Raw genomic sequence first — 45,587 nt, 5'->3', positions numbered from 1 at the left:
GGAGCGGACAACGGGGCTCGAACCCGCGACCCCAACCTTGGCAAGGTTGTGCTCTACCAACTGAGCCATGTCCGCTTGCGGGTTATTAATTTACGCGAGTTGTCCAAAAGACGCAAGTACTTTTTTCAAAAAACTTGTCTGCCGCATGTTCTTAGTAGCTAAACGCGCTAAAGCGATTGGCTAGGCACACGATTCCAGCGCTCCGCTAAACAGCTTCACCATCTGTACGCGCGTGCCGGCGCCGTCCGTACGACGAGCAACCTCCACGTTATCGACGAGCATACGCATAAGCTTGATGCCACGGCCGCGCTCCTCGGATGCGACCGGCTCGCTCGTTTCATCGATAGAATAGCCGGCACCTCGATCAAGCACCTCAACCACAACGCGATCGCCATAGGCCTGAACCGTCAGGACGCACCCGATACCGCCCGCATGGTCATAGGCATTACCCAGCGCCTCCCCCGACGCCAATGCGACATCGTAGCGCTCGTCACGGCGCAACGGGAGCGATTCAAGGAGTTCGGCGATGCGATGTCGGTAGTATGGAAGATTCTCGATACCCTGACGGACCTCGACGCTCTTACTCCAGCGAGGCAGCTCCCCCACCGGAATGGCGGGAATAGACTCCCGTGCCGGCCCCGCGACATGAAGGATATCGACAAGACGAGCAATCTCCAAAAAGCGAACAACTTCACCTGATGCATTGACGAGCGAAAGCAGGCCTTCTCGCCTCATGAGCTCACGAGCGCGCGTAAGCAGGAATGCCAAGCCCGTCGAATCGATAAAGCTAACAGCCTGACAGTTGATGACGACACGACGCACGCCGCGGCCAATCAAAGCATCCAACCGCCGACGCAGCGCAGGCACCGTGGCGATGTCGATATCGCCTGGTGGCGTCAAAACCGCTATGTCATTCCACTCATTCATACGACCATGGTTCCCCAAAAGAGCTTGTTCGATGCATGCGTTTCCGCAACCGTGCGGATTCGACGCGCCCAGCGTCGCTGTTTAGGACCGGCCCCGCAAAAACTCAAGGGACACCAATGCAATGTCATCGTCCAGCGCCGATTCGGTAAATCGGTCGAGCTCGCCCAAGACCTTGCCGCAGATTCCCGATACGCCCTCACCCGAGACAGAGAGCAGAAGGTCACGAAGGCGCTGCTCGCCAAAGAACGCTCCGGTGCGGTCGCGAGCCTCAATCGTTCCATCCGTATACATGAAGAGCATGTCGCCAGGAGCGAACGTAAACACGCCCGTCTCGTAAACCATGCCTTCGAATGCGCCGATTACGCCCGATTGGCATCCAAGCAGTTCGACCTCTCCCCCACGGGCCACGCCGCCGCCCAGCGGCATCGACTCTGGCCTGATGACCATGGTCGGAGGATGGCCCGCCGAACAATACGTTGCGCGTCCGGCTTTAAGGTCAATCTTGGCGATAAAGGCCGTCACGAACGTCTCGACCCTCGAAAAGCCCATGAGCATGCTGTTAAGGGAGCGTGCCATGCGGGCCGGGCCAGCGCCCTCCCAGGCATATGCCGTCAGGGCCGTCTTGACGAGCGCGGACATCGATGCGGCCTCAATGCCTTTGCCAGACACATCACCCAGAATCATGACGGCGCAGTCGTCGGGAAGTCGGACGAGCGTATAGAAATCACCGCCGACCAACGCCGAGTTCGTGGCCGACAGGTACACCGAATCGGTTGCGATACCCGGAACATCCCCCAGGGAATTTCTCATGCCGATCTGGAGGGTCTGAGCGATATGGCGCTCCTCGCGCTTTTGAGATTCGCCTTCGTAGATCAGTTCAAAGTCATGCGCCAAGTGCACCAAGTAGTCATATTCAAGGTCATCAATCGGCTCTTGGCTACCATCACGAAGCAGCAGCGCGCGCGTCGTCGGGCTCTTCGCAACAGAAGCAGGAACAATCGCGTCGTTACTGTGCTTGCCATCACCCTCAGAGCGCGGGCGCCCCGCCTCGATGCCGGAGTCGACGTAGAGACCTTGACAAGGCAGACCATGCGCCCTAAGCCAGCCTCCCATAGGCATCGATTCGTCAACGCGAGTTATACGGACGTGTTTAAGGTCCTCGGAACTCGTGCCGCCCAAAACAGATGCCTCAAAGCCATCAGGGCCAGCCCCCAGACGTGCCGCTGGCGCCGTCGTGGAAAAGAAAAGCTTCTCGGGATCGTCCGGCAAAGCAACGCGACTGCCACCTTCAAAATCTATAACGTAGGAATCCAGACTGGCGTCATACTCAACAGGGCAAAAATGACAGTTAAGCATATTGCAGATCTCGGACGATACCGCCTGGGTAGCCGCGGCAGAATCGTCTAGAAAGGTAAACAACTCATCACGCAAGACATTGAGCGAGCGGCCAAGCTCGGCCGTGCGACGGGAGCGAAGGCTCGATGCCATGCCGACCAGCTGGATAGACAGGTAATCGCAAATGACCTCGAGCACATTAACGTCATAGGCGAGCGGTGCCTGAGGGCGTTTCCAACCAACTTCCAGCACGCCAAGGATCTGCGTACCGTAAAAAACGGGAAGACAGATCTCGCTGCGGTACGGAGGCATATCCTGCATACGCAACAGGTGCTTAGAACGATTGTCCAGGTCCATAAACATACCGGAGGCGGCCTTATCACCCTCAAGGTCCTGTTGAATCGACAAGCGACAGGCACGCGACTCACGAAGAACATACGTCGGAATGCCAGCGCCATACGGCAAAAACTCAGGCAGGTAGCTGTCGTACAGCTCCTTGGAAACACCGCGAAGTTTAAAACCGCCGCTCTCAGAAAAATAGATAGCAGCACCCGAAGCATCGAGCGTTCCTACAAGCTGGTTCAAAACGGTATCAAGTAGGCTGGGCAGCTCATCGGAGCCCACGGTACTCATAATGACCGAGAGCGTGCCAGAGAGGCGCTTGTTCGCCACTCTAAGCTCCGAAAGCGCACGCTTGAGCTGACGGTCGTGCGAATACTGTTCTTCGATGCTATGGAGCGCCACCAGGACACGTGGCGCGCGGCGCCCAAAGATGCGTGGAGGCGTTACGGAGCCCGCACGAACCAAGACGGGGATAAAGGAGCCGTCACTCAGCTTGAGCATCAGTTCGTTCTCGGAGCCATCAGTTTCAAATGGCAGACGATGTTCCGTCGCACGTTCAAAAGCGGACGAGTACAGGACATCTTTAACATCTCCACCGATGACGTCGGCGCGTTCCTCGCACATCAAACCAAGTAAGCGATTATTCACATGCAGAATGGTTCCGTCGAGCTCGCAGATGATGACAGCATCGCTCGTGATCTCGACTAGTTGGGCAACGTCTGCCCACTCGTTGCGTTCAAGCGTTTCCATCGTGGACCCCACCGTCTATCGGTAACAAAAAAGCCTCCGAAGAGGCTTCTCAAATGCGATGGTGTCGGAGGCGGGACTTGAACCCGCATGACCAAAAAGCGGTCACTAGCACCTCAAGCTAGCGCGTCTGCCAATTCCGCCACTCCGACATGCTATGTTGTTGATTCACGGTTCGTTTTGTTGGACCCGCGCGTTCAACGAGGAAAATAATAACCTATGATTCGAGAACTGTGCAAGCACTTTTTTCAAAAAAGTTTACGAATTTGTAAATGCGCAGGTAGACTGACCTGTTCGGGCCGGAATGAGGTTGCTTTCCAACGCGTCCTCGGGCATGCGGCATTATTTTGCTCAGCGCTTCGCGCTACAAAATAATGCCGCCCCCTGCGGAATGCGTTGGAAAGCAACCTCATTCCTGCCCTAGGAGTATGTACTCCGGACACAGTTCTCAAAAATGTTCTGGGGGCTGATGCAAATTTGGTGGCTCGGCAAAGCCGAGCCCATATATAAAGAGGCCGGAGCTAAAGCTCCGGCCTCACTAACTTTCCTATTAGATTAAGTGAGCGATCGAGGAATCGCACTCCCCCTGCCGAGTTACCGCAGGGCCCGCCCTGAAGTTACTTTTCAGAACACTCCGCAGGACGCAAGAAACCCCCGCCGCACGAAGTGCGCAGCGGGGGTTTCTTGCATGTCCGAGGACGTTCTGAAAAGTAACTTCAGGGCGGGCCCGGACGATAACAACCAGCTACAAGTCGATGTGCGATTCCTTGATCGGGAACGGCTCGGCGAAGTGGCACGCGCAGCAGTGACCAGGTGCAACTTCCTTAAACTCGGGAAGCTTCTCAGAGCAGATACCCTGAGCGATCGGGCAGCGAGTGTGGAAACGGCAACCGGTCGGCGGATCCAGCGGCGACGGCGGATCGCCAGCGAGGATGATGCGCTTGCGGGTCTTCTGGATATCAGGATCGGGAACCGGCACGGCAGACAGCAGCGACTGCGTGTACGGATGGTGAGGCTCACTATAGAGCGTCTTCCAGTCCGAAACCTCAACCATCTTACCCAGATACATAACGGCAACGCGATCGGAAATGTGCTGCACGACGGACAGGTCGTGAGCGATAAACAGATACGCGGTACCGAACTTGTCCTGGAGTTCCTTGAGCAGGTTCAGAACCTGGGCCTGAATGGACACATCCAAAGCGGAAACCGGCTCGTCGCAGATGATCAGCTTGGGCTTCAAAGCGAACGCGCGGGCGATGCCGACACGCTGACGCTGACCGCCGGAGAACTCATGGGGATAACGGTTGATGTGCTCGGGGTTCAGTCCGACAACGTCGAGAAGCTCGCGGACGCGCTCAATGCGTTCCTCCTTGGTGCCCACGCCGTGAATGGTCATGGGCTCGGAGACGATCTCACCGATGGTCATACGAGGGTTGAGCGAAGCATAAGGATCTTGGAAGATAAACTGCATCTCGCGACGCATGTCCTTGATCTCATGCTTGCTCATCTCGGCAACATCTTTACCCTGGAAGAACACCTTACCGGCGGTCGGCTTGGTCAGGCGCATGATAGTACGGCCCGTGGTGGACTTACCGCAACCAGACTCGCCAACCAGACCGAAGGTCTCGCCAGGATAAATCTCAAAAGAGATGTCATTTACAGCAGAGACGACACGCTTGGAGAAGCGCTTGGCGAACATGCCGGACTCAGCGGGGAACTCCTTAGAGAGGTGCTCGACCTTCAGCAGCGGAGTACGCTCGTTGGTATCTGCCATTACGCCTCGCCTCCCTTCTTGGAATCCTTGCGCGTACGGGACGTCACAGGAACGTTCTTGAGGAACTCGGGGTCGCCAGCGTAGTGGCACGCAGAATAGTGACCAGACTCGGTAACAAAACGCTCGGGGCGCTGCTTGCGGCACTTATCCGTCGCATAGGGGCAGCGAGGAGAGAACACGCAGCCCTCGGGCAGGTTCATGAGCGAAGGCGGGTTGCCATGAATCGGCGTAAGCGGCTTCTTCTCATCGATGGCCTGCTCCGGGATGGAGCGGATAAGGCCCCAGGTGTAGGGGTGGCGGCTCTCGTAGAAGATTTCCTCAGCAGTACCGAACTCGACGGGACGGCCGGCGTACATAACCATGATCTTGTCGGCCATATCAGCGACAACGCCCAGGTCATGGGTGATCATGATGATGGCGTTGCCGTTCTTCTCCTGCATTTCCTGCATAAGCTCAATAATCTGAGCCTGAATGGTAACGTCCAGGGCAGTCGTGGGCTCGTCAGCAATCAAAATATCGGGATCGCAGGCAAGAGCCATGGCAATCATGACGCGCTGACGCATACCGCCAGAGAACTGGTGCGGATACTCATTGACGCGCTTCTCGGGCTCGGGAATACCAACGAGGTCCAAAAGCTCGGTGGCACGCTTGAGCGCCTCCTGCTTGGAGTAGCCGCGGTGCAGACGAAGACCCTCGCCCACCTGCTTGCCGATCTTATAGACCGGGTTCAAGGAGGTCATAGGATCCTGGAAGATCATCGCGATGTCGTTACCGCGAATGTGCTGCATCTCTTCCTCGGTCATCTCGAGGATAGAACGACCGCGATAGCGAACGTCGCCGCCCTCGATCTTTCCCGGAGGCATCGAGATAAGACCCATGATGGTCATGGCGGTCACGGACTTACCGGAGCCGGACTCACCGACGACGCCCAGGGTCTCGCCGCGATCGAGCGTGTAGGAGACACCGTCGACAGCGCGAACAACGCCATCCTCGGTGTGGAAATACATCTTAAGGTCATCGACCTCGAGCAGATGCTGGCCCTCGGGAACCGGCTGGTCCTTCAGGTCCACATAGTTCTTGTTCTTCTTCATCCTTATGCGTCCTTCATCTTGACGTCGAGGGCGTCGCGCAGACCGTCACCCAGCAGGGTGAAGGCGAGCACCGTCGAGAGAATTGCCAGACCGGGCATGATCATCATCCAGGGAGCAGTCAGAAGATACTGCTGACCGTCCTGAATCATGGAGCCCCACGAAGGCGTAGGCGGAATAACGCCCATGCCGAGGAAGGACAGAGCGGACTCGGTCAGAATGGCGCCACCAATGTTCATGGTCGCGTAGACCACAATGGAGGCGACGGAGTTCGGGAAGATGTGACGCACGACGATACGAGCATCAGATGCACCCATCGCGCGCGCAGCGTCAACATAATCGTTTTCCTTGACCGTCAAGATTGCAGAGCGGAAGACGCGCGCAATCGAAGGCCAGCCAAGAATGCCGATGGCAAAAAAGACGTTCTGAAGACCACGGCCGATAACGGCGATCATGGCGACAACGAAAAGCACGTACGGGAATGCCAGGAAGATATCCGCGCAGCGCATGATGATCGTATCCCAGATGCCGCCGTAGAAACCGGCTAGGGCACCCATGACCAGACCAATCACCGTGGAGATCGCAGTGGCCATAATACCGACGGAAAGCGAAACACGTGCACCGTAGATAACGCGAACGAGAATGTCACGACCAAGGGCGTCGGTGCCAAACGGGTGCTCTGCACACGGAGCCATCAGCGACGTCTGGGCCATGGTGGTCGAGTCGGAAGCCGTCGGCGAACCGAGCCAGGGCTTAGCCCACAGATCTGCGGTCAGGGCAACCACAACGACGATGATGATCCAGCAGACACCGATAACGGCGAGCTTGTTCTTACGAAGACGCTTAAAAGCGTCGCCCCACAGCGTGCGGGACTTGGCGGGAGCAGATGCGGCCTTGGTGGCGGTAGCCTGCTCCTGAGACTGAGAATCAGTTTCCTGCATGAGACGTACCTCCCTTAGGCCTTATCCGACGGACCGCCAAGGCGGATGCGCGGGTCGAGGAATGCATAGCTAATGTCGACGAGCAGGTTGATCACCATGACGACGACGACGATGAGCGTAACGCCGCCCATAACGATGGGCCAGTCACGCATGCTAATGGCGCGATAGACCTCATAGCCGATACCGGGCCAGTTAAAGACCGTCTCGGTCAGGATGGCGCCCGAAAGCATGCCGCCAAAGTCGACACCAATATAGGTAACGACGGGGATAAGTGCATTCTTAAGCGCATGCTTGATGATGATCGCGCGATTGGAGAGACCCTTGGCTTTTGCCGTACGGATGTAATCCTGGTTCATGACGTCAAGCAGCTGCGAGCGCATAATGCGGGCAGCATAAGCGGTCGAAACCGAAGCCAGCGTAATGGTCGGAAGCACATAGTGCATCCAATCCTGATACTGAGAGCTGGCACCGCCGGCACCCGAGATCGGCATGGAGAATGCACCGCCCGTGGCGTCCTTGAGAATGACGCCAAAGAACAGTTGCAGCAACATACCGAGCCAGAAGGCCGGGACGGCAACGAGGATCGACGTGGTGAGCGTTACCAAAATATCCCAGAAGGAATAACGCTTTACCGCCGAAATGATACCCGCACCGATACCCATGATTGCCTCGAGCACGATGGCGCACGCGGCAAGTTTGACCGTATACGGATACTTCTGGGCAAAGATTTCCGTAACCGGCAGCTTGCGCTGATACGAATTGCCCAGATCGCCATGAAGCAGGCCGTTCATGTAATACAAGTAACGGTCCACGAGCGACGTTTGAACGGGGTCGCCGTTCTCGTCAAGGATCGCGTTGCCGTCCTCGTCCGACTGGACCAGGTGATAGCGGACGCGAAGCTGAAGCTCCACCTCGGGGGACAGAGCCTTGTCTCCACCGATCAGCTTGATCGGATCTCCCGGCACGATATTCTGGAGGGCGAACAAAATCAGCGTAACGCCCAAAAACACCGGGATGAACTGAAGCACACGTTTAACGATGTACTTACCCATACCACTCCCCTATCTAGGGATTAACCTAAATGGGATGCCGATCGCCAGACCGGCATCCCAAAATTACCATCAGCCAGTTTACCCCAGGTTAGGGAGAACTGTATGTTTCCCATGAGGTCTACGTAAATACTTGACCCTCACGGAAGCTGCAAACTCTTAGGCGAGCTCAGCGGTACCCAGATCGGCGTGCTTCTGCGGATCGACATAGAGGTGCTTGATGCGATCGGAGCCGGCGATGGTGTGCGTGTAGAACATCACCGGGATGACCGGGCAGTCGGCAGCGACCATTGCATCGGCCTCCTGCATCTTAGCGACGCGCTCTTCGTCGTCAACCGTGGTACGGGCCTCGTCGACCTTGGCGTCGAACTCGGGGTTGTTGTAACCAGAGCGGTTGTCGCCACCGAGGGAGTCGGAGTGGAACAGCGGATACAGGAAGTTGTCCATGATCGGGTAGTCAGCAATCCAACCCAGACGACCGAACTGATAGTTAAAGTTCTGATACTGCTCGAGCAGGGCAGACCACTCGGGGGTATCGGAGACAGCGGTAACGCCAACCTTGGCGAGGTCGCCGATGATGGACTCCATGATCTCCTTGTGGCCACCGTCCTGGTTGTAGGAAAGGGTCACGTTAATGCCACGATCGCCGTTAGCACCAGCGGGAGCAACCTTGTCGAGGTACTCGTTAGCCTTGTCGACGTCGTAGGCGCAGAACTCCCATGCGCCCTCCTTGTAGCCATCGATGCCCGGAGGAACAATGCCGTCGGCAGGGGTACGGGTACCCTTGAAGATGGTCTTGCAGATGGCCTCACGGTTGATGGCCAGGGAGATACCCCTGCGCAGGTCGGCGTTGTTGAACGGCTCGGCCGTGTTGTTGCAGGTCAGGTAGTAGGTGGAAGGCTCGGCGCCGAGCAGCATGCGCTCGCCGTCACCCATGGTGTAGCCGTCCTTGGACACGCCGCGATCCTTCTTGGCAGCGTCGATCTGAGCAACGGGAACGTCGCAGACATCGAGGTTACCGGCCTGGAACTCCTTGTAAGCGGTCTCCATGTCCTTGATGACCTGGAAGTGGATGCCATCGATCTTGGCCTTGTCGCCATAGTAATCGTCGAACTTCTTGAGGTTGATCTCCTGACCATCCTCCCACTTGCCGTCCATCATGAACGGGCCGTTACCGACCGGTGCAAGGTAGAAGCTCTTGACATCGGACTCGGCGCACTCGGGAACCGGGGCCAGAGCCGGGTGAGAGGCGACGAAGGGGAAGTCGGCGTAAGCGGAAGACAGCTTGACGACGAGGGTCTCATCGTCGGGGCAAGTAACACCGCTGAGCTCGGTAGCGTTACCGGCAAGCAGGTCGTCATAGCCCTCGACCATGGAAAGGTGATAGGAGACCTCGGAAGGGCCGTACTCGGTAGCGATGGCCGACTTGGTGTTGACCAGACGCTCCCAACCGAGCTTGAAGGACTTGGAGGTAACGTCGTCACCGTTGTGGAACTTGGCCTTCTTGATCTTGAAGGTAAACTCGGTGGCGTCGTCGTTGGCCTCAAAGGACTCGCAAGCCAGCGGAACGATCTCGCCCTTCTCGGCGTCATAAGAGGTCAGAGCGTCAAAGAGCTGGTACTCGACCTGAGTGCCCTGGTCCTCCTGGACATTGTAGGGGTCGATGCAGACCGGGTTGTTGATGTAGAAGTTCAGCGTCGAACCGGACTCAGAACCGGAAGCGTCGCCGCCCTTCTTGCCGCATGCGGCAAGAAAAGCCATGGAGCTCGCAGCGAGGGTGCCGCCAACAAAGGCGCGACGACCCATAACGGGCTGGTGGAACATAGAATCAGCCATGCCATCCTCCTTATGAGATAGGACAAAGAAATGTTCAGTCGGACATATGTCGAGACAATCCGATCCGAACCATCAAAACGCCGCCCGCTGCTATGGCTGGTTATGCACAACGGACCAACGTTTCGCAATACAGTAGCGCATTTTATGCACGATTTGGGGCTAATTCCGGTTAACGGTCGAGAATTTCTTTAGTTGGGCGAAGTATGTGGGGATATTTTGACTCTGTTACAAATATGTAAACAAAAAGGGTCCCGCACCTGCGAGACCCATTGCAAACGTATATACGCCGATGCTTAGTAGCCGACGATGCCCTGCGGGAAGAAGAACATGCACAGGACGACGCACACGGCAAAAACAACGGCCATAATTACCGTCAGGCGATCGAGGTTCTGCTCCATGACGCCCGTGGCAGAGCTGGAGTTATACAGCGAGCTAGCGATCATATCCGAAACGCCGGTGCCCTTACCGGAATGCATCAGGACGAGAATCGTCAGCGCCACGGCAGAGACAGCCCAAACGACAAACAGAAGAATCTGGAACGGACCCATAGATAAGCTCCTTAATAGAACAGTTCAAACTCCAGTACTGTACCACAATCCCCCGCTCTCCCCTACCTGCCACTCAAGGACGGGGTGGAAATGGCAGAAATACCAAAAAGGGGGTTGTCCGGTTGTGGACAACCCCCTTACTAGAAAACGGTATTTGTTTTCTATTAGGCCTCGGTGGCGAGCACGCGGCCCGTCATCTCGGCGGAAGGCTCAATACCAGCCATGGTGAGCATGGTCGGAGCGATATCGGAAAGACGGCCGTCCTCGATACCGGTGAGCTGTGCCTTCTCATCAACGATGATGAACGGCACGCGGTTGGTGGTGTGAGCCGTAAACGGATGCTTGGAACCGTCGGAAGCAACGTCAAACATGTGATCGGCGTTGCCGTGGTCGGCGGTAATCAGTGCAAAGCCGCCCTTGGCGAGAATCGCCGGGACAACCTTGGACAGGGCATCGTCAACAGCCTCGACAGCCTTAACGGCAGCGTCGAAGACACCGGTGTGACCAACCATGTCGCAGTTCGCGAAGTTCACGATGTAGAAATCAGCGCGATCCTCGTTGATGGCGGCGACGAGCTTCTCGGTAACCTCGGGAGCGCTCATCTCGGGCTGCAGATCGTAGGTAGCAACCTTGGGGGAAGCGACGAGCACGCGCTCCTCGCCCTCCTTGGGCTCCTCGATACCGCCGTTGAGGAAGAACGTCACGTGGGCGTACTTCTCGGTCTCGGCAGTATGCAGCTGCTTCAGGCCATTGGCGGCGATGACGTCGGCCAGGACGTTCTCGGGGAACGTCTTGGGGAAGGCGACCTCGACGTCAAACGTCGGATCGTACTCGGTCATCGTCACAAAGTGCGAAAGCTTGATCTGCTCGCGCTCAAAGCCGTCGAACTCCTTGTCCGTGAACACGCGGGTCATCTGACGAGCGCGGTCGGGACGGAAGTTGAAGAAGATGGCCGCGTCGCCCTCGTGAATGCCCTCGTTGTGGGCAGCGAAGGGCTCGACGAACTCGTCGCCGCGCGGATCCTTCTCGTAGTAGGCCTTGATACCGGCAACGGGGTCGGTATCGGCATCGGACGCGTTGACCATGACGTCGTAGGCGCGCTGGATGCGCTCCCAACGATTATCGCGGTCCATGGCCCAATAACGGCCCGAGACGGTGGCAACGCGAGCGTCGCAACCGGTCTCCTCGGAGATCTTAGCCAGGAAGGCGCAGAACTCACTCATGTAACCGGCACCGGACTGCGGGTCAACGTCGCGACCATCCATGAAGGCGTGGACGCGAACGGTCTTGACACCGTGCTCGGCAGCCATCTTGACCAGAGCCTCGACGTGGTTCATGTGAGAATGAACACCGCCAGGGCTCATAAGGCCCATGAGGTGGAGAGTCTTACCGTCAGCCTTGACGTCGTCCATAGCCTTGACAAAAACCTCGTTCTTGGCGATGGAGCCGTCCTTGATGGCGTTGTTGATGCGCGAAAGCTCCTGGAACACGATGCGTCCGGCACCGATGTTGAGGTGACCCACCTCGGAGTTACCCATCTGGCCATCGGGAAGACCCACGTCCTCGCCCGAAGCGCCGAGCGTGGTGTGGGGGTACTTCTCGTACAGGCTATCGAGGAAGGGCGTCTTGGCAGCGGCGACGGCGTTCTCGCCATCGGCCGGAGCAAGGCCGCAACCATCCATGATGATCAGAAGTGCAGGAAGATGACGCTGTGCCATATGTCCTACTCGCCTGCCTTGACGACCATAGAGGCGAAGTCGGCAGCCTTGAGCGAAGCGCCGCCCACGAGGGCGCCGTCAACGTCGGGCTTGGCGACGAGCTCGGCAATGTTGCCGGGCTTGGCGGAACCGCCGTAGAGAACGCGGATGCCGTCGGCGAGCTCCTCGCCGAACATCTCCTTGAGGGTCTCACGGATAGCGCCGCAGACCTCCTGAGCGTCCTCGGCGGTAGCGGTCTTGCCGGTGCCGATGGCCCAGATGGGCTCGTAGGCGACGACGACCTGCTTGGGGCAGGTGATCTCAAGGCCAGCAAGGCCAGCCTTGACCTGGTTCACGACGTGCTCGACATAGGTGCCAGCCTCGCGGACCTCGAGGGACTCGCCGCAGCAGAAGACGGGAACAAGACCGGCGGCAACGAGAGCCTTAGCCTTCTTGTTCTGGTCCTCGTCGGTCTCGTGGAAGTAGTCGCGACGCTCGGAGTGACCGATGATGCAGTAGGTGCAGCCAGCGGACTTGAGCATGTCGCAAGAAGACTCACCGGTGAAGGCACCCTTGGCCTCCCAGTACACGTTCTGTGCACCTAGGGCGATGGGGGCAGCCTGAATGCGGTCATGAACCGTGGTGATGTCGATGGTCGGAGGGCAGACGAGTACCTCGACGCCAGCCGGAACCTCGGGCAGAGCCTGAGCCAGCTCGTCGGCGAGCTTGGCGGCCTCGGCGACGTCGTTGTTCATCTTCCAGTTACCAGCGATAAGAAGGGTGCGATTAGGCATCGAGAAGCGCCTCCACTCCGGGCAGGGCCTTACCCTCGACAAGCTCCATGGAAGCGCCACCACCGGTGGAGATCCAGCTCATCTTGTCGGCCAGGTTGAACTTGTTGACAGCTGCGACAGAGTCACCACCGCCGATGATCGAGGTGCAGTCAGCCTCGGCGAGAGCCTCGGCGATAGCCTGGGTGCCGTGAGCAAAGTTGTCAAACTCGAAGACGCCCATGGGGCCGTTCCAGAACACGGTCTTGGCGCCCTTGACAGCCTCGGCATAGAGCTCCTCGGTCTTGGGACCGATGTCCATACCCTCACGATCGTCGGGGATAGCATCGGAAGCAACAACCTCGGGGACAGCGTCCTCGCCAAAGTGATCGGCAACACGGTTGTCGATGGGGAGCAGGATCTTGACACCCTTCTCCTCGGCCTTCTTGAGCATCTCGCCGGCGCGCTCGACCCAGTCCTCTTCCTTGAGGGACTGACCAACGGACAGGCCCTGAGCCAGGAAGAAGGTGTAGGCCATGCCGCCACCGATGATCAGGGTGTCAGCGGAGTCGATGAGGTGATCGAGAACGCCGATCTTGGAGGAAACCTTGGAACCGCCGACGATGGCGACGAAGGGGCGCTCGGGCTCGGCGAAGATGCCGGTCAGCGTGTCGACCTCCTTCTCGAGCAAGAAGCCGGCGACGGCAGGCAGGTAAGCGGCGGGGCCCACGACGGAACCCTGGGCGCGGTGAGCGGTGCCGAAGGCATCAAGAACGAAGACGTCACCATAGGAAGCGAGCTTCTTGGCGATCTCGGGATCGTTCTTCTTCTCACGCTTGTCAAAACGGACGTTCTCGAGAACGAGGACCTTACCCGGCTCGACGGCGGCGACAGCCTCAGCAGCCTTCTCGCCGTAGGTGTCAGCGACAAAGGCAACGTCGAGACCAGAGAGCTCAGCGAGCTTCTTGGCGACGGGCTCGAGGGACAGCTCGGGCTGGAAGCCGGTGCCCTCGGGACGGCCGAGGTGGCTCATGAGGATGACGCGAGCGTTGTGCTCAACGAGGTAGTTGATGGTGGGCAGGGCAGCCTTGATACGGGTGGTGTCGCCAACGACGCCATCCTTGATAGGCACGTTAAAGTCAACGCGGACGAGAACGCGCTTTCCGTCGACATCGATGTCGCGGACGGTCTTCTTGGTAAAGGCCATGTTTGCTTCTACCTTTCGTACGTGTCTGCCTCCTATTACGGCAGACGATTTCTTATAAAAAGGGCGCGACCCTAGGGTGTAAGCCCTATAAGGCCGCGCCCTTCTTTAGACGCTCAACGAGCTATTCGCTAAAAGCTAAATTAAGCAACGAACTTCTCGAAGTACTTGATGGTGCGGACCATCTGAGAGGTGTAGGAGTTCTCGTTGTCGTACCAAGAGGTGACCTGAACGAGGGTCTGGCCGTTGCCGAGGTCAGAGCACATGGTCTGAGTGGCGTCGAAGATGGAGCCGTGGGTCTCGCCGACGATGTCGCGGGAGACGATCTGGTCCTCGTTGTAGGCGAAGGTCTCGGGGATGGTCTCGGCGTAGGCCTTCATGGCAGCGTTGACCTCGTCGACGGTGACCTTCTTGTCAACGACGGCGTAGAGGTTGGTCAGCGAGCCGGTCGGCGTCGGGACGCGCTGGGCGGCACCGATGAGCTTGCCGTTGAGCTCGGGGAGAACCAGGCCGATGGCCTTGGCAGCGCCCGTGGTGTTCGGGACGATGTTCTCGGAGCAGGCGCGGGAGCGACGGAAGTTGCCCTTGCGCTGCGGGCCGTCGAGCGGCATCTGGTCGCCGGTGAAGGCGTGGATGGTGGTCATGATGCCGGACACGATGGGAGCGAAGTCGTTCAGACCCTTGGCCATCGGGGCGAGGCAGTTGGTGGTGCAGGAAGCAGCGGAGATGATGTTGTCCTCAGCGGTCAGCGTCTCATGGTTGACGTTGTACACGATGGTGGGCAGATCGCTGCCGGCCGGAGCGGAGATGACGACCTTCTTGGCGCCAGCGTTGATGTGGGCCTGAGCCTTAGCCTTGCTGGTGTAGAAGCCGGTGCACTCGAGAACGACGTCGACGTCAAGGTCGCCCCAAGGCAGGTTGTTAGCGTCGGCCTCCTTGTAGATCTTGATCTCCTTGCCGTCAACGGTGATGGAATCCTCGCCAGCAACGACCTCGTGATCGCGAGCGTAGTTGCCCTGCGTGGAGTCGTACTTCAGCAGGTAAGCGAGCATATCGGGAGAGGTGAGGTCGTTGATAGCGACGATCTCGGAGCCCTCATGACCGAACATCTGACGGAAAGCCAGACGACCGATGCGACCGAAGCCGTTAATAGCAACCTTTACTGCCATTGTGTCTCCTTTCGTAAGGCCCCCGCGAGCTACAGCGCCCGCCGTTGAGGCCCACAAACTAACCACTCGCCTAATATACCTTTTTTTTGACTTGAATTTCACGAGAATGCTCGAAATTGAAAATCAAATTTACGTTAAAACGTTTTAAAGACTAAAATAGCAGCTAAATCCATATATAAGTCGTTACTTCAAACTACCTGTTTGCTTCAATGAGCTTTTCAAGCCGTAAAACACGATGGTAGAGGGCTGACTTCGACAAGGGAGGGTCAGCCATCTCCCCCAAATCACGCAGCGACAGATCAGGATAGCGCTCGCGCAGGTCGCAAAAGACCGCCAAGGCATCCGGAAGCGCATCGCGAAGGCCACGCTGCTCGAGCTCATCGATAAGCGCAAGCTGATGTTGGGCAGCACCGGCGCTTCTGGTCTGGTTGGCGAGCTCGGCATTCACGCGACGGTTCACATCGTTCTTAACCAACTTGACCGCGCGCGCCTCCTCAATCTCGGCAACGCTGCGCTTGGCACCAATCAGCTTTAATAGATGCTCGATTTCCTCGGCGCTCTTAATGTACACGGCATATGACCCCCGCCGTGCATTAACACGAGCATGGACCCCAATCTGCTCCAACAGATCGCAAAGTCCCTTGGCATATTGCTCGCCCTGCACTGCGATCTCCAAATGAAAATCGCCGCGTGGATCGGCCACGAAGCCGCCCGCGATGAGCGCGCCGCGGATATAGGCAAGTCTACAGCAAGGACGGGCAACGATATGTCGGGGTACGCCGGCGACAAGTCCTCCCCTACGGTCGAGGATACCCAGCAGAACCAAGGCCTTATCCAGGTCTGGCTGATCAGGCAAGGTGATGAGGTAGTTTCGAACCTTATGCAAGACAGATTTGCGGACGGTGAACTCCGTTTTGAGCTTAAGGATACGATGCGTCAGCGTGATCATCGTGCGTGCGACGGCTCCCGTCTCAGTCGCAACCGTCAAACGATACCGCCCAGAGCCGGCAAGCGAGAGCGTACCACTCACGCGCGTGAGGGCGGCGAGCGTCGACAAGTCGCAGTATTCACATTCGGGTTCGCAGCGCGCAAGCTCGTCGCGCACCTCAGCGGTAAACGACATGCAGGCCTATGCCTTCGTATTGGCGCGCGACAGGTCGCGGTGGGAGATGCTCACATGATACTGAGCGCCTTCCAGGTAACGGGCCGTGGCCTCGGCAATGGCAACGCTGCGGTGCTGGCCGCCCGTGCAGCCGATGGCGATAGAAAGCTGCGGCTTACCCTCCGCGATATAGCCCGGCATCACCGTATCGAGCAGCTGTGTCCAAGCCTTCCAAAACTCCTGCGTCTTGGGATGGTCCAGAACAAAATCGGAGACCTTTTTATCGAGACCGGTCATCGTGCGCATCTCGGGATCGTAGAACGGATTAGGCAGGAAGCGGACGTCGATCATAATGTCCGCCTCGACGGGCATGCCGTGCTTAAAGCCAAACGAGAACACGTGGACGTCCATGAGCTGCTGGTCGGACAGCTCGGAAAATGCCATACGTAGCTTGTTGCGCAACGCAGAGGTGCGCAGACGGCTCGTGTCGATAATCATATCGGCTCGGTCGCGCACGCCCTGAAGCTGAAGGCGCTCGCGCTGAATGGCATCGGCCGTAGTCTCCCCCGGCTTGGCAATGGGATGACGGCGGCGATTTTCGCTGTAGCGACGAATCAGCACCTCGTCAGAAGCCTCCAGGAACACGATGTCGCAGCTCATCTCGCGCTCTTCGAGCGCGGCGACCGCATCGAGCAACTCGTCAAACAGTCCCTGGCTACGCAAATCGCAGGTGACGGCGAGATGCCTGCCCACGCCCGTATTGATGCCGACGAGCTCGGCAAGCTGGGCGATGAGACGTGGAGGCAGGTTATCGATGCAAAAATAGCCCATGTCCTCGAACACGTGCATGGCCTGCGTGCGGCCCGATCCGGACATTCCGGTGATGATGACGATATCGGGGATGCGCTCCGAGCGCTCCGCCGCATCCATGGCATCTCCCTTTTGCATGTGCTGCCTCCCGAAAACAAGCGCGGGACCCAGCAACCCGGATCCCGCGCGGTCAATTGCTTATAGTTGAGTATACCGCCCCGAGCGGATACGAGGCCTGTCTTACGCCTCAAGCGCGGCCTTGAACCAACTCGTAATACTCGTGGGGTGCGTGATGGCGGTGCCGACGACAACGGCCCAGGCGCCAGCATCGATCGCGGCGCGAGCCTCCTCGGGCGTGTGCACGCGGCCCTCGCAGATGATGGGAAGACCGGGGAATTCCTCGGTCGCCTGACGCAGGAGCGGCAGATCGGGGCCATCGGCCATGGTGCAGTCGATGGCGGCGACACCGTGAGAAAGCGTGGTAGATACAAGGTCGAAGCCCATATCAACCGCACGGCGAATGTCCTCGATGGTGGCACAATCCGCCATCAGGAGCACACCCTCCTCGTGCAGCGGGCGGAAGGTATCCTCGACCGACTTGCCGTCGGGACGCGGACGATCGGTGGCGTCGATCGCCACGATATCGGCACCCGCAGCAACGCAGGCGCGAGCGTGACGCAGCGTCGGCGTGATGTAAACGCCCTCGTGCCCATCCTTCCACAGGCCGATAACAGGAACCTCACAGCGACCCTTAATGGCGGCAATGTCGGCAAGGCCCTGGCAGCGAATGGCGGCGGCGCCGCCGAGCTCGCAAGCACGAGACATTTGAGCCATGGTCTCGGGCGTACGAAGCGGCTCGCCCATATACGCCTGAACGCTCACGACGAGCTTACCCTTCAGGGATTGAATCAAAGGATCGACGGTCATAAGGCTGCAACCTTTCTCAGAACAGTCTCCCGAGGCGTGTTGTCTCGGGAGGCTCCTACAGAAGATTCGTTTACTTCAACGAGGCAAGAAGATGCTCAGCGGCACCGATGAGCGGAGCATCGCCCTCCAGAGAACCGATGAGGATCGGCGTGTCCTGAAGCGGATCGAGCGCCTGGCTGGCATAGCCCTCGTACACCGAATCCTTCCACGTCTGTGAACGCCAATCGGGACCTTGGTGAATCACGCCACCCGAAAGCACGATGACCTCGGGGTCCAGGATGTTAGCGAGCGAGCCCAAGCTGGCACCCAGCGCAAAGCCGGCGTCATGGATGACCTCGGTCGCCTTTGCGTCGCCCGCGCGGCACAGGTCGTTCACATCGCGACCGACCGAAGGACGGCTGGGGTCGACGCGGCCAAAACGCTCATCGTACATTCGACCAATGGAAGTGCCCGAAGCAACCGACTCCAGATGGCCAGAACGCCCGCAGGCGCAGGGAATGCCGGCGGCAGCCGAGCACTCGATGTGGCCCATATGGCCAGCAGCACCATGGAAGCCTTGCATCACGCGGCCGTTCTCGACATATGCGCCGCCGATGCCCGTACCGATGCCAAGACACAAGACGGAGAACTTGCCCTTGCCGACGCCCCAGTGGGCCTCGCCCAGAGCATGAGCCTGCACGTCGCCTACAACGGCAACGGGAAGACCGAGGTCCTCGCGCAGACGCGGCCCCAACTGGACGCCGGACCAGCCGGGCATGATCTCGTTGGCATACGCGATGGCGCCCGTCTTGGGATCGACGACGCCGGCAGCACCGATACCGACGCCAAGGACCTCGACATCGGGATTCGCCTCGAGAGCAGCCTTGATGGACGCCTCGATACGATGGAAGACGGCCTCGCCGCCCTCTTGGGCCTCGGTGGGAACTTCGGCCTCAAAAACGGGATGAGGCACGCTACCGCCAGCCGGGTACTCCATAATGGCGGTCGCAATCTTGGTGCCGCCGATATCAACGGAGCAAATGTACTTGTTCTCCATGTCGCTCTCCTTAGGAGATAAAAACAACTACAGGAAATGCGCCGTCAGGCTAGCCGTCACAGCGCGGTAAAGGTTTTCCAGGTGCCCGAGGTTGGGGTGAAAGTGGTCGGGCGTTGACCTAATGGGTCACGCCCGACCACTTGAGCCCCAAGATCGGGTGCCTGGGGAAGCTTTACAGGAGACCGTTGTCCTGGAGGACCTTCTTAATAGCCTCGACGTTCTCGCCGGTCATGGCCTTCACCGGGCGCGGCATGGTCGGGCTGTCGAAGATGCCCATGAGGTTCATAGCGGTCTTGAAGGCGCCGACGCCACCGGCATAGCCCTGGACGCCCGAGGTGACATCCCAGATGTGCGAAATCTCATTGAGGCGATCCTGCTCGGCCTTGACGGTAGCCCAGTCACCAGCCTGAGCGGCCTTCCACTGACGCACGTAGCCCTCGGGCTCAACGTTGGCGAGACCCGGGACGGAACCGTCGGCGCCACCGAGGTAGGCGCCGTCGACAACAACCTCGTGACCGGTGAGAATGCTCATCGGATGGCCGTTCTTCTCGTTCTCCTGAACGAGGTAGCGGAACGAGATGTCATCACCGGAGGAATCCTTGACGCCAGCAAGGACGCCCTCGGCGCCGAGCTTGGCAAGGAGCTTCCAGGGGAGTTTGGTGTGAACGCAGACGGGAATGTCATAGGCAAAGATGGGCAAGTCGAGTTCCTCGTGCAGGATGCGGAAATGCTCCTCGACCTCGGTCATGCCCTGCAGGGCATAGAACGGGCAGGTGGCGACAAGCGCATCGGCGCCCAGCTCCTGAGCGACCTTGCCGTGCTCGATCATGCGCTCGGTCTCGGTATCGATGATGCCGACCAGAACAGGCACGCGGTGGTCGACGATACGGACGGCCTCGGCGATAATCTGGCGACGGCGCTCGTCGGTGGAGAAGACGACCTCGCCCGAGGATCCCAGGAAGAACAGTCCATCGACGCCGGCGTCGATCATGCGGTTGATGCTGCGCTCAAAGGAGACAACATCGAGTTGGTGATCTTCGGTATCGGGAACAACGACGGGAGGGATAACGCCGGTGAATTTCTGAGTTGCCACAAGAATCTCCTTAGTTGTCTGGCGGGCGGCCCTGTGCCACCCACTCTTGTTGGCAGTGTCCAGGCCGCCTAGGCCAAAGAACACGGATAGAACGTTTGGTTAAAAAAGTCGACGACTTCGTTTTCGAACGCATTGATGCGCTCGTGAGCGTATTTGGCATAGATGATATGCCTCCGGTCACACTCAAGACCGTTGAATACGGCAAACTGATCCTTGGGATCGCTCGCGGTATCCATAAGCGATGTGCCCATGAGCACCGATCCGCGCACCCGAGACGACAGCGCCTCGAGGCCGCCAGGAAGCGGATTGGCAACCGCCGTGCAGGCGAGGCCCCGCTCGTCCAGAGCAGAAACCGCCAGCGCGACTCCGCCGCCAAGACCCTCGCCCCATGCAAAGATGCGGTCGGGGTCCATGCCATCAAGATTGCGCGCCACCTTCGCCAGCGCGCAACCCCAACGGACGCGCTCGACAAAAGCGGGCGAAGAAATCCCCCGCTGCAGGTCGTCCGCACCAGCAACATCGTCATCCAGCGCGAGGACGGCATACCCCATGGCGGCAAATCTCGTCATGTGATGCCAGCCGCGCACAGGCCGATCGATGTCGTGGAACATCAGGCACAACGGCACGCGCTCAGATACTCGGGCACGACCGACAGGCTCGATCAAACGAGCGTGAATCGCATCGTCACCGAGCTCAAAGGAGACCTCCGAGTAACGGGCGCAGGGGTTAACAAAGTCAATCGCCGTAATGGCCAGGCCTTGAATCTCAAGATTCGAAGCGCATGTCTCTAAATCAGAAACATCTGCTTGGACATCACCGCGCCAGTCCCGATATTCTGCGAGCCTTGACGAAACCGTTCCAGGAATTCCCACAAGCCCGGGGACAATCAGCTCGTCAACATTGCTCTCGCACTTAGACATGAGCCTCCCCTCCCTTGCAGAAAAACGGAATGATCAAATCGTCAAAATCCTGAATCTCCTCGTGGCCAAAGCCTTCAAAGAACTCATGACGCTTTTCGCAGGTCAGGTTGTTATAGACCGCAAACTGCGTCGCTGGCGGACAGACGATATCGGCTGTGCCAATGCCAAACAGCACGGGGCATTTGACCATAGGGGCAAAGTTCTTGGAATCGAAGTACGCCAGCTTGGCATAGGCTTCGTCAATACGAGTCGAGTCCTCGTCAAACCAGCGAGACCAATAGCGCAGGCCCTCGTAGGCAATGTCGTCGGCATCCAAATCCCAGACCAGGCGGAAATCTGACAGGAAGGGATAGAGGATGGCGGCACGATTGATAAGCTCGCTGTTAAGCGCACAGGTCGCAATGCCCAAACCGCCGCCCTGCGACGCGCCGTTCACAAACACACGCGCAAGATCGATGCCCTCGAGCTCGCGAACGATGCGGCACAGGATGCGAATATCTTGGTGCAAGCGGACATAGTAGAGGTTGGCCGGGTCGCCGTCGATACCGGCGACGATATGACCGGCAACCGTTGTGCCCTCAAATCCACCAATGTCCTCGGAGGGACCTCCTTGGCCGGGGCAGTCGAGGGCGATGAGTGCCATGCCCATGCCCGCAAACGACGCCTGCTCAAACCAGCTGCGGCTTGCACCCGGATACCCATGGAACTGAAGTACCAATGGCACGGGCTCGTCCGAGACAGGTTTAAGGTATTTGGCATGCAGGCGCGCGCCACACATGCCGGTATACCAGAGGTCGAAAAGCTGGCAGGTCGCGGCATCGGCGACCGATGCCGTCTCGATCGCATAGTCAAGCCCGACGGCGTCGGCCTCGGCCATGCGATCCTTCCAAAAGAGATCGAAATCTGATGGACGGGGCATGGCGCCTCGGTATTCACCAAATTGATGTTGTAGCTCCTGAGCACTTGGCATGGCTCGTGAACCCAACCTTTCGAAATCGCAACGGAGGTGCGCCCGGCAAGGGAACCGGGCGCACGGGAGGGAAAGCGAGGCTACTCGCCGAGCTTGGGATGCAGCAGCGACGGCGCAGCGCCGAGCAGCATCTTGGTGTAGGGGTCCTGGGGGTGCTGGAAGACCTGCTTGGCCTCGCCCTGCTCGACGATCCTGCCACCATTCATAACGATGATGTCGTCAGAGATATAGCGGACCGTCTGGATGTCATGGCTGATGAACACCATGGCCAGGCCGAGCTCCTTCTTAAGGTCGGTCAACAGGTTCAGAATCTGTGCGCGGACCGAAACGTCCAGAGCCGAGGTGGGCTCGTCGGCGATGATGGCATCGGGGTTCAGCGACAGGGCACGGGCAATTGCGACGCGCTGACGCTGGCCGCCCGAAAGCTGACCGGGAAGAACCTCGGCGGCGGAGCTGGGCAGACCGGTGAGCTCCAGGAGCTCCTTGACGCGCTTCTCCTGCTCGGCCTCGGTACCCAGGTTGTGGACGCGCATGGGGTCGAGCAGCTGCTCGCGAACGACCATGCGGGGATTGAGCGCCGTGGCCGGGTTCTGGAACACGACCGAGATGACGCGACCCATGTGGCGACGGTCCTCGGCGGTACGTTTGGTAACGTCCTTGCCCTTAAAGTAGACCTTGCCGCTCGTGGGGGCCTGCAGGCCGCACATGACGTTGGCGGTGGTGGACTTACCGCAACCGGACTCGCCGACGATGCCGATCGTCTGACCGGGCATGAGCTTAATCGTTACACCCTGGACGGCGTGAACCAGGTTGGGGTGCAGAATCGAGCCGGTACGGGTCCTAAAGGTGACGTGGACGTCATCAAGGAAGATGATCGGCTCGACGCCGTTGACTGCGGTCTCGCTCATCTACATCACCTCCGCGTGAGGGGTCAAACCATTTGCCTTGAGCACCTCGTCGGGGAGCTCGGAATAGAAGTGCTCGGTGCCGGGCACGCGCTTGAAGACCGGACGGGTGTCCAGGCCAATACGCGGATGGCTCGAGCGGGGTGCGAAGCGATCGCCCTTGGGGAAATCGCGCGGGCTGGGAACGGCGCCGGGGACCTGGTGCAGACGGCCCGAGCCGCTCTCGATGGACAGAACGGAGCCCAGAAGACCGCGGGTGTACTCGTGGATCGGGTTGGTGAGCAGCTCCTTGGTGGGTGCCTGCTCGATAACCTGACCGGCGTACATAACCGTGATGTTGTGGGCGACCTCGGCGACCAGAGCCAGGTCATGCGAAACGAAGATCATGGCAAAGCCGAGCTTGGCCTGAAGATCGTTGAGCAGCTTGATGACCTGCTTCTGGACGGTAACGTCCAGAGCGGTCGTGGGCTCGTCGCAGATGACCAGCTTGGGATCGCGGGTAAGGGCCATAGCGATCAGGACACGCTGACGCTGGCCGCCGGAAAGCTCGTGCGGATAGCTCTCGAGCGTGCGCTTGGGATCGAGGCCGACGAGCTCCAGGAGCTCCTCGGCGCTGCGGGTTCCGCCGCGCTTGGTGAGCTGCTTCATCTGGGCAGAGATGAGCATGGAGGGGTTGAGCGAGGACAGGGCGTCCTGATAGACCATAGCGATATCGGTACCGCGCAGGCCGAACCACTCCTTCTTGCTCATCTTGAGCAGGTCACGGCCCTCCCAAAGAACCTCGCCGGAAAGGTGCTCGTCCTCGTCGGTCAGGCCCATGATGGCCAGCGTGGTGATGGACTTACCGCAACCGGACTCGCCCACCAGGCCCATGGTCTGACCAGGACGAACGTCAAAGTTGACATGGTCGACGACATTGATATCACCGTGATGCTCAAACTGGATGCAGAAGTCACGGACCGAGAGAATCGGCTCAACGGACTCGTCGGGCACGTGGCGATCGTCACGCTTGAGCTCGACATCGCGCAGGGCGCCAAGGCGAGCGGAGAGGGACTGGGCCTGCTCCTTGTAGGCGCGAACGGGGTCGGAGACCAGCAGGTCGGCCTCGCGACGCTTGGAGGAATCGGTAGGATCCAGGGCGGCGGAGGGAGCAGCGGCCATGGCGTCGGTAATGCCCTCGGAAAGGATGTTGAGCGCCAGGCAGGTGATCATGATGGCCAGGCCCGGGAACAGCGCCTGCCACCAACGGCCGGCGAGCACGCCGCCGCGGGCGTCGGCGAGGATGTTGCCCCAGGTAGCGGTGGGCTCCTGGATACCAGCGCCGATGAAGGTCAGCGAGGCCTCGAAGATGATGGCGTCGGCGACCAGGGTAACGGTGAAGACCATGATCGGGGCGATGCAGTTACGCAGAACATGCTTGATCAAAATCCACGGAGCCTTGGCGCCGGAAACGATGACCGCGCGGACATAGTCCTCGCCGTACTCGGATACGATGTTGGCGCGCACGATACGGGCAATCTGCGGAGTGTACATAAAGCCGATGGCGAAGATGATCGACGGCACGGAGTTGCCCAGGATGGAGACAAAGACGGCCGCGAGGGCGATGCCCGGGATGGACATGATGATGTCCAGGATACGCATGATCGTCTCGGAGACGGCCTTGCGCGAAACCGCTGCAAGGGCACCCACGACCGAGCCGCAGACCAGAGCCATGGCAGTGGCGCCGAAGCCGATAATCAGCGAGTAACGACCACCGTAGAGCATACGCGACAGGATGTCGCGACCCTTATCGTCGGTACCGAAGATAAATCCGTTGCCGGGAGCCTGGCGAGCCGTAAAGATCTCGACCGGACTATAGGGGGCAAGAAGGGGCGCCAGGATCGCAGTCAGGGCGACCAGCACCAGCACGACGGCGGCAATCTTAGAAGACAGCGTCATCTTCTTCCAGCCACCGAGCTTGAGCCCCTTGGAGGCAGCCTTCTCGAGCTGCTCGGTTTGCTTCTCTCGAATCTTTACCATAATCTACACCGTCCTGATGCGCGGGTTGATGAGCAGGTAGAGCATGTCAACCACGATGTTGATGATGATGAAGGCAAGAGCAACGACGATAACGACGCCCTGAACCAGGTTCGCCTCGTTGCCCTGAACGCCCTGCAGAATCGCGGTGCCCATGCCGGGGAGGTTGAAGATAACCTCGATGACGACAGCGCCGCCCATGAGGTAACCGATCTTAAGACCGAGGGTGGTGACCGGGGTGATCAGCGCATTGCGAAGAACGTTGATGCCGACGACGACCTTCTCGGGAACGCCGGCGCCGCGAGCCATACGGACATAATCCTTGTCGAGCTCCTCGACCATGGCGGTACGCACGATACGAGTCATCTGGCCCGTCAGCGGAAATGCCAAGGCGATGGCGGGCATGATCATACGTCCCAGATAGCCAACCGGATTCGTGGTGAAGTGAGGCAGAGCACCCGATGCCGGGAGCACCTTAAGGTAGGAAGAGAACAGCAGAATCAACAGAACGGCAAGCCAGAACGACGGGGTTGCCAAGCCGGCGATGGAAAAGACGCGGATCACTTGGTCCGGCCATTTGTCGCGATACAGTGCCGCGATGACGCCGAGCAAAAACGAAACGACCGCACCGATGGCAAGACCGATGAAGGTCAGCTGCATCGTGACGGGCAGGGCCGTGGAGATGCGCTTGGCAACGGAGTTGCGAGCAGCACCATAGGTGCCCATGTCGCCATGGATCAGATCGCCCATATAGCGCACGTAGCGCACGGGCCAGGGGTCGTCCAGACCATACTTCTCATGGTACTCGGCAACCGCCTCGGGCGAGGCACCGTCACCCAACGCCGTGTAGGCGGGGTCGGTCTTGGAGAACGACATAAGGAAGAACACCAGGACGGTGACGCCCAATGCCATGATCGGCAGCGCCACAAGACGCCTTCCAATCAAACGTAGCAAGTTGTTCACGTTCTCTCCCCTTTCTTTTGTCGGTAGGACCAACTGGTATATGAGTACGGATACTCATTACAAGACCCGAGCGACATCGTTGCCGCCCGGGTCTTTGTTTCAACTATGAGGATACGGCCCCAACGACCGACATCCTGCATACAGACTCAAGCGAGTCTTACGCCTTGACGGTCGCAACGCCCCTGAAGGACATGCTCGTCGTGCCGATGCCCTTGAAGCCATCGAGGGCCTCGCCGTTGGGCGCAGTGGACGGATCGTCCCAGGAAGCGGAGACGGTCTTGACGTGGACAACGGGGTACAGAACGGCGTTGTCGGCAATGATGTCGAAGCACTCGTTCCACTTCTTCTGCTGCTCGTCGCCCTCGGCGGCAAGAGCCTCGTCCATGAGACCGTGGAGCTTCTGCCACTCAGCGGACTCCTTCCACGGGCAACGGGTCTGCATCCAGACGTTGTCGCCGTACCACCAGTTGAGCAGCAGGTCGGGATCAGCGCCGAAGCAGGAAGGATCGCCAGGGGCAAGGAGGATATCGTAGGCCTCGCCGCCGTCAATGGCAGCGTAGGTAGCCGGCGAGGTATCGGTCTGGATGGTCACATCGAAGCCGAGAGCGTCGAGGTCGTTCTTGACCTGGGCGGCCATGCCCTTAATCTGCTCGTTGTCGGTGGTGCGCAGGGTGATGGCACCCGGGGTGATGCCAGACTCCTCGATGAGCTTCTTAGCCTTCTTGGCGTCGGTCTTGTACACCGTGGAAGCCTCATGATAGTTGGTGAAGCTCTTGGGCAGGTAGCAGCTGGCAGCGGTGGCAAGGCCGGCGAAGGTATTGCTGACCATCTTCTCGGTGTCGAGCGCATACATGACGGCCTGACGGACCTTGACGTTGTTCCAAGGCTCCTTGGCGACGTTGAACATGATGAAGCGGGTGCCGAAACCCTGAACGTTATCGATCTTGCAGCCGGCGCTCTCGAGCTGGTCGACGGCGTCAGCGGTAACGAGCTCCATAACGAGCGTGGAGCCCTCCTGCTGAGCGGTAACGCGAGCGGTGGGGTCGGTCAGGATGCTGTACTGGATCTTCTTATCCTCGGCAGCATACTCACCGTTGTACTCGGGGTTGGGAACCAGAGTGATCTCGGTATCGGAGATAGAGTCGTACATCCAGGGGCCGGAACCGATCGGCTGCTTGGCGCGATCCTCCTCGGTCTGGGTGGCCGGGGTAACGCGGACGATGGCCAGACGATCCTTGAGCAGGGAGAAGTTGGGGACCTTGGTCTTGACCGTCACGGTGCTGGCGTCCTTGGCCTCGATGGACTCGAAGGGCTGGAAGAACGGAGCATAGGTAGCGGAAGCGGCGCAAGCGGTGTAGGAGGCAACGACATCGTCAGCGGTGACCTCGGTGCCATCGGAGAACTTGGCGCCCTTGCGGATGGTGACCTCGAAAGTGGTGTCGTCCACGGACTTGGGATCGTCGGTGGCGAGCTCGTTGAAGGTGCTGTAGTCGTGGTAATCGATGCCGTAGAGACCCTCGACGACGTGCCAGTTAGCACCCAGGCCCACAGCGGAGCCGGTGCTGGCGGGATCGAAGCTGGACGGAGCGTAAGCGGAACCAGCGGTGATCACGCCGCCGCCACGGTTGGCGGAATCGGTGGAACCGGAAGCGGAACCCTCGTCGCTAGAGCTGCCACCGCAGCCGGTGAGACCAAGCCCTGCGACAGCAGCGACGCTGCCGGTGAGGCCGAGGAACGAACGCCTGGACATACCCTTGTTGATGATGGCCATGTCTTCTCCTATCAATAGAGAATCTTACCCGGGAGCACCTAGACGTGCCCCCGCGCAACTTGCGGACGATATATACCTTACCTACCGACGAACCCAACTGAGGTGCCGCGCTCGGCGACCGATACATACATACGCTTGAACGGTATTTACTACCGTTCACCGAATTCATTGACAAATGATTCGCCAGACAGTATGTATCGACGAGGTGAGATATCAGTCTTCGTCAACCCGCAGGATAGCAGGGTTGTTCACCATGACTAGTCAAACGTTTTAGCGTTAATAAAACCCGAAACCAGCATGCAATCATGGCGAAATAAATGGTTGAAAATCACGCAATCATGTATATCAGTAGCTTAGGCTCGTGTTTAGCTATCGGAATGGCCAGCCGCCGCCTCGGCGCGCTCGGCATTCCATGCAACGAGTGCCTCGTGGACCGCCTTGGCAACATCGGCAGGTATGCCGCGAACTTCCGCGATCTCTTGCTCGCTCGCCGCGCGCAAACGCTTCATCGAGCCAAAATGGCGCATAAGGGCACGTTTTCTGGTGGGTCCCACGCCTGGAACGTCATCGAGTACCGAAACCGTCATGGCTTTATCGCGCAATTCGCGATGGAACGTGATGGCAAAACGGTGCGATTCATCGCGCACCTGTTTAATTAGATAGAGCGACGCGGACCCGGTTGGAAGCACGACGGGAGTCTCGTCCCAAGGCACGAAAACCTCCTCATCGGCCTTTGCCAAGCCACAAACTGGTATATCGAGCCCAAGAGCTTCAAGTTGCCTGATCGCAGCGGTCAATTGCGGCTTACCGCCATCGACAACGAGCAAATCGGGGCGCGATCCAAAGCGCTCGTCGGCCATGCGCTCGGGAGCATAGCGTCGTCCCAAAACCTCGGACATCGACACGAAGTCGTTTGCCTCGTCCAATTCGGCCTGAATTTTAAAACGACGGTACTGGCTCTTGTCGGCGCGTCCGTTGGTAAACACCACCATCGAGGCGACGGTAAAGGTTCCGTGCAGCGTCGAGATATCGAAGCACTCGATACGCATCGGCGGCGCCGGCAGCGCCAGCGCGCTTTCGAGCTCTAGGAGCGCCTGATTGGTGCGGTCGTCAGCGTACCCCGTTCGCATCATGTAGCGCATGAGGGCATGGCGCGCATTTTTGGATGCCATATCGAGCAAACGGTGCTTTTCGCCACGCTGCGGCCTATGGAGATGGCAGGAACGCTCGCGCTTGCCTGCAAGCCACTCCCCCAGCGCCTCCGCATCCTCAAGCTCGACAGAGAGGTTTATCTCAGCTGGAATATCAGCCGTCTCGTCGTAATAGCGCTTAAGAAAGCCCGACTGGAGCTCTTCCTCGTCAACATCAAGACCCTTGTCGAGAATGAACTCGCAGGTGCGAACTGTTCGGCCCTCACGCACGACAAAGACGCAAGCGGCAGAGATGGTCTCCTCGCGATAGAAACCGATGACATCGATATCGACACTGGAGGGAAAAACGACTTGCTGACGGTCGTCCAGACCCCTAATGACCTCCAAACGACGCTTGACGCGTGCCGCGCGCTCAAAATCGAGTGCCTCGGCGGCATCCGCCATCTCGGAAGTCAGCTCGTCGACGACATCCTTGCGATGGCCCGACAAAAAGCGCTCGACACGCTTGACGTTCTTGGCATAGTCTGCCGGGGAAATCGCGCCGACACACGCACCCGGGCCGCGCCCGACATGGTAGTCGAAGCAGGGACGCCCGTTTTGTGCGCAAATCATATTGACGATGTCTTCCTCGCCCTTGTGGGACTCGATGATACGGCGACAACGACGCCACTCCGCACAGGATGCAGGGCAGATGGGGATAACCTTGCGCAGCGTATCTATCGTCTCACGTGCCGCACGGCTATCGGTATAGGGTCCAAAATAGCGCGTTCCCGGCTTATGACGCTCACGTGTGTATTTGATAGCGGGATACAGGTCGCCCTTTGTAATGGCGATAAAGGGGTAGCTCTTGTCATCCTTGAGGTCGACGTTAAAGTACGGATGGTACTGACCAATCAAATTGCGTTCGAGCACCAACGCCTCGTGCTCGGTCTCCACCACGATATAGTCAAAGCTCGCCACCAGCTGCATCATCAGCGGAATCTTTTGACGCTCATCCTGCAGTGTCACGTATTGACGCATGCGGGCGCGCAGGTTTTTCGCCTTGCCAACGTAGATGACATCGCCCTTGGCATCTTTCCAAAGGTAGCATCCGGGCTGCGTGGGAACGCGCGAAACCTGCTCGGCGAGTGTTGGAATGTTGTCGTGACCGGCCACACGCACCTACTTGCGACGAAGCAGCGCCGAGACCTCGGGCATCTTAAGGACAACGGCAAGGCCAAAGGTAACAGCAAGCGAGACGACACCCGCAACGCAAACGTAGCCAAGAGTAATCAGAATCGAGCCGCCAAGTGCCCCGACAAAGTGTTCAAGCGCCCACATGACGCCGGCGCCTGCGGCAGCACCCAGGCCGCCGAGCAAAAGGCCAAAGAAACCGCCATGCAGGATAGATTTGACCTGAAGGCCACGCAGACGACGACGCAGCCACCACAGTGAACAACCGACCAAGATCACGTAGTCGACGACATACGAAAGCGCGATTGCCGGCATACCGAAGCCCAGCACAACGCCAAACAGCAGAACCGAGCCGGCCTGGCCGATGGCGGAATACAGGCAATAGCGGCTATAGGGCTTCATGTCGAGCAAGGCAGAGAAGCTCTTCTGCATCAACACGACCACGCCGTAGAGCGGCAGCGAGAGCGCCAGGTAGACAAGGTACTCGGACACCAGCGTCACGCCGGATTCATCGAACTTGCCAGCACAGTAGATCATGTTGAGCGGACGTGCGAAGACAATCAGGTACAGCGCGAACGGAATCAGGAAGAACAGCATCTGGGCGACGCCACGCGAAATGCCCGTGCGAACGCTGTCGTAATCCTTCTCCTGTGCATCGTGAGAGAGCTCGGTATAGAGCGCCGTCGAAAGCGAGGCGGCAATCAGCGCGTAGGGCAGCGTGTACCACAGGCGCGCATAGGCGATGACGGAAGGACCAGTCTCGGGCTGGACCACCAGCGCGGCAGCGTTGGTGATAGAAGTCGAGACAAACATGCACACCGTGGCGAGCAGCGTCGGGATACCGAGCGCAATCGTCTGGCGCAGTGCGGGGTCCTTAAAGTCGATATGGATATGGGGATGCACGCCGTGCTTGCCAAGCGCGGGGATCTGACATGCCATCTGAACAAAGACACCGAGGGTCGTACCGGCCGCAATCAAGATGATGCCGGCACGTTCGCCAAACTGTGCGGACACGGGCGCAAAACCCATAAAGCTCGTAATGACGATCACATTGTTGAGGACCGGGGCAAACGTCGACCAGAAGTAGTCGCGGTGTGCGTTGAGAACGCCCGAGAACACCGAGCCCAAACCATAAAACAGAATCTGGATGGCAAAGAAACGGAACATGAACGCAGCGGTATCCATGCTGCCGCCGTCACCCGAAAGGAACGATTGCGTCCAGATAAAGCCCGGGGCGAACACGGTCCCCAGCAACGAAATGCCACCCAGCACCAAAAGCAGAATGCCGAGCAGGTTGCCCACGTACTCGTTCGAGGCCTCGCGACCCTGCTCACGCCTCACGCCCATGTACACGGGCAAAAACGCCGTCACGAGCATGCCACCCATCACGAGTTCGTAGAGCATATTGGGCAGGTTGTTGGCGACCTGATAGGAGGACGAGAGTAGCGACATGCCGATAGCGGCCGCCATTGCCCACGTGCGGATAAAACCGGTGACGCGAGACACGATAGTCAGGATGGTCATAAGCCCGGCGGAACGACCAACCGTGGAGTAGTCCGACGAGCCCATGTCGTCAGTGTCATCTCGCGACGAAGAAGCTTCGGATGAGGGTGTCTGAGGCGCAGATTCTTTTGCAAAATGAGCTCCGCGCTTCAATTCTTCCTGCGGCATCGCTCAGTCCTCTCTCGTAATCGCGGCAACCGTCGCCCCGCAAAATGCAATTAAATCATCGGGTGCAAGCTCGAGCTGATAACCACGCTTGCCTCCCGAAATAAAAATGGTATCCCAAAGGACACACGTCTCATCAATGAGCGTCCGGTAGCGTTTTTTCATACCGACCGGGCTGCAGCCGCCGCGAACGTAGCCAGTCGCCGCAAGCAAATCCTTCACATGCATCATGGCCAAGGACTTCTCCCCCGCGGCACGCGCGGCGGACTTTAGATCGAGCTCGTCGGCAACAGGGATGCAGCACACGACATAGTCGTTGGACGGCGTCACGCAGACCAAAGTCTTAAATCCTTGACCGGGCTCCTCGCCAAGCTGCTCCGAAATCGCGACCCCCAGGCCCACCGACTCATCACCATCGTCTTCGTACGTATGTAGAACATAGGAAATGCCGGCACTTTCCAGCTCGCGCATCGCATTGGTTTTTGGCGTCTTTACAGCCTTTGCCATGACATATCCTTTCCCTCGCATTCGGACGCAAGGATTAAGTATATGTCCAATTCGGCTGCATACGTCACTTCGGCACAGCAAGCGCCATCGAATCACAAGGAGTCGATGGCGCCCATAAACTGAATCGCCTATTTATTGAGCATCAAGTTGAGCCTGACGCTCCCGGTCACGCCTGAGCAACGGCGCCAAAAACTTGCCCGTATAACTCTGCGGACAGTCCGCAACCTGCTCCGGTGTGCCCGAAACCACGACGGTTCCGCCGCCGTTACCGCCCTCGGGACCCATATCGATCAGGCGGTCGGCAACCTTGATGACATCAAGGTTGTGCTCAATCACCAGCACCGTGTTGCCCGCATCGACCAAGCGCTGCAGCACATCGAGCAGCTGGCGGACGTCCTCAAAATGAAGACCGGTCGTCGGCTCGTCCAAAATATAGAACGTCTTGCCCGTCTGGCGTCGATGAAGCTCCTTGGCGAGCTTCACACGCTGCGCCTCGCCGCCCGAGAGCGTCGTGGCGGGCTGGCCCAGGCTCACGTAGCCTAAGCCTACATCGTACAGCGTCTGGAGCTTGCGCTTAATCTGCGGGATATTCCCAAAGAAGGCCAGCGCCTCGGTGACGCTCATGTCGAGCACGTCCGAGATGGTCTTGCCACGGTAGGTGACCTCGAGTGTCTCGCGGTTGTAGCGTTTACCGCCGCAAACTTCGCAGGGAACGTAGATATCGGGAAGGAAGTGCATCTCGATCTTGATCTGCCCGTCGCCCTTGCACGCCTCACAGCGCCCGCCACTCACATTAAAGGAGAAACGACCCGGCGAGTAGCCGCGCGCCTTCGACTCCGGCGTACTCGCAAACAGCGCGCGAAGATCATCCCACAGGCCGATATAGGTAGCAGGGTTGGAACGCGGCGTGCGGCCAATCGGCGACTGGTCGATATCGATAACCTTATCGATGCACTCGATGCCCTCGATTTTCTTATACGGACCCACGGGGCGCGTCGAGCGGTGAATGGCATTCGTAAGGGCAGGCGCAATGGTGTCGGTAACCAGGGAGCTCTTGCCCGATCCCGACACGCCGGTAACAACCGTAAGCGTACCAAACTCGATCTTGGCGGTAACGTTTTTGAGGTTGTTGGCTCGAGCGCCCGTAATTTTAAGGCAGCCGCGACCGGGCTTGCGCCGTTCATCAGGCACCCGGATCATTCGTTTGCCGGTCAGATAAGCGCCCGTCATCGACTCAGGACACGCCATGATATCGGCAGGCGTTCCCGCCGCGACTACGTGCCCGCCGTTGACACCGGCGCCGGGCCCCATGTCGATCACGTAGTCGGCGGCACGGATTGTATCCTCGTCGTGTTCGACGACGATAACGGTATTGCCGATATCGCGCAGGCGCTCGAGCGTCTTGATCAGGCGCTCGTTGTCACGCTGATGAAGACCGATCGAGGGCTCGTCCAGAATATAGAGCACGCCCATGAGACCCGCGCCGATCTGCGTTGCCAAGCGAATACGCTGTGCCTCGCCACCGGAAAGCGTCGCCGAGGCGCGATCGAGTGTCAGATAGTCGAGTCCAACATCGACCAGAAAACGCAGGCGCTCCAGAATTTCCTTGACGATACGGCCGCCGATAAACTGTTGGCGCTCGGTGAGTTCCAGGCCCTCAAAAAACTCGAGCGATTCACGGCACGACAGGCAACAAACTTCGTAAATGGACTTGCCGCCCACGGTGACGGCGAGCATCTCAGGGCGCAAACGAGCGCCGTGGCAACTCGAGCACGGCTCCTCGCGGATGTACTTCTCCAAGCGCGCCTTGGTGTTCTCATTCGTCGTCTCGGTATAGCGCTCGTACAGGATATTGCGCACGCCCGAGAACTTGGTGTCCCACTGGCTGCGGCGTCCATCGAGCTTTTGATAGTCGACCGAAATCTTCTGGTCGCCCATGCCGTCTAAAAACGCGCGACGCACCCGCGGAGGCAGATCCTCCCACGGCGTATCGACGCTCACCTTGAAGTGTTTACAGACCGCAGCGAAAATCTGCGGATAGTAGTTAGAGTTGCCAAACAGGCTGCCAAAGACCCCGTCGGCGATCGACTTCGAGGGGTCTTCGATTAGGGCCTCGGCATCGACCGTCTTCTTAAAGCCCAGGCCATCGCACTCGGGGCACGCGCCATAGGGCGCGTTGAACGAGAAATCACGCGGCTGCAGGTCATCGATGGAGTGTCCATGCTCCGGGCACGCTAACGCCAGCGAATACTCCAGCAACTCGCCTTCGGTCCCCTCGGGAGCGTCGCGGTCGGGCAGCAAGTATACGTTCACATTGCCGTGCGCCAGCGCAGTCGCCTGTTCAACGGACTCGGCAATACGGCCCAGCGAGTTCTCACGGATCACGATGCGATCGACCACGACCTCGATATCGTGCTTGAACTTCTTGTCCAGATCGATCGGATCGTCGAGCGAGCGCACTTCGCCGTCAACGCGCACGCGGCTAAAGCCCTCGGCGCGAAGGTCCTCAAACAGTTTGGTGTACTCGCCTTTTCGCCCGCGCACCACCGGTGCCAGCACAAACGCGCGGCGGCCCTCCCCCGCCGCCAAGACCTTGTCGGCAACCTGATCGGTCGTCTGGCGCTCAATGACGCGGCCACATTCGGGACAGTGCGGGGTGCCCACACGGGCGAACAGCAGGCGCAGATAGTCATAAATCTCGGTTACGGTGCCAACCGTTGAGCGAGGGTTTTTAGACGTCGTCTTTTGGTCGATCGACACCGCCGGCGAAAGGCCGTCGATTGAATCCAAGTCGGGTTTGTCCATCTGGCCCAAGAACTGGCGCGCATAGCTCGAAAGACTCTCGACGTATCGACGCTGGCCCTCGGCATAGATAGTGTCAAATGCAAGCGAACTCTTGCCCGAGCCAGAAAGACCGGTAATGACCACGAGTTGGTCACGCGGAATGGAAACATCGATATCACGGAGGTTGTGCTCACGAGCGCCGCGAATAACGATAGAAGAATCAGACATGGAAGCTCCTTGCCTCCTATTGCATCGAATCATACTGTCGATGAGTTTAGCGCACTCGACGCGCACAGATGTTCGTAATACAAGATTCGCAGACCTTTAGCTTTGCGTATCGGGCGCCTTGTTTCTCGAAATGCCGTGGAAAGGTTACAGTAATCTAATACTGAACTTAATTTGCCGTAACAGAGGAACGTCCATGACCGAAGATATCCCCCTTGAAATCACTTCGAGCGACATGGCCAATCTGCCCATATTCATCGCCGTCCTTATCGTGGCCATCGTCGTGGTGCGCGTATATTTTTCAATCAAACACAATGAAAAGCCGCCCATTGCCCGCGTCTTTTGGTGCGCGACGCTCCTCATCCCGCTCGGCATGGTAGCTGCATGGATTACGAATCAATTGCTCGTAAATGAGGACAATTCCCTATGGGCCCTTTCTTATTCGGCGCTCGGTGCTACCGCCGTCATACTTCTTGTCGAGCCCTTGGTTTCGGGACTTATCGACCAAACCGATCTTGCGACGGGAGCGGTTGCCTGTATTTGCCGTGACATCCTTGTCATCGCCGCTGTTTCAGCGCTCTCGTTCGTTTCACTCGAAATTGCCTGTAACGAAACGTTCTATCGCATTCCCGCCAACTCATTCGGGTTTTCCGTCGGGCTGCTCGCGACGGTTCTACTCTCCCTTTATTTGCTGGGACAGCGTCATGGAGGCGTCATGGTCCTCGTGCCCGTCGTCTGTTGCATCCTTGGCATTGCCGAGCACTTCGTCATTACGTTTAAAGGCGAAGCCATCCTGCCAAGCGATATCTTGGCCCTTGGCACCGCAATGGAGGTGAGCAAGGGATACGAGTTTACCTTTACCGCCGGAATCGTAACCTCTCTAGCCCTGCTGGAGATTTCCCTAGGGCTTCTTTCGCTTATCCGACCGAGAAAGCTCCGTACGCCCACCCATGTCTTCCCCGCAATCGCCGCTAACCTCTGCGCTTTTCTGCTAGTGACCGTTGTGGGGCTCTCGGGCTTTTCCAGCATCGACTTGGAGCAGGCGCTGAATTTTGGATTTGACCGTTGGCAGCCCATCACCACGTATGCATCTCAGGGTTTTATCACTTCGTTCACCGAAATGGTCAACGAGTTGCCCATTGAGAAGCCCGAAGACTATACGCCCGATGAGGCGCAGAGCATCGAGCAGGAGCTCGCCGCCACCTACGACAGCGCGTATGGCTCGAGCGAGCAGCGCGCGGCGGCCGTTGCCCAGTTCAATGAAATCAAGCCGACGATTGTTGCCGTCATGAACGAGAGTTTTAGCGATCTTTCGTGCTTTGAGCAACTCCAGGCGGCCGGGTACACCGGCCCCGCATTCTACAACTCGCTTCCCGACACACTTGTTCGCGGCACCATGCTCGCTTCGGTCGCCGGTGGCGGAACGGCGAACTCCGAATTCGAATTTTTGACCGGAGCGACAACGGCCTTTGTCGGATTAGGCAAAATCCCCTATCAGCTGTATCAGATGAATGGCGTCAACAGCCTGGCAAAGGACCTTAAGGAGCTTGGGTATACCGCTACCGCTATGCACCCGCAAAACCCCGTCAACTACCATCGAGATAAAATCTATCAGCAGCTGGGCTTTGGAGACTTTCTTTCAATCGGCGATTTCGAAGGTGCGCCCTGTTACCATGCCGGCGTATGCGACTACGCCACCTACGACAAGATACTCGACCTGCTTAGAACCGACGAAGCCCCGCAGTTCATCTTTGACGTCACGATGCAAAATCACGGCGGCTACGACTATGGCACCGTTCCCGCCGAGGAGCTGACAAACTATTGGGTCGAGGGAGCCAGCGAGGGCGCCAATAGCGCGCTCAACACCTATCTTACCTGCATCAACGCATCCGACCGGGACCTCGAGTACTTTATCAACGAGCTCCGCAATATCGGCAGACCGGTTGTCCTTGTCTTTTTTGGCGACCATCAGCCGAGCGCCGCAACGACTCTCAACGACGAGCTGTACCCTCAGGAAGATACGGCAAGCCACGCTTTCCGTATCTATCAGTCGACATATTTCGTCTGGGCTAACTATGAAATCGCCGGCAATACCGAGCTCAACGTCTACGACACCGTTGGGGCAAACGAGATTGCAGCCATTACCCTTAATAAGATCGGCGCCCCGCTCACCGACTATCAAAAGGCTCTGCTTGCAACAAGGTCAGATGTGCCCACCATCAATGTCGCCGGCTACCTTGGTGCCGACGGGCTGCGCTACGACTTGGAATCTGAAGACAGCCCATACGCCTCGACGATCGACAAGCTGCAGCGCATGCAATACCTCGAGTTCGCCAGCAAAGTTCAGTAAGCCCGCCCATTCGCTTGGACCCATCGTATTGCAAGCACGCTCGGCCCAAATGCATCGCAAATGACTCCCGCTCGCAAACGAGGGTACAATGACGCTCGTGTCATATCACGGGGTCCCGGCCCCAACATATACAAAGGAGTCATACATGGGTTGCGAGCACGCACAGGCCGCCGGCGGACAAACGTCGCCGTCGCAATTTGAGGAGAACACGCTGTCCGAGGTCAAACGCGTCATCGCCGTGCTTTCCGGCAAGGGCGGTGTCGGCAAGTCGTTTGTCACCGGTGCCATCGCCACCGAGCTTGCCCGTCACGGCCACAAGGTCGGCGTCCTCGATGCCGACATCACCGGTCCCTCTATCCCCAAGATGTTCGGTATGAGCGGACGCCACGTCCATGCCCTTGGCAACCTTATGCTGCCCGAAATCTCCGAGCACGGCGTCAAGGTCATGAGCTCCAACCTGCTGCTCCAAAACGAGACCGACCCCGTCCTTTGGCGCGGTCCGGTCATCGCAGGCGCCATTAGGCAGTTCTGGAGCGAGACCTCGTGGGGCCCCATCGACTACCTGCTGGTCGACATGCCTCCGGGAACAGGCGACGTCGCGCTCACCGTCTTCCAGTCGCTGCCCGTCGACGGCATCGTCATCGTCACGAGCCCGCAGGACCTGGTCTCGATGATCGTCGCCAAGGCGGTCAACATGGCCGAGAAGATGAACGTCCCCATTCTGGGCATTGTCGAGAACATGAGCTATATCGAGTGCCCCGACTGCGGCAAGAAGATCGAGGTCTTTGGCAAGAGCAAGCTCCCCGAGGTCGCAGAGCGCTATAACCTCGACATCTTGGGCACGCTTCCCATTAATCCGGCACTCGCCGAGGCCTGCGATAAGGGCGAGGTTGAGACCGCGCTGCCCGATGGCATGTTGCCCAAAGCAGTCTCTGCCGTCGAGGCTATTACCCCGCACGAGACCGACGAGGCCTAAGTGAACACGAGCGCCTTCTATGACGTCCTGGTAATCGGCGGCGGGGCTTCAGGCCTCGCCGCCGCCATTACGGCCGCACGTGCTGGCAAAAGCGTCTGCATCGTTGAGCGCGATGTCGCCTGCGGCCTTAAGCTCCTTGTGACCGGTAACGGCCGCTGCAACCTCTCCAACGAATCGATTGATCCTCAGCGGTATAACCACCCCACATTCGTCGAATCTGTCATGGGCCCCCAACCCGAACAAAAGCTTATGGGTTTCTTCTCCTCGCTGGGCATCATGACAACCTCCGAGGAAGGCCGACTGTACCCGCGCTCCCTTCGCGCCGAATCGGTGCGCGACGCGCTTCTCAACGTTTGCGACCGCCTAGGTATCACCTTAATCTGCGGAGCCAACGTTGCCTCGGCGCACAAAGCTTCCGAAGGCTGGACACTCCAAATAGACCGTCCAGCGCGGGCACTCAAGGCAAAAAAGCACGACGACCGAAAATCGGAGCTCCGCTCGCTTCGGAAAGCGCTCGCCGATGTCCCTCGCAAGAACGAGGCCCTGCAGGCACATGCCGTAATTATCGCCACGGGTGGTAACCCCACTGGTATCGCCGATACGTTTCGCCTCCCCCTCACTTCGCTGCGCCCCATCCTCTGCCCCGTATCGGCAACGGTCGTCGGCGATCGGGCGGCACTCAAGACGTTGGATGGCCTGCGCGTCCGCGCCCGCTTGACGCTCGCCCGCAATCATAATGAGCTCTGGCACGAAGACGGTGAAGTCCTGTTTCGAACCTTCGGTATCTCGGGCGTCGCTGTCTTCAACCTCTCCCGTCGTATCCAGCACGGCGATACGATCCTGCTCGACGTTTTCCCCGACCTCTCCAAAGACGAGCTGCTCGATATGCTCAACCGGCGCGTTGAGCTGCTCGGCGGCTTTTCGCCCCGCGATCCCCGTTGGCTCGACGGCATGCTCGCCCCGCAACTCTCCCGCGTCGTCTGCACAGCGTTCGAGCAGTGCCATCCAGGCTCCAACGATGTCATCCACCTGGTCTCGATCCTCAAGCACTTTAAGTTGCTCGTCGAGGGAACAGCCGAGGAGCGCTCGGCGCAGGTCACGCGTGGTGGCGTATCTGTCGAGAGCATCTCAACACCCAGTCTACGCGCGAGCAGCGCTGTCGACGCCCCGCTTTACGTCTGCGGCGAAGCGCTCGACATCGACGCCGATTGTGGAGGCTTTAACCTTGCGTGGGCCTGGCTCTCGGGCATTCGCGCTGCAAGCAGCCTGTAGCCGCGCAGTCTATAATCAAAAACGCATTCGGGCCGTCTGGGATACCGGACGGCCTCTTTCTTGCCTCTAAGGAGACCTCGATGATCGAAATCACCCAAGTCAACGCTTCGCTCGATGAAGCCGGCGATGAAAATGCCTGCCTCATTGTTGGCAAGCGAGTCGCCAAGCGCGTCCTACGTTGCAAGGACTCCGAGATCAAGTCCATCGAGCTCCACCGCAAGTCAATCGACGCTCGCAAAAAACGAGACGTCCATTTTATCCTGAGCTTTCGTGTTGAGCTGACCAGTCCCCACCTCGAGCGAGAAGCGGTCGACAGCGTTTCCGAACGTGACCGCTCGCGCGTACGCGCGATAGAAGACGATGGGTCTTCATTCCCCTCCCCCGTCTCCGACGCATCCAAAGAGCGCCCCGTCGTTGTCGGCGCCGGATGCGCTGGCCTTTTCGCTGCGCTCACCCTTGCCGAAGCGGGTCTTAAGCCCTTGCTCATCGAGCGCGGCGACCCAGCATTTCGCCGCTCGCATGCGATCGATCTCTTTCTAAAGGAGCGCATCCTCGACCCCGAGAGCAATATCCAGTTTGGCCTGGGCGGCGCGGGGACCTTCTCGGACGGCAAGCTCAATACGGGAACCAAAAATCCCGCCCATCGCCTTATCCTCGAAACCTTCGTCGAGGCGGGCGCGCCCCGCGATATTCTGTGGGATGCCAAGCCGCACATTGGCTCCGACATCCTTCCCACGGTTGTCACCGCTATATCCCAGCGCATCGAGCAGCTCGGAGGTGTCGTCCGTTATCGAACAAAGCTCGTCGACATTCACATCGACGCGTCTGGCGCCATTACCGGTATTGATGTCCAATCGTCCCAAGACGCCGCTTGCGAGCCAATCGAGACAAAGCACCTCATCCTCGCCTGCGGGCATTCTGCTCGCGATATTTTTGAGCTCCTTAAGGACCACAACGTGGCCCTCGCACAAAAGACCTTTGCCATGGGCGTTCGCATCGAGCATCCGCAGCGCGACATCGACCGAGCCCAATATGGAGCCTCGGCGGGACATCCAGCGCTCGGGGCGGCCCCTTACAAACTTGTTGCCCATCTTCCCAACGGCCGCAGCGTGTTCTCGTTTTGCATGTGCCCCGGCGGACAGGTTGTCGCCGCCTCTTCCGAGCAGGGCCACCTGTGCGTCAACGGCGCCAGCCTCAATGCCCGCGACGGACGCAACGCAAATGCCGCCTTGCTCGTTAACGTCACGCCTGAGGACCTTCCCAACGATGACCCGCTCGCCGGCATCGAGCTCCAGCGTGCCTGCGAGGCGGCCGCCTATCGCCTGGGCGGTTCCAACTGGAACGCACCAGCACAACTCGTCGGAGATTTCCTCGCAGGACGCGTCAGCAAGGCGCCCGGAAAGGTAAAGCCCACCTATCCGCTCGGTGTGACCTGGACGACAATTGACGAAGCCCTGCCGCAGCATATCGTCGAGTCGCTCCGCCTGGGACTTCCCCTACTCGGAAAAAAGCTACGAGGCTACGACCGCCCCGATGCCGTTCTTACCGGCGTGGAGACTCGTTCAAGCTCACCGGTCACTGTCACCCGAGACCGAACGTGCCATGCCGTGTCGACCCCGGGCCTCTACCCTTGTGGTGAGGGAGCTGGATATGCCGGCGGCATCATGAGCGCGGCCACCGACGGCATCCGTTGTGCCGAAGCCCTGATCGCAGACCTCTAACGCACGAATTCCAGCGCGCAAAAGACACAGGCCCCAAGCTCCACAGGGAACTCGGGGCCTGTTCGCTATTTCTTAAACCGTGCACCCTGGCGTTTTCTGCCCGATGCGAACGTGGAACCCTTGCGGGCCTGCGAACGTAAGCGCTCGATCGTCTCGTCCTCAGACGCACCCTCGAGCATCGCCCGAATCTGAACGACGGCATCGCGCAGGCGCGCCGCCTCCTCAAAGTCCATGGCGGCAGAAGCGTTGCGCATATCCTCTTCCATGGTTTCGACGATCCGCACAAGTTCATCATGTGGCAGTTCCTCGAGCTGCCCGGCAAGCGTCTGCTCGGACGACACCGTCTCCGGCGCAGCGCCCTCGCCGTTTTCATCGGGCGTATAGAATGCGCCGTGGCCCAACGAATCGCCCTTCGAACGCCCCTTGGAGCCAACGGTTTTCTCCGCCTCGGCAATGAAGCTCGAGATGTCATTGATGGCCTTGCGAACCGTCTTGGGCACAATGCCGTGCTCTTCGTTATAGGCCATCTGGATCTCGCGTCGGCGCTGCGTCTCGTCGATTGCCTCTCTCATCGAATCGGTCACGACGTCCGCGTACATAATGACTTCGCCGTCGGCATTACGGGCCGCACGACCAATCGTCTGAATCAGCGAACGGCGGTTGCGCAAGAAGCCTTCCTTATCGGCATCGAGAATTGCCACCAGTGAGACCTCGGGAAGATCCAAGCCCTCGCGAAGCAGGTTGATGCCAACGAGAACATCGATCTTGCCCTCGCGCAGCGTTCGCAGGATCTCGACACGGTCCATTGTCGCCGTATCAGAATGCATGTAATTGACCTTAATGCCCGCATCAAGCAGATGGTCGGTCAGGTCCTCGGCCATGCGCTTGGTCAACGTGGTCACCAGCACGCGCTCCTTGCGGGCAACGCGCTCGCGAATCTCGTCCTCAAGATCGTCAATCTGACCGCGAACCGGACGCACATCGATCTTGGGATCGAGCAGACCGGTCGGACGAATAATCTGCTCAACGTCGTTCTGGCTAACCCGCAGCTCGTAATCGCCCGGCGTGGCCGAAACATAGATAAACTGGGGTATCCTTGCCTCAAACTCATCGAAACGAAGCGGGCGGTTATCGAGCGCCGAGGGCAGGCGAAAACCGTGTTCCACCAGCGTCACCTTACGCGAGCGGTCACCTTCGTGCATGCCGCGAATCTGCGGCACCGTCACATGGCTCTCATCGATGATGCAGAGCATGTCCTTAGGAAAGTAATCGATCAGGGTAAACGGCGGCTCACCCGGCTTGCGACCGTCCAGATGACGCGAGTAGTTCTCGATGCCGTTGCAAAAGCCCATCGTCTCGAGCATCTCAAGATCATAATCGGTGCGCTGCTGCAGACGCTGCGCCTCGAGCAACTTGTCGGTCGCCTTGAGCTCCGCCACGCGCTTCTCGCACTCTTCGCTGATCGATTTCAGAGCCGCCTTGACCTTCGGCTTCTCGGTCACGTAGTGCGATGCCGGCCATACGGGGATGGCCTCGTACTCACGCAGCATTTCACCGGTGACCTCATCGATCTCGGCAATCAGCTCAACCTCGTCGCCAAAGAACTCAAACCGCAACGGATGCTCGGCATAAGGCGGATACACGTCGACAACATCGCCGCGCACGCGGAAAGTGCCGCGTGCAAGGTCATAGTCATTGCGATCATATTGAATATCGATAAGTGCATGGATAAAGTCATCACGCTCGAGCGGCACCTTCTTGTCGACGTTTGGAGCCAGACCCGCATAGTCCTCGGGAGAACCAATGCCATAGATACACGAGACCGATGCGACAACGATCACATCGCGTCGAGAGAGCAGTGACGCGGTCGCCTGATGGCGCAGCATCTCGACCTCTTCGTTAATCGAGGAGTCTTTCTCGATATATGTATCGCTTTGCGGCACATACGCCTCGGGCTGATAGTAGTCGTAATACGAGACGAAGTAGACCACAGCGTTATTGGGAAAGAACTCTTTGAGCTCGCTCGCAAGCTGAGCGGCGAGCGTTTTATTCGGAGCCATGACCAGCGTCGGCTTTCCCAGGGCCTCAATAGTCTTTGCCATCGTAAAGGTCTTGCCCGAACCAGTCACGCCCAGCAAAACCTGATAGCGGTCTCCGTCCCTCACGCCCTGCACAAGCGACTCAATGGCCTTAGGCTGGGAACCGGCAGGCTCATAGGGAGACACGACCTTAAACGGCACGTCAGAGCCTTCAACGCCAAAGCGCTTAAGTTCACCACCAACGCGTTCTACTTCAAATTCCGCCATGGATACTCCTAACTCATATATCTGCAGTATACGCAGGCGGCAGGCATAGTCCTATACGAACCGATCGGGATAGAGGGTCTTGTAGCGAGCCCAGGCATTATTGACACGAATCAGATACGCCTGCGTCTCGGGAAAGGTGATTGCATTATGAAGCGACGTACTCTGCTGCGCCCATCCGTCCACATTGCCCATGCCGGCGTTATAGGCGGCAATGGCACTGTCAGTCGACCCGTTAAAATACGCTAGAAGATACGAGAGATACGCACAGCCAAACTCGATATTCGTAGCCGGATCGTTAAGGTTGTCGGCCGAATACTCGCCACCGTCGACAAGGCCCTTGGCGATCATATCCTGGGCAGTCTCGGGCATCAGCTGCATCAATCCCTGAGCATCCTGATTCGACTCGGCCTCGGGATCCCAATTCGATTCAGACTTAATGACAGCGCACACCAGATACGGATCCAGATTATGCGAAATACTGGATTGCTTTACATACGCCTCGTAGTCAATCGGATACAGCGGCTTAAAGAAAGCGGCAGGAGCATACGAGTAAACGAATGAGATAAGGCCGAAGGCAAAAACGGCAGCTAGCGGTATAAGGCGATACCACGTAAGGAAACGTGTCTTAGGCATCAGCCTCCTCCTTATCCACTACATCCCCGAACCCATGGCATGCAAGCCATGAGTCAAGCTGCTCAAAGAGCGAATTATCGCCTGAGGCATTATCAATCACCGTTGTAGCGAGATTGCACAGCGCAGACTCATCGGGCTGACAAGCAGAACGGGCATCGAAATCAGATGGCTCCATGCCACGTTGAATAGCGCGCTCGCGACGAACTGACAAAGGGGCGCTAATGACCAGAATTTCATCAGCCAAGCCAAATGCATCCTCAAAACCAGTCGGAGCAGAAACCTCGACCACCGCAAAGGGGTAACGGGGAGATGAAACCGTACAACAAACCGGATCGAGAATCCTAAGCGAAAGCTGTTCAATCAGAACGGGATGCACGATGCCATTGAGTCGTGCGACCGAATCAGGAGAAGCGAAAGCTCGAGAAGCGAGGATGCTGCGGCGAATGCCGCCCTCCTCATCCAAAATGTCCCAACCGAATTCATCCGCGAGAGTATTGACGATATCAGAGCCCGGCACATACAGAGATTTTGCAAGCTCATCCAGATCGATAAGCATAGCGCCACGAGATTCGAAATAGCGGCAGGCAGTCGACTTACCCGAAGCAATATTGCCCAAGACAAATACGGTAAACATCAAGCCCTCCCTAACGCCAATGCGAGTACTTATCGCTCAAATACACTAGAAGGACTCAAAATACAGCCAAACAGTAAGAGCGCATACGGGGAAGCTAAATCCCGAAGTACAACGTGTATATACGCAAAAAGGGGAAGGCCGCGAGGCCTCCCCCTTCTCCATCTCGGATGACGGCTCGGTGCCGTCCACCGGTCAGCGGCGCCCTGGCCTCCCACGGGCTGACCCCGCAGTACTCTCGGCGCGATGG

34 protein-coding genes and 2 tRNA genes are annotated in these 45,587 nt (G+C 58.6%); 4 read left to right on the top strand and 32 right to left on the bottom strand.

Annotated features, from left to right (window positions below; all coding sequences use genetic code 11):
* Positions 1–2: 2 nt before the first annotated feature.
* From ABG996_RS08900 to uvrA, 29 genes are all read right to left on the bottom strand, one after another.
* Positions 3–75 (bottom strand) — tRNA-Gly (locus tag ABG996_RS08900).
* A gap of 105 nt (positions 76–180) precedes the next feature.
* Complete coding sequence (locus ABG996_RS08895; protein WP_055286928.1) at positions 181–927, bottom strand: anti-sigma factor antagonist; 747 nt, start codon at positions 925–927, stop codon at positions 181–183.
* An 81-nt stretch (positions 928–1,008) separates the two neighbouring features.
* Complete coding sequence (locus ABG996_RS08890) at positions 1,009–3,354, bottom strand: GAF domain-containing SpoIIE family protein phosphatase (RefSeq protein WP_347478610.1); 2,346 nt, start codon at positions 3,352–3,354, stop codon at positions 1,009–1,011.
* Positions 3,355–3,413: 59 nt separating this feature from the next.
* Positions 3,414–3,503: transfer RNA gene (locus ABG996_RS08885), tRNA-Leu, on the bottom strand.
* A gap of 593 nt (positions 3,504–4,096) precedes the next feature.
* On the bottom strand, positions 4,097–5,125 hold the full coding sequence (locus tag ABG996_RS08880) for an ABC transporter ATP-binding protein (protein WP_022094888.1): 1,029 nt from the start codon (positions 5,123–5,125) through the stop codon (positions 4,097–4,099).
* Positions 5,125–6,216 carry an ABC transporter ATP-binding protein gene (locus tag ABG996_RS08875; protein ID WP_347478613.1) on the bottom strand — a complete coding sequence of 364 codons (1,092 nt, stop codon included), beginning with the start codon at positions 6,214–6,216 and terminating at the stop codon, positions 5,125–5,127. Before ABG996_RS08875 ends, ABG996_RS08880 begins: the two co-directional genes overlap by 1 nt.
* 2 nt (positions 6,217–6,218) lie before the next feature.
* Positions 6,219–7,154, bottom strand: coding sequence for an ABC transporter permease (locus tag ABG996_RS08870; protein ID WP_152067641.1), 936 nt, complete (start codon positions 7,152–7,154; stop codon positions 6,219–6,221).
* A 14-nt stretch (positions 7,155–7,168) separates the two neighbouring features.
* Positions 7,169–8,206 carry an ABC transporter permease gene (locus ABG996_RS08865; protein ID WP_195520694.1) on the bottom strand — a complete coding sequence of 346 codons (1,038 nt, stop codon included), beginning with the start codon at positions 8,204–8,206 and terminating at the stop codon, positions 7,169–7,171.
* Between the two features lie 156 nt (positions 8,207–8,362).
* Complete coding sequence (locus ABG996_RS08860; protein WP_229077154.1) at positions 8,363–10,039, bottom strand: peptide ABC transporter substrate-binding protein; 1,677 nt, start codon at positions 10,037–10,039, stop codon at positions 8,363–8,365.
* 293 nt (positions 10,040–10,332) lie between these two features.
* Positions 10,333–10,587, bottom strand: a complete 255-nt coding sequence (secG, locus tag ABG996_RS08855; RefSeq protein ID WP_006236144.1) for a preprotein translocase subunit SecG — start codon at positions 10,585–10,587, stop codon at positions 10,333–10,335.
* A 164-nt stretch (positions 10,588–10,751) separates the two neighbouring features.
* Entirely contained in the window at positions 10,752–12,305 is a 1,554-nt protein-coding gene (gene gpmI / locus ABG996_RS08850) for a 2,3-bisphosphoglycerate-independent phosphoglycerate mutase (RefSeq protein WP_006236146.1), read from the bottom strand.
* A 5-nt stretch (positions 12,306–12,310) separates the two neighbouring features.
* Positions 12,311–13,078, bottom strand: a complete 768-nt coding sequence (gene tpiA, locus ABG996_RS08845) for a triose-phosphate isomerase (RefSeq protein WP_089572945.1) — start codon at positions 13,076–13,078, stop codon at positions 12,311–12,313.
* Complete coding sequence (locus tag ABG996_RS08840; RefSeq protein ID WP_035138885.1) at positions 13,071–14,261, bottom strand: phosphoglycerate kinase; 1,191 nt, start codon at positions 14,259–14,261, stop codon at positions 13,071–13,073. The genes tpiA and ABG996_RS08840 overlap by 8 nt, the downstream gene beginning before the upstream one ends.
* Positions 14,262–14,401: 140 nt before the next feature.
* Entirely contained in the window at positions 14,402–15,427 is a 1,026-nt protein-coding gene (gap, locus tag ABG996_RS08835; RefSeq protein ID WP_055286941.1) for a type I glyceraldehyde-3-phosphate dehydrogenase, read from the bottom strand.
* A 193-nt stretch (positions 15,428–15,620) separates the two neighbouring features.
* The gene (gene whiA / locus ABG996_RS08830; protein ID WP_022094879.1) at positions 15,621–16,550 is read right to left on the bottom strand and encodes a DNA-binding protein WhiA; all 930 of its coding nucleotides are present in this window, start codon (positions 16,548–16,550) and stop codon (positions 15,621–15,623) included.
* Between the two features lie 6 nt (positions 16,551–16,556).
* Complete coding sequence (rapZ, locus tag ABG996_RS08825) at positions 16,557–17,477, bottom strand: RNase adapter RapZ (RefSeq protein ID WP_022094878.1); 921 nt, start codon at positions 17,475–17,477, stop codon at positions 16,557–16,559.
* Positions 17,478–17,579: 102 nt separating this feature from the next.
* A complete protein-coding gene (locus ABG996_RS08820) occupies positions 17,580–18,266 on the bottom strand; it encodes an N-acetylmannosamine-6-phosphate 2-epimerase (protein WP_006236154.1) in 687 nt (228 codons plus the stop codon).
* A gap of 70 nt (positions 18,267–18,336) precedes the next feature.
* A complete protein-coding gene (locus tag ABG996_RS08815) occupies positions 18,337–19,302 on the bottom strand; it encodes an ROK family protein (protein WP_347478615.1) in 966 nt (321 codons plus the stop codon).
* A gap of 172 nt (positions 19,303–19,474) precedes the next feature.
* Complete coding sequence (locus ABG996_RS08810; RefSeq protein WP_117746686.1) at positions 19,475–20,395, bottom strand: dihydrodipicolinate synthase family protein; 921 nt, start codon at positions 20,393–20,395, stop codon at positions 19,475–19,477.
* Positions 20,396–20,463: 68 nt separating this feature from the next.
* A complete protein-coding gene (locus ABG996_RS08805; protein ID WP_347478616.1) occupies positions 20,464–21,315 on the bottom strand; it encodes an acetylxylan esterase in 852 nt (283 codons plus the stop codon).
* Positions 21,308–22,285 (bottom strand): acetylxylan esterase, encoded by a 978-nt coding sequence (locus ABG996_RS08800; protein ID WP_347478617.1) that lies wholly within the window; start codon positions 22,283–22,285, stop codon positions 21,308–21,310. The genes ABG996_RS08805 and ABG996_RS08800 overlap by 8 nt, the downstream gene beginning before the upstream one ends.
* Positions 22,286–22,365: 80 nt before the next feature.
* A complete protein-coding gene (locus tag ABG996_RS08795; protein ID WP_117848735.1) occupies positions 22,366–23,193 on the bottom strand; it encodes an ABC transporter ATP-binding protein in 828 nt (275 codons plus the stop codon).
* On the bottom strand, positions 23,194–25,209 hold the full coding sequence (locus ABG996_RS08790; protein ID WP_099431432.1) for a dipeptide/oligopeptide/nickel ABC transporter permease/ATP-binding protein: 2,016 nt from the start codon (positions 25,207–25,209) through the stop codon (positions 23,194–23,196).
* Between the two features lie 3 nt (positions 25,210–25,212).
* Positions 25,213–26,169 carry an ABC transporter permease gene (locus tag ABG996_RS08785; protein WP_035138896.1) on the bottom strand — a complete coding sequence of 319 codons (957 nt, stop codon included), beginning with the start codon at positions 26,167–26,169 and terminating at the stop codon, positions 25,213–25,215.
* A gap of 157 nt (positions 26,170–26,326) precedes the next feature.
* Complete coding sequence (locus ABG996_RS08780) at positions 26,327–27,940, bottom strand: ABC transporter substrate-binding protein (protein ID WP_035138897.1); 1,614 nt, start codon at positions 27,938–27,940, stop codon at positions 26,327–26,329.
* Positions 27,941–28,305: 365 nt separating this feature from the next.
* Positions 28,306–30,246, bottom strand: a complete 1,941-nt coding sequence (gene uvrC, locus ABG996_RS08775; RefSeq protein WP_347478620.1) for an excinuclease ABC subunit UvrC — start codon at positions 30,244–30,246, stop codon at positions 28,306–28,308.
* A gap of 6 nt (positions 30,247–30,252) precedes the next feature.
* Entirely contained in the window at positions 30,253–31,833 is a 1,581-nt protein-coding gene (gene murJ / locus ABG996_RS08770) for a murein biosynthesis integral membrane protein MurJ (protein ID WP_347478622.1), read from the bottom strand.
* Between the two features lie 105 nt (positions 31,834–31,938).
* Positions 31,939–32,439, bottom strand: coding sequence for a Cys-tRNA(Pro) deacylase (gene ybaK, locus ABG996_RS08765; RefSeq protein WP_006236166.1), 501 nt, complete (start codon positions 32,437–32,439; stop codon positions 31,939–31,941).
* A gap of 132 nt (positions 32,440–32,571) precedes the next feature.
* A complete protein-coding gene (uvrA, locus tag ABG996_RS08760) occupies positions 32,572–35,451 on the bottom strand; it encodes an excinuclease ABC subunit UvrA (RefSeq protein ID WP_195246824.1) in 2,880 nt (959 codons plus the stop codon).
* Positions 35,452–35,644: 193 nt separating this feature from the next.
* Here uvrA and ABG996_RS08755 point away from each other — a divergent pair, with 193 nt between their 5' ends.
* The 4 genes from ABG996_RS08755 to ABG996_RS08740 all read left to right on the top strand — a co-directional run bounded on the left by ABG996_RS08755 (position 35,645) and on the right by ABG996_RS08740 (position 41,767).
* A complete protein-coding gene (locus ABG996_RS08755; RefSeq protein WP_347478624.1) occupies positions 35,645–37,798 on the top strand; it encodes an LTA synthase family protein in 2,154 nt (717 codons plus the stop codon).
* 145 nt (positions 37,799–37,943) lie between these two features.
* Positions 37,944–38,774 (top strand): Mrp/NBP35 family ATP-binding protein, encoded by an 831-nt coding sequence (locus ABG996_RS08750; protein WP_006236172.1) that lies wholly within the window; start codon positions 37,944–37,946, stop codon positions 38,772–38,774.
* Positions 38,775–40,046 (top strand): NAD(P)/FAD-dependent oxidoreductase, encoded by a 1,272-nt coding sequence (locus tag ABG996_RS08745; RefSeq protein WP_347478626.1) that lies wholly within the window; start codon positions 38,775–38,777, stop codon positions 40,044–40,046. It begins immediately after the preceding gene.
* A gap of 80 nt (positions 40,047–40,126) precedes the next feature.
* Complete coding sequence (locus ABG996_RS08740) at positions 40,127–41,767, top strand: NAD(P)/FAD-dependent oxidoreductase (RefSeq protein WP_347478628.1); 1,641 nt, start codon at positions 40,127–40,129, stop codon at positions 41,765–41,767.
* A 65-nt stretch (positions 41,768–41,832) separates the two neighbouring features.
* Here the strand turns inward: ABG996_RS08740 and uvrB are convergent, their stop codons facing one another.
* Genes uvrB through coaE form a run of 3 tightly spaced genes read right to left on the bottom strand, consistent with a single transcriptional unit; the run spans position 41,833 to position 45,340 of the window.
* Positions 41,833–44,073, bottom strand: a complete 2,241-nt coding sequence (gene uvrB / locus ABG996_RS08735) for an excinuclease ABC subunit UvrB (RefSeq protein WP_347478629.1) — start codon at positions 44,071–44,073, stop codon at positions 41,833–41,835.
* Between the two features lie 51 nt (positions 44,074–44,124).
* Entirely contained in the window at positions 44,125–44,706 is a 582-nt protein-coding gene (locus ABG996_RS08730; RefSeq protein WP_347478630.1) for a lytic transglycosylase domain-containing protein, read from the bottom strand.
* Positions 44,699–45,340, bottom strand: a complete 642-nt coding sequence (coaE, locus tag ABG996_RS08725; protein ID WP_347478631.1) for a dephospho-CoA kinase — start codon at positions 45,338–45,340, stop codon at positions 44,699–44,701. Before coaE ends, ABG996_RS08730 begins: the two co-directional genes overlap by 8 nt.
* Positions 45,341–45,587: the final 247 nt, after the last annotated feature.

This window comes from Collinsella aerofaciens, assembly GCF_039836695.1.
Taxonomy (GTDB): domain Bacteria; phylum Actinomycetota; class Coriobacteriia; order Coriobacteriales; family Coriobacteriaceae; genus Collinsella; species Collinsella aerofaciens_BD.
Note: the sequence above shows the minus strand (reverse complement) of the source record. Positions and strands in the feature narration are given on the sequence as shown.

Excerpts from the sequence above, each read along its gene's own strand:
- gpmI (WP_006236146.1), bottom strand. The coding sequence starts at position 12,305 with ATGGCACAGCGTCATCTTCCTGCACTTCTGATCATCATGGATGGTTGC.
- ABG996_RS08890 (WP_347478610.1), bottom strand. The coding sequence starts at position 3,354 with ATGGAAACGCTTGAACGCAACGAGTGGGCAGACGTTGCCCAACTAGTC.
- ABG996_RS08870 (WP_152067641.1), bottom strand. The coding sequence starts at position 7,154 with ATGCAGGAAACTGATTCTCAGTCTCAGGAGCAGGCTACCGCCACCAAG.
- coaE (WP_347478631.1), bottom strand. The coding sequence starts at position 45,340 with ATGTTTACCGTATTTGTCTTGGGCAATATTGCTTCGGGTAAGTCGACT.
- ybaK (WP_006236166.1), bottom strand. The coding sequence starts at position 32,439 with ATGGCAAAGGCTGTAAAGACGCCAAAAACCAATGCGATGCGCGAGCTG.
- ABG996_RS08780 (WP_035138897.1), bottom strand. The coding sequence starts at position 27,940 with ATGGCCATCATCAACAAGGGTATGTCCAGGCGTTCGTTCCTCGGCCTC.
- gap (WP_055286941.1), bottom strand. The coding sequence starts at position 15,427 with ATGGCAGTAAAGGTTGCTATTAACGGCTTCGGTCGCATCGGTCGTCTG.
- ABG996_RS08740 (WP_347478628.1), top strand. The coding sequence starts at position 40,127 with ATGATCGAAATCACCCAAGTCAACGCTTCGCTCGATGAAGCCGGCGAT.
- ABG996_RS08795 (WP_117848735.1), bottom strand. The coding sequence starts at position 23,193 with ATGAGCGAGACCGCAGTCAACGGCGTCGAGCCGATCATCTTCCTTGAT.
- ABG996_RS08865 (WP_195520694.1), bottom strand. The coding sequence starts at position 8,206 with ATGGGTAAGTACATCGTTAAACGTGTGCTTCAGTTCATCCCGGTGTTT.
- tpiA (WP_089572945.1), bottom strand. The coding sequence starts at position 13,078 with ATGCCTAATCGCACCCTTCTTATCGCTGGTAACTGGAAGATGAACAAC.
- ABG996_RS08805 (WP_347478616.1), bottom strand. The coding sequence starts at position 21,315 with ATGTCTAAGTGCGAGAGCAATGTTGACGAGCTGATTGTCCCCGGGCTT.
- uvrA (WP_195246824.1), bottom strand. The coding sequence starts at position 35,451 with ATGTCTGATTCTTCTATCGTTATTCGCGGCGCTCGTGAGCACAACCTC.
- ABG996_RS08815 (WP_347478615.1), bottom strand. The coding sequence starts at position 19,302 with ATGGAGAACAAGTACATTTGCTCCGTTGATATCGGCGGCACCAAGATT.
- ABG996_RS08820 (WP_006236154.1), bottom strand. The coding sequence starts at position 18,266 with ATGACCGTCGATCCTTTGATTCAATCCCTGAAGGGTAAGCTCGTCGTG.
- ABG996_RS08790 (WP_099431432.1), bottom strand. The coding sequence starts at position 25,209 with ATGGTAAAGATTCGAGAGAAGCAAACCGAGCAGCTCGAGAAGGCTGCC.
- ABG996_RS08840 (WP_035138885.1), bottom strand. The coding sequence starts at position 14,261 with ATGGCCTTTACCAAGAAGACCGTCCGCGACATCGATGTCGACGGAAAG.
- ABG996_RS08895 (WP_055286928.1), bottom strand. The coding sequence starts at position 927 with ATGAATGAGTGGAATGACATAGCGGTTTTGACGCCACCAGGCGATATC.
- uvrB (WP_347478629.1), bottom strand. The coding sequence starts at position 44,073 with ATGGCGGAATTTGAAGTAGAACGCGTTGGTGGTGAACTTAAGCGCTTT.
- ABG996_RS08750 (WP_006236172.1), top strand. The coding sequence starts at position 37,944 with ATGGGTTGCGAGCACGCACAGGCCGCCGGCGGACAAACGTCGCCGTCG.
- ABG996_RS08800 (WP_347478617.1), bottom strand. The coding sequence starts at position 22,285 with ATGCCAAGTGCTCAGGAGCTACAACATCAATTTGGTGAATACCGAGGC.
- secG (WP_006236144.1), bottom strand. The coding sequence starts at position 10,587 with ATGGGTCCGTTCCAGATTCTTCTGTTTGTCGTTTGGGCTGTCTCTGCC.
- ABG996_RS08875 (WP_347478613.1), bottom strand. The coding sequence starts at position 6,216 with ATGAAGAAGAACAAGAACTATGTGGACCTGAAGGACCAGCCGGTTCCC.
- whiA (WP_022094879.1), bottom strand. The coding sequence starts at position 16,550 with ATGTCGTTTACCGCTGAGGTGCGCGACGAGCTTGCGCGCTGCGAACCC.
- ABG996_RS08755 (WP_347478624.1), top strand. The coding sequence starts at position 35,645 with ATGACCGAAGATATCCCCCTTGAAATCACTTCGAGCGACATGGCCAAT.
- ABG996_RS08730 (WP_347478630.1), bottom strand. The coding sequence starts at position 44,706 with ATGCCTAAGACACGTTTCCTTACGTGGTATCGCCTTATACCGCTAGCT.
- ABG996_RS08880 (WP_022094888.1), bottom strand. The coding sequence starts at position 5,125 with ATGGCAGATACCAACGAGCGTACTCCGCTGCTGAAGGTCGAGCACCTC.
- ABG996_RS08860 (WP_229077154.1), bottom strand. The coding sequence starts at position 10,039 with ATGGCTGATTCTATGTTCCACCAGCCCGTTATGGGTCGTCGCGCCTTT.
- murJ (WP_347478622.1), bottom strand. The coding sequence starts at position 31,833 with ATGGGCTCGTCGGACTACTCCACGGTTGGTCGTTCCGCCGGGCTTATG.
- rapZ (WP_022094878.1), bottom strand. The coding sequence starts at position 17,477 with ATGCAAAAGGGAGATGCCATGGATGCGGCGGAGCGCTCGGAGCGCATC.